The sequence below is a fragment of the Youngiibacter multivorans genome (assembly GCF_017873395.1).
GTDB classification, from domain to species: Bacteria; Bacillota; Clostridia; order Clostridiales; family Clostridiaceae; genus Youngiibacter; species Youngiibacter multivorans.
Window position 1 is genome coordinate 1 of sequence record NZ_JAGGKC010000012.1, and the last position, 57,671, is coordinate 57,671.

At 47.2% G+C, this 57,671-nt stretch carries 51 protein-coding genes (1 of these 51 running past the window's edge); 13 read left to right on the top strand and 38 right to left on the bottom strand.

Annotation, left to right across the window (positions count from 1 at the left end):
• Window positions 1-95: 95 nt before the first annotated feature.
• Window positions 96-1,211 (top strand): aminopeptidase, encoded by a 1,116-nt coding sequence (locus J2Z34_RS08225; RefSeq protein WP_209459383.1) that lies wholly within the window; start codon window positions 96-98, stop codon window positions 1,209-1,211.
• Between the two features lie 224 nt (window positions 1,212-1,435).
• Here the strand turns inward: J2Z34_RS08225 and J2Z34_RS08230 are convergent, their stop codons facing one another.
• The 4 genes from J2Z34_RS08230 to J2Z34_RS08245 all read right to left on the bottom strand — a co-directional run bounded on the left by J2Z34_RS08230 (window position 1,436) and on the right by J2Z34_RS08245 (window position 6,455).
• Entirely contained in the window at window positions 1,436-2,032 is a 597-nt protein-coding gene (locus tag J2Z34_RS08230; protein WP_209459384.1) for a DUF2238 domain-containing protein, read from the bottom strand.
• Window positions 2,033-3,631, bottom strand: a complete 1,599-nt coding sequence (locus tag J2Z34_RS08235; RefSeq protein ID WP_209459385.1) for a putative polysaccharide biosynthesis protein — start codon at window positions 3,629-3,631, stop codon at window positions 2,033-2,035.
• A 13-nt stretch (window positions 3,632-3,644) separates the two neighbouring features.
• Window positions 3,645-4,610 carry an RluA family pseudouridine synthase gene (locus J2Z34_RS08240; protein ID WP_209459386.1) on the bottom strand — a complete coding sequence of 322 codons (966 nt, stop codon included), beginning with the start codon at window positions 4,608-4,610 and terminating at the stop codon, window positions 3,645-3,647.
• 117 nt (window positions 4,611-4,727) lie between these two features.
• Window positions 4,728-6,455, bottom strand: a complete 1,728-nt coding sequence (locus J2Z34_RS08245) for an ATP-dependent helicase (RefSeq protein ID WP_209459387.1) — start codon at window positions 6,453-6,455, stop codon at window positions 4,728-4,730.
• Between the two features lie 188 nt (window positions 6,456-6,643).
• Between J2Z34_RS08245 and J2Z34_RS08250 the strand changes: the two genes are divergently transcribed.
• The 3 genes from J2Z34_RS08250 to J2Z34_RS08260 all read left to right on the top strand — a co-directional run bounded on the left by J2Z34_RS08250 (window position 6,644) and on the right by J2Z34_RS08260 (window position 9,941).
• The gene (locus J2Z34_RS08250; RefSeq protein WP_209459388.1) at window positions 6,644-8,113 is read left to right on the top strand and encodes a nicotinate phosphoribosyltransferase; all 1,470 of its coding nucleotides are present in this window, start codon (window positions 6,644-6,646) and stop codon (window positions 8,111-8,113) included.
• Between the two features lie 85 nt (window positions 8,114-8,198).
• Window positions 8,199-8,675 (top strand): QueT transporter family protein, encoded by a 477-nt coding sequence (locus J2Z34_RS08255; protein WP_209459389.1) that lies wholly within the window; start codon window positions 8,199-8,201, stop codon window positions 8,673-8,675.
• A gap of 15 nt (window positions 8,676-8,690) precedes the next feature.
• Window positions 8,691-9,941, top strand: a complete 1,251-nt coding sequence (locus J2Z34_RS08260; protein ID WP_209459390.1) for an MFS transporter — start codon at window positions 8,691-8,693, stop codon at window positions 9,939-9,941.
• 36 nt (window positions 9,942-9,977) lie between these two features.
• Here J2Z34_RS08260 and J2Z34_RS08265 read toward each other — a convergent pair whose 3' ends face one another.
• Window positions 9,978-10,463, bottom strand: coding sequence for a thioredoxin family protein (locus J2Z34_RS08265; RefSeq protein WP_209459391.1), 486 nt, complete (start codon window positions 10,461-10,463; stop codon window positions 9,978-9,980).
• Between the two features lie 161 nt (window positions 10,464-10,624).
• Complete coding sequence (argF, locus tag J2Z34_RS08270) at window positions 10,625-11,581, bottom strand: ornithine carbamoyltransferase (RefSeq protein ID WP_245250574.1); 957 nt, start codon at window positions 11,579-11,581, stop codon at window positions 10,625-10,627.
• A gap of 430 nt (window positions 11,582-12,011) precedes the next feature.
• On the opposite strand from argF, the gene perR reads away from it, so the two are divergent.
• A complete protein-coding gene (gene perR, locus J2Z34_RS08275; RefSeq protein WP_209459392.1) occupies window positions 12,012-12,437 on the top strand; it encodes a transcriptional regulator PerR in 426 nt (141 codons plus the stop codon).
• A gap of 82 nt (window positions 12,438-12,519) precedes the next feature.
• Here the strand turns inward: perR and J2Z34_RS08280 are convergent, their stop codons facing one another.
• Entirely contained in the window at window positions 12,520-13,836 is a 1,317-nt protein-coding gene (locus tag J2Z34_RS08280) for an amidohydrolase family protein (RefSeq protein WP_209459393.1), read from the bottom strand.
• 241 nt (window positions 13,837-14,077) lie between these two features.
• On the opposite strand from J2Z34_RS08280, the gene J2Z34_RS08285 reads away from it, so the two are divergent.
• Window positions 14,078-14,497 carry a hypothetical protein gene (locus J2Z34_RS08285; protein ID WP_209459394.1) on the top strand — a complete coding sequence of 140 codons (420 nt, stop codon included), beginning with the start codon at window positions 14,078-14,080 and terminating at the stop codon, window positions 14,495-14,497.
• A 117-nt stretch (window positions 14,498-14,614) separates the two neighbouring features.
• On the opposite strand, the gene yihA is transcribed toward J2Z34_RS08285, so the two are convergent.
• From yihA to J2Z34_RS08340, 11 genes are all read right to left on the bottom strand, one after another.
• Complete coding sequence (gene yihA / locus J2Z34_RS08290; RefSeq protein WP_209459473.1) at window positions 14,615-15,208, bottom strand: ribosome biogenesis GTP-binding protein YihA/YsxC; 594 nt, start codon at window positions 15,206-15,208, stop codon at window positions 14,615-14,617.
• 4 nt (window positions 15,209-15,212) lie between these two features.
• Window positions 15,213-17,540, bottom strand: a complete 2,328-nt coding sequence (gene lon / locus J2Z34_RS08295) for an endopeptidase La (protein ID WP_209459395.1) — start codon at window positions 17,538-17,540, stop codon at window positions 15,213-15,215.
• Between the two features lie 57 nt (window positions 17,541-17,597).
• Entirely contained in the window at window positions 17,598-18,845 is a 1,248-nt protein-coding gene (clpX, locus tag J2Z34_RS08300) for an ATP-dependent Clp protease ATP-binding subunit ClpX (protein ID WP_209459396.1), read from the bottom strand.
• Window positions 18,846-18,874: 29 nt separating this feature from the next.
• Window positions 18,875-19,471 (bottom strand): ATP-dependent Clp endopeptidase proteolytic subunit ClpP, encoded by a 597-nt coding sequence (clpP, locus tag J2Z34_RS08305; RefSeq protein WP_209459397.1) that lies wholly within the window; start codon window positions 19,469-19,471, stop codon window positions 18,875-18,877.
• A gap of 170 nt (window positions 19,472-19,641) precedes the next feature.
• The gene (tig, locus tag J2Z34_RS08310) at window positions 19,642-20,937 is read right to left on the bottom strand and encodes a trigger factor (RefSeq protein WP_209459398.1); all 1,296 of its coding nucleotides are present in this window, start codon (window positions 20,935-20,937) and stop codon (window positions 19,642-19,644) included.
• 88 nt (window positions 20,938-21,025) lie between these two features.
• Window positions 21,026-21,808: a sugar phosphate isomerase/epimerase family protein gene (locus J2Z34_RS08315; protein ID WP_209459399.1), complete on the bottom strand. Its 783-nt coding sequence runs from the start codon at window positions 21,806-21,808 to the stop codon at window positions 21,026-21,028.
• Window positions 21,809-21,812: 4 nt separating this feature from the next.
• On the bottom strand, window positions 21,813-22,580 hold the full coding sequence (locus J2Z34_RS08320) for a hypothetical protein (RefSeq protein WP_209459400.1): 768 nt from the start codon (window positions 22,578-22,580) through the stop codon (window positions 21,813-21,815).
• Between the two features lie 5 nt (window positions 22,581-22,585).
• Window positions 22,586-22,750, bottom strand: a complete 165-nt coding sequence (locus tag J2Z34_RS08325) for a hypothetical protein (protein WP_209459401.1) — start codon at window positions 22,748-22,750, stop codon at window positions 22,586-22,588.
• A complete protein-coding gene (gene thiI / locus J2Z34_RS08330) occupies window positions 22,747-23,895 on the bottom strand; it encodes a tRNA uracil 4-sulfurtransferase ThiI (protein WP_209459402.1) in 1,149 nt (382 codons plus the stop codon). Before thiI ends, J2Z34_RS08325 begins: the two co-directional genes overlap by 4 nt.
• A 3-nt stretch (window positions 23,896-23,898) precedes the next feature.
• A complete protein-coding gene (locus J2Z34_RS08335) occupies window positions 23,899-25,029 on the bottom strand; it encodes a cysteine desulfurase family protein (protein ID WP_209459403.1) in 1,131 nt (376 codons plus the stop codon).
• A 53-nt stretch (window positions 25,030-25,082) separates the two neighbouring features.
• Complete coding sequence (locus J2Z34_RS08340) at window positions 25,083-26,240, bottom strand: alanyl-tRNA editing protein (RefSeq protein WP_209459404.1); 1,158 nt, start codon at window positions 26,238-26,240, stop codon at window positions 25,083-25,085.
• Window positions 26,241-26,504: 264 nt separating this feature from the next.
• On the opposite strand from J2Z34_RS08340, the gene J2Z34_RS08345 reads away from it, so the two are divergent.
• Window positions 26,505-26,906 carry a PspC domain-containing protein gene (locus J2Z34_RS08345; protein WP_209459405.1) on the top strand — a complete coding sequence of 134 codons (402 nt, stop codon included), beginning with the start codon at window positions 26,505-26,507 and terminating at the stop codon, window positions 26,904-26,906.
• A 112-nt stretch (window positions 26,907-27,018) separates the two neighbouring features.
• On the opposite strand, the gene J2Z34_RS08350 is transcribed toward J2Z34_RS08345, so the two are convergent.
• The 7 genes from J2Z34_RS08350 to J2Z34_RS08380 all read right to left on the bottom strand — a co-directional run bounded on the left by J2Z34_RS08350 (window position 27,019) and on the right by J2Z34_RS08380 (window position 35,538).
• A complete protein-coding gene (locus tag J2Z34_RS08350) occupies window positions 27,019-28,275 on the bottom strand; it encodes a helix-turn-helix transcriptional regulator (RefSeq protein WP_209459406.1) in 1,257 nt (418 codons plus the stop codon).
• Between the two features lies 1 nt (window position 28,276).
• Window positions 28,277-29,575 carry a helix-turn-helix domain-containing protein gene (locus J2Z34_RS08355; protein ID WP_209459407.1) on the bottom strand — a complete coding sequence of 433 codons (1,299 nt, stop codon included), beginning with the start codon at window positions 29,573-29,575 and terminating at the stop codon, window positions 28,277-28,279.
• 272 nt (window positions 29,576-29,847) lie between these two features.
• A complete protein-coding gene (locus tag J2Z34_RS08360) occupies window positions 29,848-30,441 on the bottom strand; it encodes a ribonuclease H family protein (RefSeq protein ID WP_245250576.1) in 594 nt (197 codons plus the stop codon).
• Between the two features lie 64 nt (window positions 30,442-30,505).
• Window positions 30,506-31,645: a YkvA family protein gene (locus tag J2Z34_RS08365; protein WP_209459409.1), complete on the bottom strand. Its 1,140-nt coding sequence runs from the start codon at window positions 31,643-31,645 to the stop codon at window positions 30,506-30,508.
• A 12-nt stretch (window positions 31,646-31,657) separates the two neighbouring features.
• The gene (locus J2Z34_RS08370) at window positions 31,658-32,626 is read right to left on the bottom strand and encodes a rhomboid family intramembrane serine protease (RefSeq protein ID WP_209459410.1); all 969 of its coding nucleotides are present in this window, start codon (window positions 32,624-32,626) and stop codon (window positions 31,658-31,660) included.
• Window positions 32,627-32,722: 96 nt separating this feature from the next.
• Window positions 32,723-34,513 carry an oligoendopeptidase F gene (gene pepF, locus J2Z34_RS08375; protein WP_209459411.1) on the bottom strand — a complete coding sequence of 597 codons (1,791 nt, stop codon included), beginning with the start codon at window positions 34,511-34,513 and terminating at the stop codon, window positions 32,723-32,725.
• 125 nt (window positions 34,514-34,638) lie between these two features.
• The gene (locus tag J2Z34_RS08380) at window positions 34,639-35,538 is read right to left on the bottom strand and encodes a metal ABC transporter solute-binding protein, Zn/Mn family (RefSeq protein ID WP_209459412.1); all 900 of its coding nucleotides are present in this window, start codon (window positions 35,536-35,538) and stop codon (window positions 34,639-34,641) included.
• 113 nt (window positions 35,539-35,651) lie between these two features.
• Between J2Z34_RS08380 and J2Z34_RS08385 the strand changes: the two genes are divergently transcribed.
• Window positions 35,652-36,341, top strand: a complete 690-nt coding sequence (locus J2Z34_RS08385) for a metal ABC transporter ATP-binding protein (protein WP_209459413.1) — start codon at window positions 35,652-35,654, stop codon at window positions 36,339-36,341.
• The gene (locus tag J2Z34_RS08390; protein WP_209459414.1) at window positions 36,341-37,132 is read left to right on the top strand and encodes a metal ABC transporter permease; all 792 of its coding nucleotides are present in this window, start codon (window positions 36,341-36,343) and stop codon (window positions 37,130-37,132) included. The genes J2Z34_RS08385 and J2Z34_RS08390 overlap by 1 nt, the downstream gene beginning before the upstream one ends.
• 152 nt (window positions 37,133-37,284) lie before the next feature.
• Here the strand turns inward: J2Z34_RS08390 and J2Z34_RS08395 are convergent, their stop codons facing one another.
• The 3 genes from J2Z34_RS08395 to J2Z34_RS08405 form a co-directional block, all read right to left on the bottom strand.
• Window positions 37,285-38,316, bottom strand: a complete 1,032-nt coding sequence (locus J2Z34_RS08395) for a DUF2804 domain-containing protein (protein ID WP_209459415.1) — start codon at window positions 38,314-38,316, stop codon at window positions 37,285-37,287.
• Window positions 38,317-38,418: 102 nt separating this feature from the next.
• Window positions 38,419-38,637, bottom strand: a complete 219-nt coding sequence (locus J2Z34_RS08400; RefSeq protein WP_209459416.1) for a hypothetical protein — start codon at window positions 38,635-38,637, stop codon at window positions 38,419-38,421.
• Window positions 38,634-39,059 (bottom strand): Fur family transcriptional regulator, encoded by a 426-nt coding sequence (locus J2Z34_RS08405; RefSeq protein ID WP_209459417.1) that lies wholly within the window; start codon window positions 39,057-39,059, stop codon window positions 38,634-38,636. Before J2Z34_RS08405 ends, J2Z34_RS08400 begins: the two co-directional genes overlap by 4 nt.
• A gap of 163 nt (window positions 39,060-39,222) precedes the next feature.
• Between J2Z34_RS08405 and J2Z34_RS08410 the strand changes: the two genes are divergently transcribed.
• Window positions 39,223-40,386, top strand: a complete 1,164-nt coding sequence (locus J2Z34_RS08410) for a M20 family metallopeptidase (RefSeq protein ID WP_209459418.1) — start codon at window positions 39,223-39,225, stop codon at window positions 40,384-40,386.
• Window positions 40,387-40,442: 56 nt separating this feature from the next.
• Here the strand turns inward: J2Z34_RS08410 and J2Z34_RS08415 are convergent, their stop codons facing one another.
• The 3 genes from J2Z34_RS08415 to J2Z34_RS08425 form a co-directional block, all read right to left on the bottom strand.
• A complete protein-coding gene (locus J2Z34_RS08415) occupies window positions 40,443-40,874 on the bottom strand; it encodes an aspartate carbamoyltransferase regulatory subunit (RefSeq protein WP_209459419.1) in 432 nt (143 codons plus the stop codon).
• Entirely contained in the window at window positions 40,861-41,796 is a 936-nt protein-coding gene (gene pyrB / locus J2Z34_RS08420; protein ID WP_209459420.1) for an aspartate carbamoyltransferase, read from the bottom strand. Before pyrB ends, J2Z34_RS08415 begins: the two co-directional genes overlap by 14 nt.
• A gap of 225 nt (window positions 41,797-42,021) precedes the next feature.
• Window positions 42,022-42,309, bottom strand: a complete 288-nt coding sequence (locus tag J2Z34_RS08425; protein ID WP_209459421.1) for a DUF427 domain-containing protein — start codon at window positions 42,307-42,309, stop codon at window positions 42,022-42,024.
• Between the two features lie 392 nt (window positions 42,310-42,701).
• Here J2Z34_RS08425 and J2Z34_RS08430 point away from each other — a divergent pair, with 392 nt between their 5' ends.
• The 3 genes from J2Z34_RS08430 to arcC all read left to right on the top strand — a co-directional run bounded on the left by J2Z34_RS08430 (window position 42,702) and on the right by arcC (window position 46,261).
• A complete protein-coding gene (locus tag J2Z34_RS08430; RefSeq protein WP_209459422.1) occupies window positions 42,702-44,006 on the top strand; it encodes a YgeY family selenium metabolism-linked hydrolase in 1,305 nt (434 codons plus the stop codon).
• Between the two features lie 101 nt (window positions 44,007-44,107).
• Window positions 44,108-45,301 carry a knotted carbamoyltransferase YgeW gene (gene ygeW / locus J2Z34_RS08435; RefSeq protein WP_209459423.1) on the top strand — a complete coding sequence of 398 codons (1,194 nt, stop codon included), beginning with the start codon at window positions 44,108-44,110 and terminating at the stop codon, window positions 45,299-45,301.
• Window positions 45,302-45,322: 21 nt separating this feature from the next.
• Entirely contained in the window at window positions 45,323-46,261 is a 939-nt protein-coding gene (gene arcC, locus J2Z34_RS08440) for a carbamate kinase (RefSeq protein ID WP_209459424.1), read from the top strand.
• A gap of 102 nt (window positions 46,262-46,363) precedes the next feature.
• Here arcC and J2Z34_RS08445 read toward each other — a convergent pair whose 3' ends face one another.
• The 7 genes from J2Z34_RS08445 to J2Z34_RS08475 form a co-directional block, all read right to left on the bottom strand.
• Window positions 46,364-47,008 (bottom strand): helix-turn-helix transcriptional regulator, encoded by a 645-nt coding sequence (locus J2Z34_RS08445; protein ID WP_209459425.1) that lies wholly within the window; start codon window positions 47,006-47,008, stop codon window positions 46,364-46,366.
• A gap of 110 nt (window positions 47,009-47,118) precedes the next feature.
• Complete coding sequence (gene hydA, locus J2Z34_RS08450) at window positions 47,119-48,498, bottom strand: dihydropyrimidinase (protein WP_209459426.1); 1,380 nt, start codon at window positions 48,496-48,498, stop codon at window positions 47,119-47,121.
• 85 nt (window positions 48,499-48,583) lie between these two features.
• Entirely contained in the window at window positions 48,584-49,933 is a 1,350-nt protein-coding gene (locus J2Z34_RS08455) for a uracil-xanthine permease family protein (protein WP_209459427.1), read from the bottom strand.
• Window positions 49,934-50,069: 136 nt separating this feature from the next.
• On the bottom strand, window positions 50,070-51,392 hold the full coding sequence (gene ssnA / locus J2Z34_RS08460; protein WP_209459428.1) for a putative aminohydrolase SsnA: 1,323 nt from the start codon (window positions 51,390-51,392) through the stop codon (window positions 50,070-50,072).
• A 4-nt stretch (window positions 51,393-51,396) separates the two neighbouring features.
• Complete coding sequence (gene ygfK, locus J2Z34_RS08465; RefSeq protein ID WP_209459429.1) at window positions 51,397-54,291, bottom strand: putative selenate reductase subunit YgfK; 2,895 nt, start codon at window positions 54,289-54,291, stop codon at window positions 51,397-51,399.
• Window positions 54,292-54,376: 85 nt separating this feature from the next.
• Window positions 54,377-55,609 (bottom strand): diaminopropionate ammonia-lyase, encoded by a 1,233-nt coding sequence (gene dpaL / locus J2Z34_RS08470; protein ID WP_209459430.1) that lies wholly within the window; start codon window positions 55,607-55,609, stop codon window positions 54,377-54,379.
• A 419-nt stretch (window positions 55,610-56,028) separates the two neighbouring features.
• A protein-coding gene (locus J2Z34_RS08475) for a sigma-54-dependent Fis family transcriptional regulator (RefSeq protein WP_209459431.1) crosses the window boundary here: on the bottom strand, window positions 56,029-57,671 show its 3' portion. Its footprint extends 160 nt past the window's final position; the window shows 1,643 of its 1,803 coding nt (coding positions 161-1,803); its start codon lies off the right edge, out of view — the gene reads right to left on this strand; it ends in the stop codon at window positions 56,029-56,031.

The following is a 57,671-nucleotide window of genomic DNA, read 5'->3' on the forward strand; positions in this document are numbered from 1 at the left end:
TAATCCTTGGAGTATGCTCTCATAAGGTTAATATGGAAATCTAAGATATACCGAGATAATAAGAGATAATTGGTTTAAATTAAGGGAGGAAGAAAATGAAAGACCCAAGGATATCAAAACTGGCATGGAATCTTATAAACTACTCAACAAGGCTAAAGGAAGGCGAAAAAGTCCTTATTGAGTGCAGCGGACTCGAACATGAGCTGGTATCTGCAATAGTGGAGGAAGCTTATAAGGTGAAGGCTCTTCCATTTGTCACAATAAAGGACGCGAGGGTCCAGAGGTCACTGCTGATGGGTGCCACAAAGGACCAGTTGGACCTCATGGCAAAGTATGAATCGGCGAGGATGGAGGATATGGACGCCTATATAGGCATAAGGTCAGGCATGAACATCAGCGAGACCTCTGACGTACCGTCTGAAAAGATGGACCTTTACTCGAAGTACTTCATGCATCCCGTCCATTTCGACATCCGGGTGAACAAGACTAAATGGACAGTACTCAGATACCCTTCTCCGTCAATGGCCCAGGCGGCAGGAAAGTCCACCGAAGCCTTTGAGGATTTCTATTTCGACGTCTGCAACCTCGATTATTCGAAGATGTCAGAAGCAATGGACAGCCTCGTTTCACTGATGGAGAAGACGGACAGGGTAAGGCTCATTGCGCAGGGAACAGACATTTCCTTCAGCATCAAGGGCATTCCTGTGATAAAGTGTTCCGGTGAGATGAACATTCCTGACGGAGAGGTCTATACCGCACCTGTGAAGGATTCAGTGAACGGAGTCATATCCTACAACGCCCCATCCCTTTATCAGGGCTTCACGTATGAGAATATCAGACTGGAATTCAAGGACGGTAAAATTATCTCAGCGGCGTCAAATGATACTGACAGGATAAACAAGGTGTTCGATACCGATGATGGAGCAAGGTACGTCGGAGAGTTCGCAATTGGAGTAAATCCATATATACTCACCCCGATGAAGGATACCCTCTTCGATGAGAAGATTGCAGGCTCGATCCACTTCACCCCCGGCAACAGCTACGAGGATGCAGACAATACCAACAGGTCAGCAGTCCACTGGGATCTTGTACTCATTCAGAGGCCTGAATACGGTGGTGGGGAGATATGGTTTGACGATGTGCTGATTAGGAAGGACGGACTGTTCGTACACGAGGACCTTCTTAAGCTAAATCCAGAGAGCCTGATTTAGCTGAAAGCTTGAAAAAGCAGCAGCCTAAGGAATACGTTCCTGGGAGCACTTCACTAAAGTTTATTAAAGATAAAAAAGAATAAACTGCCTTTATAGAAAGAGGGACCCTCTGCGACAGCCGCAGAAGGTCCCTCTTTACAAATCAGGTAAGAACAATATTTTAAAATAGCGATCCTTTGAACCACAAGAAATATGATATTTGAAGATTGAAAATCCACTTAAGATTAATTTCCTGACCTTTTCCTCTGTTCCGGTCCATCAGACTTCAGGATTTTCCCCGACAGATGATATAGGGCAATCCCTGCCGCTGCAGCTCCAATGGTTCCGTATATGAGGTCCCACATAGTATCGGAGAGGCTCCCATGCTGGGAATCAGCGCCCAAGAAGTCGACACCGAACTCATAGATTTCCCAGAAGGTGCTGAGGCTGACTGAGAAGAAGAATGCATAGAGGACTTTGGCTCTCCTTGCTGCTTTATCTTCCAGCCTCATTCCACCCTTTGCAAGATACACAAGACAGGCGCCGGTGACCAGGTGGACCAGACTGTCGTACCATGGGAGAAGTGCATAAAAGTCGAGAATCACTCCAAACAGCGTCGCCATTATGAACCAACCTGTGAATATCAGCCTTGTCGCAAGTTTTGCCTTTCTCGAGTAGGAAAGGTGGAAAAGCAGGATTGCTGCGGCTGATAGGGCCGCATTTACTGACTTCTCGGTCTTGTCACCGTTAAGGAAAAAATAAAAGGCGCAGCAAATGAATAGAATCGCCACTGCTGTTTCAGGTAATAATGGCTTCCTTCTCATTTTTGCACCTTCCCTCATTTATTTCATTCTGTTCCTAATTCCTTCAGGAATCATCCCAAGAAGCCTCGGGCTGATTTCTCTTATCTCATCCTTCTTCAATCCACCGATAAGGAGAAGGGCTGTGAAATATACTGCCATGCCTATGCCGATGTTTGCAAGGGTAAGGATGCTCGAAATGGCATACCCTGCTCCAAGCATGTTGAACAGCATGTTTGTAAGATATAGTATTCCTCCCATTGCAGCAGACGCTGCAAGAGGTCTAAGAGACTCCCTGAGAAGATTCATCCTAATGCCAAGTCCCTTTGTTATGAGGATGTTGTTAATAGTGAAGGGTATGATGTAGTTCAGGTACATTGAGAGCACCGCACCCATGATGTTGACCTCAGGCATTACCACGAAGTAGGAGTTTGAAATGAGCTTCACAGCTATTCCTGCGGAAAGTGTCAGTATTCCCCAGTAGAATTTGCCGAAGCTCTGGAATATGACGGTCTGGACCATCACAAATCCCAGGAATATTACTACAAAGGCTCCGTACTTCAACAGTACTGCACCTGCCCTTCCGGGATATAGGAGTGCATATACAGGATCTGCCAGTACCATGAGCCCGAATGCCGACGGCATGGCGATCATGAATACTGTCTTTACAGCAAACCTGATCTTCCGCTCCACATCCTCGTCATCATCAAGTGCCCTTGCCCTGGATATTCCGGGAAGAAGCACAGCTGTCAGCGCAACGATTATGGTATTCGGAGTGTATATGAGGGTCTTGAATCTTGACAGCTGGCTAAAGGCGGTCTTGGCTGCAGTGAAATCAAGACCTGCGGTATAAAGGGCGTTGTTCACTATGAACATGTCTATGAAACCGCCAAGGTTCTGGATTCCGGCTGACATGGTTATCGGGAAGCCGTAATTGAAGAGCTTCATCAGAAGCTCCTTGTTGGTGTGCCTGTAGGCCTCGGGGTCCTGCATGGACCTCTTGACCTTGTGAAGCCTTCCCTTGTAGAACTCCCTTACAAGGAGGATCACTGCAATCAGCGCTCCAACGCTGGTTCCAAGCGTACCGCCTGCAACTCCATACTCCACCGAAACCTTCATGAGCGCCCAAGCTGCTGCAAGAGATACAGTGACATTTACAAGCTGCTCTATTATCTTTGAGACTGCATTGCTGGCAATGTAGCTTCTTCCAAGGAAATAGCCCCTGTATGCTGAAAGGATGCCTGTTATAAGCACCGTCGGTGACAATGCCCTTATGGCAGTTACTGCCTGGGGACTCTTGGATGCGGTTGCTATAAGAGGAGCCATTAGGAAAAGCAGGATTGAAGCAAACAGTGAAAGGAGTATGAGTACTGCCCTTGCCAGGCGAAATGCCCTTAGGGCATCCCTGTAGTTGCCTTTGGCAGTCAGCTCGGATATCAGCTTTGCTATTCCTCTCTGGATTCCCTCGTTCGTCAGGACATATATGAACGTGAATGCGTCATATGACACAACGTATATGCCGTGGCCCACGTCCCCGAGTATCCTGACAAGGAGGGGCACATAGACTACGGACATTATCTTTACGAGCATTTCCGCAACCGAAAGGTATGCGAACCCCTTGCCCGTTGACTGCTGCTTCATCGAGAAACCTCCATCATAGGTCGAATTTGAAAACGTCGTTCCTTATCTTCTTGAATATCGGCGGAAGCTTTTCAACAATTACCTTGTTTTCCAGATACGACAGCTTTCCTGTGGCGTTCCTGAAGGTCAGCTTGTAGGCATACAGGTACTGGTATGAAAGCGCGTACTTGTTGTTGAAGTAGTTATTGGTCGTCTTGTCTCCGTACTTTGAGTCGCCGACTATCGGATTGCCAAGGAAAGCCAGGTGTGCCCTCAGCTGATGGCTTCTTCCTGTCAAGAGCTCCAGCTCGACGAACGAGAACAGTCCGCTGGACCGCTCTGAAACAACTCTCATGGCGATCTCCTTGCGGGAAGGCCCGTCAGTCATAGAAACCAGGCTCGTGTTGACATCCTCGCGTTTCTCGATGAATGCCCTATATTCGCCGTCCTTTATCCTTCCCTTGACCAGTGCGACATACTTCTTCTCTATGTCCCTCTCCCTCATCATGGAGCTGAGCTCCTTGAGGGCTTCGAAATTCTTTCCGTACATTACAAGTCCTGAGGTATTCCTGTCCAGTCTGTTGACTGGTGAAGGAGAAAATGTCTTCTCATCCTCAGGGCTGTATTCTCCCTTTTCCTTTAAATAGGAAAGGACGTGGTCAGTAAGGGTAGGCTCATTGCTGCTCATATCCTTATGGACAAGTATCCCTGGCCATTTCTCGACTACAAGGAGATTATCATCCTCATAGGTGACCTTGAACTCTGCATCCACCTGTATGAATTCCTTTTTGGTTTCAGGAGCCTTTGATTCAAGGTACTTTATCTCAAGTACGTCCCCAAGGTTCAGCATGTCCTTTTCCTTGCCCCTTGCGCCGTTTACTCTTATGTCACCTTTCCTCATCGCCTTGTATATCGCGGAAAGCGGCACGTCCTTCAGATATTTCCGAAGAAACTTATCCAGCCTCTGTCCTGCTTCATTGCTTCCTATCTCTATCCTCATGTTTCTCCTTCAGGGATTAAGCTCCCTATTATGGGAGCGTTTGGCTCCCTATTACGGGAGCGTCTTACTCCCGGTTATGGGAGCATCTTACTCCCGCATATCTTCCAGTACATTATATCATATAACAAATCTGCTTCTTTTTCTCTCTTTTCCATGAATTGTCCGTGGTGAATATATATCAAGCTCATGCCTTGCGCGGGTTATGCCCACATAGAATATCCTCCGCTCTTCCTCAAGGTCAGCACCAGTAACAGCCTGGGGCAAGATGCCCTCCACGCAGTTGACGAGGAACACCTTGTCGAACTCAAGTCCCTTGACTCCATGGATTGTCGACAGGAGAAGCTTTGCAGAAGGGTCGCTTTCAGGCTCCTTCATGCTCTCCTCGAGGAAGACGTTAAGCACCTTATGGTTTCCTGCAAGCTCATGCATCTCCTCGAGGTCTCCTAAGAGCTCATCAAGGTCCCTTCCGGTCCTTTCTGAATAATCCTTCAGATAATCCTCATAACCAAGCACCTTGCCGATATACCTCACAAGGTCCCTCGGGGATTTCTTTGCCATGGGCTTCAGGTCGTGAATCAGATCCTTCATCCTGCCTTTAGCGAAATCGCCCTTTTCACCGGACAGAAGCACTGTCTTCACATCCTCACCGGAAGCAATTCTTCTAAGGTCATCCTTAGGTATGTACCTGTACGGCTTGTTTGCAACCCGTGCAAAATGCCTCGGGTCTCCATTTGATGCATAGCGCATGTATTCAAGTATATCTCTGGCAACCATTGTCCTGTAAAAGCTGTAGCCGTCCCTGCATTTGAAGGGTATGCTTTCGCGCCTCAGATGTTCCCTTATCCTTTCGCCTTCCTCGTTGGTCCTGTATAGCACGGCATAGGAACCGTAGATATCCTTCATGACCTCATTGGATATGTCAGAAAGCATGCCTTCCTGAGAAGGCGGGAATACCTTCCTTATCCTCGTCAAGTCTTTCCTGTCAGGAAGGAGCTCCTTGTCGTTCCTTTCCCTGTTGAACCTGATGACTTCACCTGCATAATCCACTATTGTCCTTGAGCTCCTGTAGTTGTACTTCAGGTACAGCTTGCTTCCCTTGAACCTTTCCTCAAAGTCCATCATTGCCGAGGGGTCCGACCCCCTGAAGGCATAAATGCACTGGTCCTCATCTCCTACGCAGAAGATGCTTCCACCTTCAGAAAGCTTTGCAAGTATCTGAAGCTGGACCGGATCAAGGTCTTGGAACTCATCGACCAGAATATGAGTGAATGTCCTCCTGATCCTTGTCGTGAGCTCTTTGTCCTCAAGGAGCGACAGGAACCTCGTCTGAAGGTCATCGAAATCCATCAGTCCTCGTTCCTTCTTGAATCCCTCATACAATTCAATGGCCTTTCTGAATACATCATCCCTTAAGGCCATCGCTTCCTTTTTTGATTCAGCACCCTTGAATACAGCCATCCTGTAGGCTGAAAAATCCCTCATGAGGTTATCGATGTCTTCTCTTGCAAGATTCAGGTTCCTCTGCATGAGAAGCTTCACCTCCTGCTCAGGTTTGCCGTAAACAAGGGAAGTTTCAATTCCAAGGCTTCTCAGCATCCTGTAGGAAAATCCGTGAAGGGTACCGAAAAACGGCTTCCTTTCACCTCCGAACCTGGCCTTCAGCTCCTCTGCGGCAGCTTTGGAAAAGGTCAGAACCAGTATCCTGCCGGGAGCGACACCAGAATCCATGGTCAATCCAAGCCTTTCAAGGAGTACCGTGGTCTTTCCTGAACCTGGAGGGGCAACGACCAGGACCCTGCTTTGGTCAGTTGTGCTTGCAAGCTTCTGATATTCGTCAAGTTCCATGGCTTCACCTCCAAATTTTCCCATAGATTCCTATTTTACTCTATATGAGGAGATTTTCCCATTATTTTTTCCTGAATTATGGATGTTCCGAAGCTTTGAAGCACAAATTGCCCTCCAAGGGCTTAAGTTATTTGTGAAAATTTGGTAATATGATAGGTAGACGAAATAAAATTGAAATAGGTGATTTTATGGAAAGGGTAATTGACGTGAGGAACGGAAGAAACCTTACTATGCTTGCAGATTTTTATGAACTTACTATGGGTAACGGATACATGAAGGAAGGTGTGTCAGATACCATAGCCTACTTCGACATGTTCTTCAGGAGAGTCCCTGACGGAGGCGGCTACTGCATCATGGCGGGAGTCGACCAGCTCATGGAGTATCTTGAGAACCTCACCTTCTCCAAAGATGATATTGATTATCTCAGAAGAAAGGAAATATTCAGCGAGGAGTTCCTTTCTTACCTTGAAAACTTCAAGTTTGAATGCGATGTCTGGGCTGTACCGGAAGGCACTCCCGTATTCCCCAACGAGCCTCTTGTGATAGTCAGGGGACCGATCATACAGGCTCAGTTCGTGGAGACAATGATCCTACTTACCATAAACCACCAGACTCTCATAGCCACCAAGGCCAACAGGATAGTAAGGGCTGCAAAGGGAAGACCGGTTCTTGAGTTCGGCTCAAGACGAGCTCAGGGCTATGATGGAGCAATATACGGGTCAAGGGCTGCGATAGTCGGCGGATGCACATCCTCCTCCAACACACTTGCGGAGATAATGTTCAACGTGCCCTCATCAGGAACAATGGCACACAGCTGGGTTCAGCTGTTCGACACAGAGCTTGAAGCCTTCAGCAAGTGGGCTAATGCTTACCCGTCGAACTGCTCACTTCTCATTGATACATACAATGTACTGAAATCAGGAGTTCCTAACGCGATTAAGGTATTTGACGAAATTGTCGTACCACAGGGCTTCAGGCCTAAGTCCATTAGGATAGATTCTGGAGACATAACCTACCTTACCAAGGAAACCAGGAAGATGCTTGATGAAGCAGGCTACAGCGACGTAAAGATCATAGTGTCCAATTCCCTTGATGAGCATATCATAAGGGATGTCCTGAACCAGGGAGCCGAAATTGACATATTTGGAGTCGGTGAAAGGCTTATAACGGCAAAGTCCGAGCCTGTGTTCGGCGGTGTTTACAAGCTTGTTGCCATCGAAAAGGACGGGAAGGTGGTCCCTAGGATAAAGATCAGCGAAAACCAGGAAAAGATCACAAATCCCCACTTCAAGAAGGTATACAGGATATTCACGAAGAAGAACGACAAGGCCATAGCTGATGTCATCTGCGAACATGACGAGGTCATCGACGAGAATGTACCTCTGACCATATTCGACCCTGTTTATACCTGGAAGCAGAAGGTTGTCACCAACTTCTACGCAAGACCGCTGCATGTGCAGCTGTTCAGCCATGGCAAACCGGTGTATGACAGTCCTACGGTTCTTGAGATCAGGGATTACTCCGCAAAGGAAACCGACAAGCTCTGGGCTGAAGTCCTGAGATTTGAGAATCCGCACAACTACTATGTGGATCTTTCCCAGAAGCTGTGGGATACCAGGCAGGCCCTGCTCATCTCGCACTCAAGGGAGTACATCTAGGTTGCACGGCCGTGGGAAATTCTTCCACGGCTGCTGTTTTTTTGATAAAATGCATGTTGCACTAAATTGATTGGAGTCAAATGATATGGATAAACAAGTTTCTTTTTTGGTCAGGACGGCTATTATAGCCGCGATCTATGCTGTAATAACAATACTCAACCCCTTCAGCTGGTACGGAATCCAGTTCAGGGTCTCTGAAGTGCTTACGCTTCTGGTATTCATCGACAGGAAATACATACCGGGGCTAGTTGCAGGCTGCTTCATTGCAAACCTTCCAAGTCCTCTCGGTATTGCGGACATCTTCTTCGGAACGACCGCTACCTTTATTGCTCTGCTTCTTATGGCAAGGTCAAAGAGCCTGTTCGGAGCTTCCCTCTGGCCAGCTATAGTTAACGGCCTCATCATCGGACTCGAGCTTAAGCTGGTGCTCGGTCTTCCCTTCTTCCTTTCTGCACTGCAGGTGTTCGCAGGCGAATTCCTTGTCGTTTCAGTTGTCGGGTACATTGTCTTCAAGACAATCCTGAAGGACAAGAGTCTTGTGCGTGCGTTGAAATTCAGCTAGCAGAAAGGAGTTTTCATGAAGCTTGTCAGGCGTCTCAATCTCGGGTTGTTCGGTAACAGCAGGAACATAAAGTACTATACGCTTAACGGCATCCTGTTCACCATGGTCACAATATTCGCGAAGAGCTTCGCGGCGAAATTCCTCGACAGGCTTGGAGGGGCACCCATCCATTATTCGCTTCTTAACGCTTTGCCTGGATTTGTTGCCATATTTGTTACTATCCCCGGAATCGTCATGATACAAAGGTCAAAGAATAAACGCAGGATAATGGAAGGCTTCTTCTACCTGAGCAGGTCGTTCCCTCTTCTGCTTGCAGTTGTGCCATTCCTTCCGGAAACTTCACGGCCTCTGGCCTTCGTTCTGATATACGGTCTGATGAATTTTCCAGAATCCATATCTGCGACAGCACTCCAGAGCTTCACAGGTGATGTCTTCTCTCCCAAGGAGAGAGCCGAAGCCATCACCTACAGGAATTCATATTCGCAGATAGCCCAGCTTGTGACATCCATAATCATGGGTGTCGTGCTCTCGGTTACAACTACAAACAGCTCGGCAGTATTTATGTACCAGTTCTTCATAGTTCTGAGCTTCCTGCTTGGTATAAGAGAAGTCCACTATCTGAAGATGCTTAAGACTGTCGAAGTGAAATCAGCTCCTGTTATCCGGCCTATGGATAGTATAAGACGCGTCCTTCAACACAAGGACTACAGGTCATTTTTGATATGTTCTCTCATTTTCCACTTCGGATGGCAGACAGGCTGGCCGCTTTTCAGCATTTATCAGATAAGCTACCTTGGAGCTGATGAAAAGTGGCTTACAATAGTAAACGTGGTCCTGAGCCTTTCAGGTATAGTGAGCTTTCCCATATGGCAGAGGATAGTTAAGAAGACAGGTTACGACCTTGGTATTGTCTTCGCGACCATCTGCATGGCGTCAACTCCTATCCTCTACACATTTACCCGCACCATGTTCGAGAATGCATCAGTACAGCCGATAATTGGCTTCTCAACCGCAGGCATCACCGCTGTGCTGCTGGGACTCATGCTGGAATCTTCTCCTGAGGGTGAAAGCCTGATTTCAGCAGCAATCCACACGACACTGACAAGTGTTACCCTTGCAGTAGCTCCTCTCTTCGGAAATCTTGTGCTGAGCCTGTTCGGGTTAACCGCTTCACTATATGTTTCAGGCACACTTCGTGCTGTTGGCTCTCTGGCATTTCTCATAAGATACCGAATGAAAAACAGGAAGGATGTCTCCATTAATTAATGGATGCATCCTTCCTGTTTTTCTTAATATTTATTATCAGATTTTCAATAGGTCCAGAAGAGCCTCCTCGATCATATTGTTGTATGCCCCTTCTCTGAACTTCACCACAAGGTCCTTCTTGTCCTCCACTGCCGCCCTTCTCATCTCATCCTTGAGCTTCTCAGGGAATTCAAGGAACACCGAGAGAGGTTCTCCGTCCTTGCCGAAGGACATGAGAAGTGGAATCCTCGACTCCCCTGCAGCCTCAACAAGGGCTTCTTCATTTCCCGTCTTGTGCTTTATGGTGAAGGAAATGTTCTGGTTTTCCTCCCTCATCCTTTCCATGAAGGGCAGCACTGCAACGCAATCAGGGCAGTAACCTTCTGAAAAGGCTACAACCTTCCTCATCGACCCAAGGGTCCTTACCTTAACCTTAGCCTCCTCTGAAAGGCTTGTCTTCTCATATCTCTGCCTGAATTCAGGTCCAACCTGCTTCAGGTATTCAGGGAACGTTGCTCCCCCTTCAAATAACCCCATATCCATTTCATGACCTCCGCTTTTTCCTTGATTATAGCACTTTGGATTTCGCCGCACAATAAACCCGGAGCACCTGTCAGTCCAGATACTCCGGGTTATTTCCGGTACGAGCCTGTCAATCCAGGCTTTCCGAATATATGGCAAGGGCTTCAGCCCAAAACCAGCTTTTAAAGCAGCGCTGCCAATACCGCCTTCTGGGCGTGCAGCCTGTTTCCTGCCTCGTGGTACACATATGAGTTCGGTCCGTCGATTACCTCGGCAGTGACCTCTTCCTCCCTGTGTGCAGGAAGGCAATGCATGAACATGTAGTCATCCTTTGCGTAGGAGACAAGCTCCTTGTTAACCTGGTAATCAGCGAATGCTCCGATCCTCGCCTCAGCCTCTTCCTCGAAGCCCATGCTTGTCCATACGTCTGTGTATATGACATCCGCATTTACTGCAGCTTCCTTGGGATCCTGAGTTATGAACACCTTTCCGCCGCTTTCCTTACCCATTTCCTTTATCTTCGCGATGATCTTCTCATCCGGAAGATATCCTATAGGGCATGCCATATATACTTCCATTCCCATGGCAACTCCTGCTGCCGCAAGGCTGTGCGATACGTTATTTCCGTCTCCCACGTAGCAGAGCTTGAGTCCCTTTACGGAGCCCTTCACTTCGATGACTGTAAGCAAGTCAGCCAGCGCCTGGCATGGATGGTAGATATCAGTAAGTCCGTTGATTATAGGAATCGAAGCATGCTTTGCAAGCTCCATAACATCTGCATTCGAGTTTGCCCTTATCATTATGCCGTCGAGGTACTCTGAAAGTGTCGCTGCTGTGTCCTTGACCCCTTCACCCCTCGAAAGCTGCATCTCATTGGGATTGAGGTGAACTACGTGTCCGCCGAGCTGGAGCATTCCAACCTCAAACGAAACCCTTGTCCTTGTAGACTTCTTCTCGAACATCATTCCAAGTGACTTTCCCTTAAGTACCTGAGGACAATCTCCTGCTTTGGTCAAAGCCTTTATCTCTATGGCATAATCCAGGAGGGCCTCTATTTCTTCAACACTATAGTCAAGGAGCGTTATCATGTCCCTGCCCTTCATGTTCTTAATTATCTCTTTGTTCAGTAATCCCATCATTTTCTTTATCCTCCCTGGACTTTTTGACCTTAAGGCGATCCGCCTTAGTCGTCTTTCGTTGCCAGCTTTCTTTCAGCTGATACTATTATTATAGCGTGTATAATTATAAAGTCAACTGCATTATTATGTATTTTTTCTAATTGTAAATTCATCAACATTTCGAGATTTCAATTGACATATTGACCAATAACAACGTTTTCATGGTTTGAATCTCATATTCATCCTTGTATTTATTCGGATTACGTACTCATAATTTATACATTTCCTACGTTGAAGGCATTATCATAATCCATATTTTATACCATTTGCATGCAATTTTTTCCTGATTTTATATGCTCATTTTGACATCTCCTCTTCATTGATTACACGATTTTTATATGATACTATAAAAAAGGACATTGGAGTACAAATCTGCACGATGAGGGATGACATGAAGAGTATCACGGAAATATTCAGGGAAAAGAAGCTGAAACTCACGCCACAGAGGATCGCGGTATATGACCACCTGAGTCACACCACATCGCATCCTACAGCTGAAGCAATCTACAAATCGCTACAGGAGAACTTCCCAATCATGAGCCTTGCGACAGTATATAAATCACTGAATACACTGTTGGAGGTCGAACTGATTTCGGAGATTGACCTTGGAGAGGGCAACTCCAGGTATGATGCGAATGTCTGCGACCATCCGCACATTCAGTGCACTGAATGCGGCAAAGTCGAAGACATAATGGGACTCTCACTTTCCCCGCTCTGCAAGGAGCTTTCCAAGCACTCTGACTATACCCACACAGGAACCCGTGTATATTTTTACGGAGTCTGCAGAGAGTGCGCAAAGGGCAAATCCAAAATCTGAACAAATGATGATAATTAAGGCGCAGCCAATATGGCCGCGCCTCTTTTCGTTTCTATTCAAAATATCGGATAAATATTGGAGCCTACTTGTCATCCAGCTTACCCTTTACCGGTAAGTCCATTTCCATCACCATCTCCGGATCCACAGGATTGCCCTCAACATATCTTGCAATGATGTTTCTGTAGCTTCCGCAGTATACGAACTTCTGAAGCCTCTCATCAATTCCGGGCATTTCTGCAGGATGAAGCTCCCTGTCATCGACCACTATGCAGTCAAAAGTAAAGCCTTTCTCGAAGCTGCCTGTCTTTCCGAAGAACTCTCCTCCGCCCCTGGTGGCAATATAGAATGCCTCCGTCATTGAAACCGGCAATATCGATTCATCTGACTCGGCATGCCTCAGCTTAGAGCATTTGATTGCAGATACGATGCACTGCCTGATGCTTAGTGTATCTCCGCCTGATATATCGCTGCCTATTCCCACCTTTATTCCAAGGTCCAGAAATTTCCTGAGCGGCATTATTCCGCTGGAGAGGTTTGAGTTTGAATCCGGGCAGTGCGCCGCAAAGAAGTTCCCTGACTTCATCATCATTAGTTCCTCTTCGCTGTTGTAAATGCAGTGAGCCATGATTGTAGGAGTCTTACAGAAAAGACCAAAGTTCTCGTATATTCCTGCATAGCTGCTTGAATCAGGGTAAAGCTCCTTGACCCATTCGATTTCTGAAAGGGTCTCATTGAGGTGTGACTGTACAGGTATCCCGTATTTTTCCGCAAGCCTTCCAAGCCCTGAAAGCAATTCATCCGAACATGTAGGTATGAACCTCGGGGTGAGTATAGGTCTGACACGGTCATTCCCTTTTGATCTTCTGATCAGCTCCTCGGTATCAGCGAGGGATTTCCTTGTATCCTCTGTCATCCCCTTCACCGTATTCCTGTCCATGTTTACCTTTCCTGCATATGCCCTGATACCTGAAGACTCCAATATCTCCATCAGACGGATCGTGCTCTCAAGGAATACAGTTCCGAACACCACAGCATTCAGGGTTCCCTCCCTGACCATATCCCGTACAAACTGCCTGTATATCCTGTCAGCATATACTATTTCACTGAATCGTATCTCCTCAGGGAAAGTCCTGGCCTCAAGCCAGCTCAGAAGCTCCATGTCAAGACCCAGACCCAGGTTCGCATACTGCGGTCCGTGAGTATGGAGATCTGTGAATCCGGGCATCACGAGGCATCCCTCGTGGTCGATTATCTCGATTCCTCCATAAGCCTCAGGTATTTCACTGAAAACGCCTACTATATTCTTCCCATCAGAGACTATATAAGAATCAGGATGGATTTCGAGACTCTCCTTTGATGGTGCGTGGACTATATCTCCTCTTATCGCCTTGAATCCCATAAAACCACCTCCTCTCCCTCAATTATATAACAAACATTAGGCCTGCAGATGAAAAGTTAATGCCGCCAGAAGCAGGATATTTAAGGCAGCGAGCCTGATTCAATACATGGGTAGAATATATGATATTATTAGTTGTTTTTATTATATTAATTGGAGTAGTATATAGGGTGGATGGATCTTAATTAATATTAAGTTAATTAGTAATGATATTAATAATCACTATCTTTATGGGGGTTGGAAAATGAAGAAAGTCGCAACTGTTTCACTCATCGTCGCCTGCATCATCAGCCTGCTGGTCGGGATATTGCATTTTTTCGCACCATATGCCTTTGGATGGTATTCGTACATACCAGACGCGCCAGTTGAAATTTACCAGTCGGTAAATTACATTAACTTCTGCTTCTCCTTCCTTCTGGCTGGAATCAGCCTGCTGCTGATGCTTGTCAGGAAGCGGTTGTTTGAAGGTTCAAGCGAACTGATGATGTTCTACTTCTTCTTCGTTCTTGTTTGGCTGTCCCGAATAGTCATCCAGCTCTTATGGCCATCAGGACTTCAGGTCTGGCTGGTGACCGCCTTCACTGTTCAGTTCATATTCACATTGGTACCGATGTTTTACCTCATCAGGCAAGGCATAATGGAAGCTAATCATACGGCTGCATGAGTACCATCCAATAATTTTTGCTGTAATTCAAAGGAAAAAATGGGAGCCGTCAGGCTCCCTCAGGTTAATGGAACGGATATTTAGTTTCATTGTCATTATGCCGTTCCATTTGTCTTCTTATACAGTTTCCGGCAGTATCCCCGAAAAGATCTCATCTATTACCTTCTGGAGATTTTCCTTTGTCAGTGCGGAATAGAACAGAATCTTCTCTTCAGAGAGACCAAGTGTCTCCCTTATTATGTTCTCGCTCTTCTTTATGTCGTTCCTCTTGAGCTTGTCCAGCTTTGTCGCAACTACAAGCACTTCTATGGAATAATGTCTCAGGTATTCAATCATGAGAACATCATCCTCAGTGGGCTTGTGCCTTGCATCCACAAGAAGAACAACCTTCCTGAGGTCCGGCCTGTTCATCAGGTACTCCTCGATGATTTTCCCCCAGGCCTGCTTCTCTGATTTTGATATCTTCGCATAACCATAGCCTGGCAGGTCCACAAGGGAGCATATGTTGTCGATCATGAAGAAATTTACAAGCCTTGTCCTTCCAGGAGTGTTCGACACCTTTGCCAGCTTCTTTCTGTTTGTAAGGGAGTTTATGATTGTGGATTTGCCTACGTTTGACCTTCCTACGAAAGCCACCTCAGGGAATCCACCCTCAGGATACTGATCCTTTTTGACTGCAGATGTCATGAACTCGGAATTCTTGATGGTAATCATTCTACTCCTCCACCAGAGACTTGCTTATTACTTCGCTGATCTCCTTCACAGGAATGAACTTCAGCTTTCCACGTACGCTTTCAGGTACCTTTTCAAGGTCAGGGACATTCTTTTCCGGTATTATCACCGTATCTATGCCTGCCCTGCTTGCAGCAAGCGACTTTTCCTTGAGTCCTCCTATAGGGAGCACCCTGCCGGTTAGGGTTATCTCACCGGTCATCGCCACGTTGTGTCTGGACTTTCTGCCCGATAACGCCGATACCATGGCTGTTGCCATCGTAACGCCCGCTGACGGACCATCCTTTGGCACTGCGCCTTCCGGAACATGAATATGTATGTCTTTTGTCTTGTAGAAGTCTCCGTTTATACCGAAATCGCCAGCATGACTCCTGATGTATGAGTATGCGGCTTTTGCAGACTCCTTCATGACATCTCCAAGCTGACCGGTAAGTTCAAGCTTTCCGGTTCCCTCCATTACCATAACCTCAATCGGAAGTATGTCTCCGCCTGCCGGAGTCCACGCAAGGCCTGTTACCACGCCCAGCCTGTCCTCTTTTTCAGCGGTCTCATACCTGAATCTGGGATGGCCCAGGAATTTCTCAATCATCTGTGGGGTAAGCGTTAGGCTCTTCTTCTTGTTCTCAAGGAGGTAGGATATTGACTTCCTGGCAAGGCTTGAAAGAGACCTCTCCAGATTCCTCACTCCTGATTCGATGGTATATCCGTCAATTAAGAACTTTATTGCCTTGTCGGACATCTTGAAGCTTCCCGGTTCCATGGAATGTTCCTTCAGAACCTTGGGCAGCAGGTGCCTTTTTGCAATATTTAGCTTTTCCTCGTATGTATAGCCTGAAACCTCGATTACCTCCATCCTGTCAAGGAGAGGTCTTGGTACGGTCTCAAGGGTATTTGCTGTAGTTATGAACATTACCTTGGAAAGGTCCATCTCAAGCTCAAGGTAGTGGTCCCTGAAGCTGAAGTTCTGCTCTGCATCAAGTACCTCAAGCAGGGCATCAGCCGGGTCTCCCCTGAAGTCGTTGGACATCTTGTCTATCTCGTCCAATAGGAACAGAGGATTCATGCTCTTTGCCTGCCTCATCCCATAGACTATCCTGCCTGGTATCGACCCGACATAAGTCCTTCTGTGGCCTCTTATTTCAGCCTCATCCCTGACTCCGCCAAGCGACATCCTGACATAGTTCCTTCCAAGCGCTCTCGCAACGGATTTTGCAATGGAAGTCTTTCCTGTTCCGGGAGGACCCACAAGGCATATTATCGGGCCTTTCAGTGACTTTGACATGGTCTTCACTGCAAGATACTCGATTATCCTGTCCTTGACATCCTTCAATCCGTAATGGTCTGCCTCAAGTATCTCCCTTGCCTTTATGATATCGGTGGAATCCTCAGTTTCAGTTCCCCACGGAAGGTCAAGTATCCAGTCAAGGTAAGTCCTTATGACTCCGCCTTCAGCGGAGTAGCTTCCGGAATTCCTCAGCCTCTCCACTTCGTAGAGTGCCTTTTCCCTTGCTTCCTTCGGAAGGTTCTTCGCTTCTATCTTTTCCTTGTAGCTGTTGATCTCCTTGGTGTCCTCGTCATAGTCGCCGAGCTCTTCCTGAATGGCCTTAAGCTGTTCACGGAGATAGTATTCCTTCTGGACCTTGTCAATGTTGGTCTTGATCTTTGAACCTATCTTCTTCTCTATCTTAGCTATCTCAAGCTCCTTGTTGATTATCTCAAGAAGCTTTTCAAGCCTGTCAGTTATGTTCAGGGCTTCAAGCAGAGACTGCTTGTCCTCTGGCTTCAGGATAAGGTATGAGCTCACGGTATCTGCGAACCTTCCTGCTTCCTCTATGTCCTCGAGTGTCGTCAGAGCCTCCTGGGGCATCATTCCGGTGTGCCTGACATAGGTGTCAAGTGTTTCCTTGACGCTCCTTATCAGGGCCTCCTCCTGGATATCCTGGATACCTGTATCAGTAATCTCATCCTCCAGCACCTCAACGGTGGCGACATAGCTCGGCTCTGTCTGCTTGAGGTTAATGATTCTTGCCCTTGAGATACCTTCGACAAGGACCCTCACTGTGTTTCCGGGAAGCTTAAGGAGCTGCCTGATCACGCAGAGCGTTCCTATCTGGTACATGTCCTCCAGGGCAGGGTCTTCAACCTTGCCATCCCTCTGGGGAACAAGGAATATCTCCTGATTTTTCAGCATCGCCTCATCAAGGGATGCTATTGATTTTTCCCTGCCCACATCAAAATGCAGGACCATATAAGGGAATATGGTTATTCCTCTAAGGGGTATAAGGGGGAGGGTCCTCCTCTTCCTTTTCATTGATTTCCTCTCTCTCTCAAAATGGACAAACCTTGCGGCCTGTCCATTTCAATTGTATTATGCTGATTCTATGTTCTCCGCCTTCTTGTAGGTGATGATCGGCTGCTTGCTTGAAACCGTCTCATCAGTTACAAGCACCTTCTCGATCGTATCGTCCGAAGGTACGCTGAACATGATCTCTTTCATTATGTCCTCGATTATGGACCTTAAACCTCTCGCACCGGTATTTCTCTTGATTGCCTCCTCGGCTATCCTTTGCAGAGCTTCCCTGGTGAACTCGAGTTCAACTCCATCCATCTCGAACAGCTTCGTGTACTGCTTGACCAGAGCGTTCTTAGGTTCACTCAGTATCTCCACCAAAGCGTCCTTGTCAAGACTGTTGAGAGTAACTACAATGGGAACCCTGCCTACGAATTCAGGTATGAGCCCGAATTTCAAGAGGTCTCCCGGAAGTATGTCCTTCAGTGTCTCGCCAACGTTCCTCTGTGATTTCGATGCGATTTCGGCACCGAAGCCTATTGATGATTTCTGTGTCCTCTTCTCTATGATCTTCTCAATACCGTCGAAGGCTCCTCCGACTATGAAGAGAATGTTTGTCGTGTTGATCTGAATAAGTTCCTGATGAGGATGCTTCCTTCCGCCCTGCGGTGGAACCGATGCAACAGTTCCCTCAAGGATCTTGAGAAGTGCCTGCTGTACTCCCTCTCCTGAAACATCCCTTGTTATGGAAGGGTTCTCAGATTTCCTCGCAATCTTGTCGATTTCATCGATATAAACTATTCCTCTCTCAGCCTTCTCCACGTCATAATCGGCGTTCTGGATGAGCTTAAGGAGTATGTTCTCGACATCCTCACCGACATATCCTGCTTCCGTAAGGGTAGTCGCATCCGCTATTGCGAATGGGACCTGCAGGAATTTGGCCAGAGTCTGAGCAAGAAGCGTCTTACCTGAGCCTGTAGGACCAAGCAGCAGCACATTGGACTTCGAAAGCTCAATGTCACCGTTCTTGACCGGGAAGTTTATTCTCTTGTAGTGGTTGTACACTGCAACAGCCAGAGATTTCTTTGCATCGTCCTGTCCTATTACATACTGGTCAAGATGGTTCTTTATCTCCTGTGGTTTCGGAAGACTCGAAATATCTACCTGGTTCTTTTCTTCAAGCTCTTCCGCGATTATCTCGGAACAGAGCTCTATGCACTCGTCGCATATATAGACCCCGGGTCCTGCGATAAGCCTTCTGACCTGATCCTGGCTCTTTCCGCAGAATGAGCATTTCAAAGCGTTCTTGTCATCATATTTGGCCATATTATCACCTCTGTTGGTATAAGGAGAGCCTACTCCTTGACCTTTTCGTGTTTCTCCATGATGCTGTCTATCAGACCATAATCCTTAGCCTGCTCAGCGCCCATGAAATTATCCCTCTCGACGTCGTTCTGGATCTTCTCCAGCGGCTGACCCGTCTTTTCGGATAGAATCCTGTTCATCGTATCCTTTATCTGCAGTATCCTCTTCGCATGTATCTCGATGTCAGTAGCCTGTCCCTGGTATCCTCCAAGGGGCTGGTGTATCATGACCTCGCTGTTTGGAAGAGCGAATCTCTTTCCCTTGGCACCTGATGCCAGAAGGAATGCTCCCATTGATGCTGCCATACCTATGCAGATTGTAGCCACATCAGGCTTTATGTAGTTCATTGTGTCGTAGATTGCCATTCCTGCAGTGATCGATCCACCCGGACTATTGATATATAGGTAAATGTCCTTGTCAGGATCTTCACTTTCGAGGAATATCAGCTGTGCGACCACAAGGTTCGCGGTAACGTCGGATATTTCTCCCGACAGCATTATTATCCTGTCCTTGAGTAGCCTTGAGAAGATGTCGTATGACCTCTCTCCTCTGTTGGTCTGCTCAACGACCATTGGTACTAGACTCATTGTAGACCTCCTGATTTAAAAAGATTTCTTTGTATATTATACCTTAAAAATCTTAACTGCAACTAAAATCCATTATAAACAATGTATTAACGCCGGTAAAACCCACAGTTTAAGGTCCCTGAAGTCAGAAATTGCCAGAGGAGCTTACTCTTCTGGCAATTAGGTCAAGCTTATTCTGCGTCTTTGGCTGCAAGAGTTTCAAGGAGCACAAACGCCTTGTCTGTCTTTATCTCCATTTCAAGGTCAGGTCTGTTGGATCCAAGAAGGATCTCCATGAACTTCTCCTTGCTTTCTCCGTACATGCCGGCTATCTCTTCAGCCTTTGCAGTCACTTCTTCATCAGTAGCAAGAAGTCCTTCCTTCTCGATTATCTTCGAGAGTACAAGGTCATTCTTGACTATCTTCTGTGCGTTTTCCTTGAACATGTCCCTGAGGCCGTTATCATTTGAGCCAGTCATCTCCATGTACATCTTCTTGTCAACGCCCTGGTATGCAAGCCTCTGCTCGAAGTCCTGTACAAGCCTGTCGACCTGTGTCTCTATCATTGACTGCGGTATTTCTATCTCAGTCTTTTCTACCACAGCTGCAAGAAGGTTGTTCCTGTACTCGGACTCTTCCTTCTTCTTTCCAGCTTCCTTGAGCTTTGCCGCAATGCTTTCTTTGAGCTCTGCAAGCGTCTCGAACTCAGATACCTCTGAAGCGAACTCATCGTCAACCTCAGGATACTCCTTGGCCTTGATATCAAGTACCTTTACCTCGAAATCAGCAGCCTTGCCGTTAAGGCTCTCAACTCCGTAGCTTTCCGGGAAGGTTACTGTTACTACCTTCTCCTCTCCTGCCTTGAGTCCCTTGAGCTGCTCCTCAAAGTTGTCTATGAATGTTCCTGAACCGATCTCAAGCTCGAAGCTTTCGCCCTTTCCACCCTCGAATTCAACTCCGTCGACCTTTCCGAGGAAATCTATGACTGCAGTGTCCTTGGCCTCGATTACGCTGCCTTCAGCCTTCGATACAAGCCTTGCATTCTTTTCCTTGAGGTCTTCGATTTCCTTCTCAATCTCAGCTTCATCAGCTGGATAGGATGGCTTTGCAACGCTAAGTCCCTTGTACTCAGCTACCTCGAACTCAGGATATACTTCAACGGTTGCCTTGTAGAGGAAATCCTTTCCCTCTTCTATCTGAGTTATGTCGATATCAGGATATCCAACAGGATTGATTTCTGTCTGTGCTACAGCCTGAGGATATGTCTCGTTTAGAAGCGCATTGCTCGCGTCATCAAACAGGACCTCCACTCCGTAGAATCTCTTAACCATATGAAATGGTGCTTTTCCTGGTCTGAATCCCTGAACCCTGAAATTTCCTGCATTCTTCTTGAAAGCCTTCTGCAGGGCTTCATCGAACTTCTTGCTTTCTACTGCAACTTCAAGCAGTACCTTGCTCGAGCTGAGCTTCTCCAATTTGACATCCATAATATAAATTCCTCCTATACCCTTTCGGGTCTCTTTTCAAATACTAACCAATATATTATATATGATGTTTAATGTATTTTCAATGCTGTCACAAAAGTCCTGCAAGCAGCCTTCGGCTTCTTGCCAGGTCCTCCACATTATCATAGTTGTCCCTGTAGACCTCTATGATGCCGGGTCCCTTGTAGCCGGCCCTTCCAAGCCGTTCCTTGAGCTCCTTGTAATCAAAGGTTCCCTTTCCTGGCAGAAGGCAGGTATGCTCACTGTCGTTGTCATTGAGGTGCAGGTTCACAAGGTCCGTACCATAGATATCAAGGTACTCGTAAGGAGACCTTCCGGCCTTCACCGCCTGCTTGATGTCAAGTGTAAACTTAAGCGGACCCCTGACTCCATCCTTCAGCCTTTTCAGGTATTCCGTGTCTCCTGACAGGCACCACGAGACATTTTCCTGTCCGATGGATATGCCCTGTTCTCCCGCAGCGTCAATCATCTTCTCATAGACATAGATTATGTCCTTCATCTGGATCTTGTTTCCATGGTTTGAAACAAGACCATGGAAGGTATACACCTTTGCACCAAGGATATTCCCGAATCTTACAAAATCCTTGAATATCTTGAAGAAATCATCCCTTCTTCTCTCATACCTGTCAAAGAGATATGGTTCAAATGCAGAGCTGACCGTATGGATTGAAGTCACCTTGAAATCATTGCTTCTGGTAACCTCAGCAAGCATATGTCCGTATTCTTCTGTGAATTCCGAGAAGCTGTTTGCGAAGATTTCGCCACTTCTGAAGCCCTTTGACGATACAAGCCTTATGGCATCCTCGGTAGTCTCATCAGGATAGAATATGGCGGTTGAAATCCCTATATCCAATTTCTCACTCCTTTACGACCTTAAGCTCCGGAGTAAGGTAACTGACCTTGCCGTCCATTGTCACCATAAGCCCCTTATCAGTCAGCTCACCGAATGTGACTTCACTTCCCTTTACGGACTGGAAGCTCTTGTGTGTCTTTTCAGCGATGTCGTATACGTACATGTACCTGTCTTCAGCTTTAAACCAAGGCAGCATCGACATGAACACCACCTTGCTGTCTGAAAGGAACCTTGGCTCTTCAGACCAGACGAAGCCATCTATCCTTGCCATTATGCTTTCCTTGGACTCAGTATATCCCTTGCTGTTCCTGTAGACCCTGTAGGTAATGTCAGTCTGCAGCCCAGCCTCATCTAAAAGGACCATTTCCTGAGATGCCTTGTCAAATACCACTGCAAGCTTCTTTGAAGGTGACACGTCACCCGACCAGAATTCAGTCTCATCGACCGGCAGAAAGCTGAAAGTTCCATTTGTTATCTCATAGAATACCTCAGCCTCATTCCCGGAAGGAAGCACTGCCTTGTATGACATGGCTACCGGGACCTCTGGCTTCTCTTCTGCTGCCGGGACAGTCGGGATTACAGTCGGATTTGCCTTCATATACTCTTCCTCGGCTATCCTCTGCCTTACCTGTTCAACCTTATGCATCAGCGGCTTGTATACTATAAGCGCAATTATCAGGACAACGACAAATCCGATTGCCAGGTTCTTAAGGAATCTCTTTCTTTTTCTTCTCTTTTCATACTTGCTGCTGAATATGCTCGTCTTGGCCATATGTCTCACTCCTTAATGTCAATCGGGCCCTTTTTCAGCATCCCGGAATTTATCTCATTGCTGTTTTTGCAACCGCAGCCACCTTCCTTGCAGCATGAACCTTCACGCTCGAAATTGTCAGTATAGTCCTCATATCCGTGTTCAGGCTTTTCCTTCAGAAATTCACTCAAAGGTCGAACACCTCCCTGCCTTCTACAGCCCTTTCAACAAGAGCTTCAACATCAAGCGCCTGCTCATGGGCCTTTATGAACTTGAGCTTTGGTTTGGTCACAGGGTGCTTAGGAACGAAAATTGTACAGCAATCCTCATAAGGAAGTATCGAGGTCTCGAATGTCCCTATCTCCTCAGCTATCTTTATGATGTCATTCTTATCCATTGCGACAAGTGGCCTGAATACAGGCCTGTCGCCTGCATCATCTGAAACCACAAGGCTCTCCATGGTCTGTGAGGCTACCTGACCTATGCTCTCACCTGTGGTAACGGAATGGATACCCAGCTTTTCAGCCAGATTGCATGCGCACATCATCATGAACCTTCTCATTATTATGGTAAGCTCATCCTCAGGACATTTCTCCATGATTGCCATCTGGATTTCCGTGAAAGGAACCACATGAAGCCTTATAGCTCCTGTGTAGCCCGACAGTATCCTTGCAAGCTCCTTGACCTTGTCCTTTGCCCTCTCTGAAGTATACGGATGGCTGTGATAATATATGGCATGTACTTCTATGCCTCTCTTTGCCATCATGTATCCTGCAACAGGCGAGTCTATCCCTCCTGAAAGCATGAGCATTGTGCTGCCATTCATACCGTATGGCATGCCCTGTGCAGCCCTTACCCTCTTCAAATATACATATGCCTTGTCCCTTATTTCCACGTTGACTGTTATATCAGGCTTTCTGACATCCACTGTGTAGCCCTCAAGCGCATCAAGTATCCTTCCGCCCAGCTCCATGCTAACTTCCATGGAATTCATCGGAAACTTCTTGTCGGCTCTCTTTGTCTCAACCTTGAAGGTGCTTCCCTTGGGATGAGATGCTACTACCTGAATCGCCAGGTCAGCCATGCCTTCCAAGGTCCTTTCCGTCTCCCTTACAAGGCAGACCTCAGAGACCCCGAAGACCCTTGCTGTCTTCTCAAGCAATCTTTCAGCTTCTGGCCCTTTTATGAACCATCTGTTCTGGTCCGACACAAATTCGTATTCCTCACCCTTCAGGACATTCTTTATGTTCGATTTGAGCTTCTGCTCAAACTTCCCGCGGTTAAGACCCTTAAGGAATATTTCCGGAGCATATTTTACAAGTATCAATTCATTCAATCGTTATTTCCTCCTGAGGAAGCTGCAGGCTTCCTTCAACGTTTCAAGTGCGTAAGCTATCTCATCGTCCGATGTCATTGGTGACAGGGACAGCCTTACGCTTCCCTTTATTTCTTTCTGAGACAGTCCCATTGCTGAAAGCACATGGCTGTCCTTCGTGCTGTTCGATGAGCATGCGGATCCCGTGGAAACGCATACTCCCTTTTCGCTCAGATATCTGAGGAGTATCTCACCCCTGAGGAAAGGTGCTGATATACTAAGTATATATGGTGATGTGTATTCAAGTGGCGAGTTCACGATAATCCCGTCAACCTGGGTCAGTCCCTCATAAAGCCTTTTCTTCAGCTGATACGCCCTGTTGTAGTGTTCATTGATATTCGGGCTCATCTCCCTGATGCTCTCAGCAAATCCGAGGATACCCGAAACATTAAGGGTTCCTGCTCTCATTCCCATCTCATGGCTGCCGCCGTGAACAAGTGATTCAAGCTTCAAACCCTTCCTTACATACAGCATTCCGACGCCCTTCGGTCCATGGACCTTGTGAGCTGATGCTGTCAGGAAGTCTATCCCGGATTTCCTGACATCTATCGGAAGCTTCATTAGACCCTGAACCGCATCGACATGAAGCCTGGCCCTGGAACCCGATTCCTTTATGGCAGATGCCATCTCATTAATCGGATTGATTGCTCCTGTCTCGTTGTTCACCATCATGGCAGACACCAGCGATGTGTTCTTACGAAGTGAGGCTCTAAACTCATCAAGGTCCAAATTTCCGTACCTGTCAGATTTAAGCCTTGTAACCTCGACCCCTGACCTTTCCGCATATTCCATGGATCTCATCACGCTCGGATGCTCAGTGGACGTGGTTATAAAATGTGCTCCTTCCCTTATGAAGGATTTTATAACCTGGTTGTTCCCCTCAGATGCGGAGGCATTGAAGATGATCTCCTCTTTCTGCGCTCCTATGGCAGATGCAATTATTGTTCTCGCTTCAGAGACCGCATCATCTGCGGCCATTCCAACCCTATGAAGTGAGCTTGTATTTCCCCATATCTCACCGAGCGATGAACAGACCTTTTCTATCACAGCCTTTGAAGGCCTTGTCGTTGCTGCATTGTCCAGGTATGCTTCCATATTATTCTCCTGACCTCAAAAATTAACTAAACCTAAATGTACCATAAGACAGGTCAAACCTCAAGTCTGAGAAGGGCCTCGTATATTCTTGATATGAATCCATGAAGCTCTGTTTCGTCCTTCAGATAGCCCTGCGCCATGGACTTGCCTCCGCCTCCCCTGAAGTCGTATCCCTCTTTGGCCACAGTAAACAGCTTGCCTGCATGTGCCTTTTCTCCGGTGAAAGCATATACCCTGAAATCCTCCTCGCGATAAAGCACTGCAATCTTTCCCCTTTTAGCCAGGGCTTCACCGATCTTCCTTATGACCTCGGGATCGAACTTAGATGAAGTCACCACGAAATCCTCAGAGTAGGAATCAGCTACAGCTTCAGCCAGCTTGTCAGAAAGCTCCTCGTTCTTCTTTTCGAGCTCCTCCTTCTCCTGGAGAAGGCTCACCACCCTGAAGGGCAGCTCATCGTTTCCGGCCATTAGTTCTCTCCTGAGGGTCTTAAGTATGTCTTCAGACTCAAGGATGTAATCATAGGCTCGCTTTCCTGCATAGAACCAGACCCTTGAGCCTTCCTTGTATTTTTCTGACTTTGCGATTCTAAGTATCAGGAGCTTTCCCAGGTTATCAGCATGGGTTCCGCCGCAGGCAGAGGAATCGATGTTGCCAATCTTTACTATCCTAATGCCGGAGGTCAGGCTTGTCTCCTTCCTGAGTGCTATATCCCTGAGTCCGCCAAGGTCAGTCATAAGCTCAGTGACCTTCAGGTTTTCCATGATCAGTCTGTTGGCCTTCTCCTCTGCAACCCTTAGCTCCTCCTCAGTAAGAAGCCTGTCCGTATCGATGGTCGTATGCTTCGCCCCGAGATGGAAGCCAACCGTATTTACCCCAAAGCTATCCGACAGCACTGCTGAAAGCAGATGCTGGGCTGTATGCTGGGTGCTGTGGTCCTCTCTGGCATCACGGTCAATCACGCATGAAACCGGCATGTTAATCGTTAGCCCGGCATATTCTGCCAATTCATGGAAGACTTCCCCATCTTTCCTTACTACGGACAATACTTCCCTTCCATTTATGGTACCCCTGTCCGCAGGCTGTCCTCCTCCTTCCGGATAGAACCAGCTCTCATGAAGGGTCAGAAATACTTTCCCGTCCATAGCTCCGACACTTCTGATCCTGGTTTCGAACGATAGCTTGTCTCTGTCCCTGTGGTAAAGCTCCATTGTAATGCACCCCTTTTGCGATGTTTCAGCTACATTTTACCAGATGATTCACATTAGCGCCATTTTACTGCACAGGATAAGACAAGGATGCTGTCCTGGCTCATGCAATCCTGATGTAGATTTCAAAGAGCATGCTGAATTCATTGGTCATATGACAATGCTTAAAAAGGATCAATTGGCATATGATTTAATTTTCACAGGTATTTTAATTTGGTTTTAACGAAGAGCCAATATAATCAAGGTGTAGTAAAGGAGTGGAATGCAATGGACAGAAAATTATGCAAGAACAGAGACAGAAGGATGCTGAGCGGAGTGCTGGCAGGCTTTTCTGATTACCTTGGCATCGATGTTACGATCCTGAGGATCGGCTTCGTCATAGTCGCTATATTCACAGAGCTCTTCCCGCTGCTAATCCTCTATGTCATACTTGCGGTCCTTATGCCTGACTGTGACAAGGAACTGATAAATGAGAGGCAGGACAGGTCATATGGTCCTGAAGTAAAGGAAGATCCGTGGAAAAGGCAGGAGCATTCCGAAGGCCCGAGAGTTGAACGGAAGAACGAAGGCCCGGCCTACAGGAAAGCCGGCGGAAGCTATGTTCCTAAGGATGACGGATACGGACCGGAAGGCTACCGTGAAGTTAAGGAAGACGACAAGGTCCAGTAATTTCAGGCTCAGAGGAATCAAGAATCCGGAGATGTATTTTCCGGCAAATAAAATGGAAGGAGGATAAGCCCTCCTTCCATTTTATATTGCACTTAATTCAGCATCAATCCACTTAACCGGCAGACACGCTCATGGACAGGTACTTGATGGCTTCCTGCTTGTTCCCCATCTGGTAGTATATCTTTCCAAGGTCCTTGTATCTTTTTGACAGTTCTTTGGATCTGCCCTTCTTCATCAGGAGGTCTAAAGAAACACTCATGTAGGTTTCAGCCTGGTCGAACTTTCCTTTTCTGCCGAGAAGCATTCCCTTGTAATAGTACGCCTTCTGCATGAAGTCTGTATCTCCGTTCTCTATCGCTGAATTGACCAGCATGTCGATATACTTGTCAGCCTCGTCATAGAGCTTGTTGTCAGCGAAGATCTCCATGGCTGACATAAGGAGCTCAGTGCTTTCCCCGAGCTTGTCCTTCGGGAAGATTTCAGCAGCCTTCTCAAGCTCCCTGTAGCCTTCCTTGTTCTTACCGCTCTCTATCATGTTGATTGCCAGAATGAACTTTGCAGTTGCAAGCTGCTCCGGATAATCAGCAAGATAGTTGTTGACCTTCGAGTAGTCTGCGGCAGCATCGCTCTCAAGCTCTCCAGTGGAGTTGAGTATGTAGAACAGAAGATGTATCTCCCCGAGTATGACCTTGCTGTCTGTCTTGTCCATCAGCGCTTTCACGCTGGTTGCATACTTCGAAGCCCTTTCGTATTGCCTGGTGTACACATAGCACTGCATTAGCATGTATGGAATCTGAAGCTTCACGTCATTTGTCATTAGCTCCGGCAGTTCATTGAAATGGTCCATCAGGTTCTGAAGATATACTGCAGCATTGTAGTATTCCCTTGTATGGATAAGGTATTTCGCCATCGTATAGATGTAGAGATATAGCGTCTCCTTGTTCACTACCCTTATGAGGGTCTTGTAGAGGTTGGAGATTTCCACAGTCAGCAGCTCGGTCTTGTTTTTAGCCATATAGTAGTCAATGAGCTGAAGTCTTGCCATGAAAGCCTGCGAATAAAGGCTGTTCTGGTTAGCGATCATTATAAGGTCCCTGACCTCATCCTCATATGAGCCTGAAGATCTTTTTGAATCAAGGCTTTTAAGCTCGTCCGATATCTCCTGTACCATGTCCTTCTTAAGGTATTCCACATCAAGGTTAAGCCTCTTGGCTATGAGCTTGAGTATCCACTCTTCAGCCTGAACCTTGCTGTTCTCGATGGTACTGAGCTTGGAAACTGAAATCTCCTTGCCGCAGAGGTCCTTAAGCGTCATGTCCTTCTGTATTCTTGCCCTTTTTATCTTTTCGCCAGTAGTCAGTATATCCATATCATCTATCCTCGCTTATCTGATTCAGGATGCTCACGGACTCGTCAAGGAACCCTTCGGCTTCTTCAGTCTTTCCGCGCTCCAGATAGTACTTGGAAAGGAGGATCAGAATCTCAGCTTCCTCGTCCTTGTAGCCTTTGCTCTTTGCAATCTGAGCTGCAAGTATCAGGTTGTTAAGCGCTTCCCTATGGTTCTTCATCAGACTCTGCACCTTGGCTTTGAGTCTGTAAAGATGAAGATTCCCTAGACTGTCGTCCTCTTCGAATATCTTTTCCAGGAACTTCATGGTATCAAGGCTGTCACTATGTCTTCCCAGATAAGCCTGGCATTCCACAATCGACAGTAGTATGTCATTGTATCTCCTGTCAGATGTCATCGAGTAGATGTCCTTGGCTCTCATGAAATGTCCAAGAGCCTCGTCATAGTCCTCAAAGCCCATATACAGGTCTCCAAGGCTCTGCTCCATCATGGCATATTCCTTTTCTGAGTCGTAGTCCTTGAACAGGTTCAGGGCCATGTTGGAATAAGTAAGTGCTTCCTTCAGGTTGCCTTTGGCCTCATAATCCTCAGCCAGAGCGGTAAGAAGGTTTCCGTAGCCTATCCTGTCACTGAGCTTCTCAAACTTATCGCTGCAAAGCTTAGTATACTCCTTAGCCTTTTCAAGCTTTCCTGTCTTCTGGTAACCCATCGCAAGGTAGAAGTAGACCTTCCCGAGCAGAAACTCGTCGGTTATGATTTCTTCCTTGAAAAGTGATTCGGACTTATGGAAGTAGCTTAGAGCAAGCGGAATGGAGTCAAAATCGAGGAAGCTTTTTCCCGCAAACATGAAATTTTCAAGAAATCCCTCATAATAGTTTATGGAGGAATAAATCAGGTTGCACTTGAAGAGGTAATCGTACGCCTCCTCGTACTCTTTCATGCGTGTCTTGTAAACACCACGAAGAAAAAGGTTCCTGGCCTTCGCAAGACTTAAGTTGTACTTGTCAACGAATTTGTCTGCCTTGTCTATGAATGACAACGCCTTGTCTATGTCACCATGGGTGAGGTTTATCTCCGCCATCCTGTTGTAGTATTTGCAGATGGTCTCAGCCTGTGTGACCTCAGATTCCATGAAGTATTCCACTGAAACATCCAGGGTTGCAGCCAGATATTCGAGCAGATCCATGGAGGGGTTTGATTTTCCGGACTCAACAAGGCTTATCTGTCCAGGTGTGACCCTGTCGCCTGCGACATCCTTGAGCGTCATGTCCAGTTCTTTTCTACGTTTCTTGATTTTCTCCCCTAAAGACAATACTTCCATAACAACAATCTCCCAACACAAATAGAATCTGTTTTCATTATAACATATAAACAGATTCAAAAAATACTAGAAATTAATCGAAATATAGAATTCTTTAATAGAATTCACTGTATAGACCAAAAAACTCCATTTTATACGTATTTGACAATACATTGTCAGAATGCTTTCCTATACTTTTTAAGTGAAATCAGGTCTTCAATTCAATCAGATAATAATTTTGTGCATAACACTGTGAATCACAGGAAAAATGAAAGGAACACCATTGGTTCCTTTCATTTTTTGCTAAATGCCATTTTTGCCATTTCATCAGCCCTGTCGTTGAATCTGTTGCCGCTATGTCCCTTGACCTTGTGGAATACTACCTTCAGGTCGCCTGAAAGCTTCCTGTAGTGCTCGTGATAGCCCATGGTGAGTGGATTATTCCGTTTCCAGGTTCCGATAGCCCATGATTCGATGCCCTGGTAATCAAAATACAGGTGCAGCTTCTTATGACCGTTCTTCATTGCATACTCCATGGCCTTTATAGCTCCAAGAACCTCTCCTGCAACGTTCCTCATGGAACTGAACTCACCCTTCATCGCGTAGCCCTCGGAGTGTATCTCTTCGTTCCCTGAGACCACCACCAGCCCGTATGCATATCTTCCAGTCTCGAGCTCGAAGCTGCCGTCCACATAGATTGTGAGGCCGTCATCCGTGGATTCCGTCTCCTTTTTCATCCCAATGAACTCCTCAGCCTCCGCTAATGTCAAAAAGCCCTTATAAAGCGCGCCTTTTGCTCCAGTGACTTCCTTCTTCGCCTCGCTCCACTCCGTGAATATCCTTGGCTCCTTCGAATGTCCGTTGATTACTCCATAAAACTTGCCCAAAACTTCCACCTCAAAGGGCCGTGGATGCTATCCACAGCCCGGATTTCTTCTTGAATCAATGTTACTATACGTCATTCATTTCTGCAAGACTAACCGGAGTTCCAGGCTCCTCATCGATTACCTTCCTGAAGATCGGTTCAAGGTCGATAGGCTTGACCTCGCCTTCCGGAGTAAGGTAGGCCTCGTCAGCCAGGTATGACTTTCTGGTCTGTTCAAGCTTGGAATCTATGATTCCATATGCCTTGTCCAGAGTCTTTCCAGGTGTGAAGGACATGATCGTCGGAACGTTGTCCCTGATGAGCTTAAGGGTCTTAAGGTCCCCCTGCCAATGCTGTACGATTATTGGAACCGGAATTCTCTTCATGATGTGGTTCACTCCGAAGGTTATGAGAGCAATGTCGTCAACTGCTCCCAGAAGCGGAATCCTGTCAGGAAGCAGGTCGAATGGCAAAAGCGGATATCCGAGCGTTACGGATATTATGGCCTTGTCTTTCTTCGATACCCTCTTGTCCTTAATCAACCTGTATGCCAGCACATATATGTCAGGCAATGCCATGGCATATTTGAAGTACTTTTTGGCTCCTTCAGGAGTCTTCTTGTGGAGGGTATCCCTGAAGTCAGTGTAGCTGTCCTTTGTCCTGTCCATGACTGAAAGCCTTCTGTTGAATTCTGCAATCCTCTTTACTTCCTTCTCTCTTGCAGCCCTTTCCTCAGCTTCCTTATCCTTATTGGATTCAGCCTGCATAGCATCGATATCTGCAGAAATGTCTGCAATCGAAAGGGACAGCAGGCCATCCTGCATAGTGATATTGTCAACTGTAAGCCCTACATGGGGAACCGTTGAAAGAATGCTCGATATGTTGGCCTTAAGGGCTCCATCGACATACTCAACCCCCATTTCCTTCGCCTTGCCTGCAGCAGTCTTGGAAGCAATCGTAAGTATGAATTTCGGTATCCCGATCTTCAGGACCTTCACCTGTGCGATCTTTAGGGTTACCACATTGTCTGACACATCAAGTATCTTTATCTTTCCAAGGAACGGAATGCTGATCCCATATTTGTAGCTGCCCTTTACAAGTATGGAGCTGTCCTCAAGCTCCACCGTGTCGAATACCAGTCCCGGTACCTTTGGCTCCACCATTACCCTCAGGTCGTGAAGAAGGTCTTCAGCCCTCATGGTCGTAGTCACTGACGTCACTTTCATCATATTCACTCCTCACTCGCTTTTAGGTCCCTTGCCGGCAAGCACCAGCGATGATGCTATGCCTCCCAGGAGACCTCCTATATGACCGAAATTATCTATTACTCCGCTTCCGGCAAAACCAATCATCAGATTTATGCCGATAATGAACAAAATGTTTGATAGCGCCCTTCTCATGACCTTCTCCTTGCTTCTAAGGGCAAGGACAAGGAATGCACCGAGCAGTCCGAAAATTGCGCCGGACGCTCCGACTGAAACGCTTGGTGTGAAAAAGAAGCTCAGAAGACCTGACGTTATTGCTGAAATAAAGTAGATGGAGGTAAACCTGACCCACTTCAGCCTCATTTCAAGGAACGGCCCTATGTTATACAGTGCGTACATGTTGAACAGGATATGCATCAGGTTACCATGAAGGAATGCTGAAGTCACAAGCCTCCACCACTCTCCCTGCTCCATCAGCGGGTTGAATTTGGCTCCAAGGTATATCAGCACATAAACGTTGATCTCAGTTGATTGCGACAGGAATGCCGATGCTGCGAATATCATGATGTTTATAGCAATCAGCCCCATCGTAACCGGTGCCGAAGCAGCCATATCCCTCAGTGTCAGCGGCCTTGTGCCCTTCTTCTCCTCAGTGAACAGGGCCAGCGATTCCTCATCGGGCAGCCTGAGATTCCCTTCCGGATCAATGGTGCCTTCATGGTATCCTGCGCGGGAAATTCCTGAACCCATATAGCCTCTCTCAGCAAACACGAGGTTTACTATATCGAAGCTGACTCCTTTGAAGGTTGCGAATTCATCGAATGACAAAAGCTGCTGCTCCTCCTCGCCTTCACGCGAGAATATAACAGCCTTCATGAAGCCTCCTTTTTCCCTGTATGCAAAATAGCCCAGCTCCCTGTCATAGGAAGGAAAGACATCCAGGCTGAAGCCCTTCCTGTCAACCAGGCGGTCCAGTACCGATTTCATAAATCCTACACTCATATAATTACTCCTGTATATATTCTATATTAGCCTATAAGACTCTGCTTATAAACAAGGAAAGGGCCCTTGGGCCCTTTCTTTTCAGTAAATTAATATTTAGTACACAACTTCCTCAAGCATGTCGAGGAGCTCTGCAAACCTTTTTACCGTTGCTTCGAGCGGTGCCTTTGAGGTCATGTCAACGCCTGCAGAGGCCAGGACATCCACCGGATAGCCGCTTCCGCCTGCCTTGAGGAACCCAAGGTACTTTTCAACCGCACCTTCTTTCCCCTCAAGGATCATGTTACAGAATGCGCTTGCGGCAGCATAGCCTGTGGCATACTGGTATACGTAGAAATCGCTGTAGAAATGAGGTATCCTTGACCATTCGCTCTCGATTTCCTTGTCAAGGACAATTCCTTCTCCGAAGTACCTTCTGTTTAGGTCAAGCCATATCCTGTTAAGGTCGTCACCTGTAAGCGGCGTACCGCCAATGAGTGACTCATGGGTAATCTTCTCGAACTCAGCGAACATAAGCTGCCTGAAGACGGTTGTCCTTATCTGCTCAAGCTCCTGGTTAATAAGGTAAAGCTTTCTCTTTTCATCAGTCTCAGTCTTTATCTGGTGGTGAATCAGCAGCTTCTCGTTGGTTGTGGAAGCAACCTCAGCTACGAATATCGTATAGCCTGCGTAAATGTATGGCTGCGTCTTCCTTGAATAATACGAGTGTATTGAGTGCCCCATCTCATGTACCAGTGTCGAAACATCCCTCAGGTCGTCATGGTAGTTGAGTAGTATGTACGGCATGGTATCGAAGCAGCCTGATGAATAGGCTCCGCTCCTCTTTCCCTTGTTCTCATATATGTCTATCCATCCGCCTTCTATACCTTCCTTGAATATGGAAAGGTACTCCTCTCCAAGCGGCTTCAGCCCTTCAAGGGACATTGCCACCCCTTCCTCGAAGGAAATCTTCTTTTCAGGGATGTCGATGACAGGTACATACAGGTCATACATGTGGATCTCATCAAGTCCAAGAAGCTTCTTCTTTATGTCCACATACCTGTGGAGCTCCTTAAGGCCTTCATTTATTGTGCCTATGCTGTTGTGGAACACAGCCTCAGGTATGTTGTTCGGTGAAAGCGCCCTTTCTACCGGTGAAGAATATTTTCTAAGCTTTGAGTCGATGTTGAACACCTTCATGCTTGAAGTCAGTGTCTGTGCAAGTGTGTTCTTGTACTTTCCATATGTGGTGAAAAGCTCCAGGAATGAGTTCTTCCTAAGTACTCTGTCCTTGGACTGTATGAAGTTCCTGTATTTCTCTTCTGTAAGCTGGTGCTCGCTGCCTTCAGAATCCTTCACATTTCCAAATGTCAGGTCGGCATTGGAGAACATGTTGTATATCTTCTCAGGTGCGCTGAGTGAATCTCCGAGACTGGCAAGGAGCTCCTCCCTTTCTTTTGAAAGCACGTGAGGCTTGTCCTTGGCGATGGACTCTATGTGGAACCTGTAAAGCTCAAGGTCAGGGTCTGTGAGGTATTCATTCAGCCTCTCATCCGGAAGCGCAAGTATTTCAGGGACGAACCATGAGGTAAGTGCCATAAGCTCTGAATAATACTCGGATACTTTGGCAAGCAGAACCTGCTGTTCTCCGTTCGTCGTATCCTCATCCGATTTCATGTGTGCGTATGAGTAGAGCTTCTCAAGCCTTCTTCCATAGGTCTCATAGTCCTTCAGGTATCCAAGAAGGGCTTCCTTGTCGCCCAGTCTGTCCTTGTAGCTTGATAGGACTCCCGCTTCTGCCTTTACTGCCTTCAGCTCTTCCTCAAAATCCGCATTCGATTCGAATATTAGATCGAGTCTCCATTTGTGCCTGTCGTCCACTTCGTTTCTTGATGGTATCTTATCCAAATTTCAGACCTCCCTGTGTTGTTGATGTTGTTAATACTTGTATATAACCAATTATCCTTATTATATCAATATAGGGAGGGGAATACAATTCCCCTCCCCATAAGCCCCAAAAGAGGCTTGCTTTCCTATTCCATGCTCTTCAGTATCTTGTCGTAGTTTTCCTTCATTGTCTGAAGAAGGTCTCCTTCACTCTCAAGCGGATTTAGAGTCTCTGTAGATGCTCCTACTTCCCTGGCAAGAGTCTCTGATACCTTCGGTGAAGCCTGCTCCTCCAGGAATATGGTCTTTATGCTGTTCTCCTTGGCAAAGCTTATCAGCTCCTCCAGCTTCTTCGGAGTCGGCTCACCCTCCTGGAAAGGTCCCTCTACTGACATCTGCTCAAGGCCAAGCTCCCTGCACATGTAGCCGAATGCTGCATGCCCCGTTACGAATGCCTTCCCCTGATATGATGCGAACTTTGGAATATATTCGCCCTTAAGCTCCAGTACATCATTCCTGAAGGCTTCCAGGTTCTGCCTGAAGTACTCCGCATTTTCAGGACTTGCAGCGCTTAGGGCCTTCTCTGCGTTCTCTGCCATGGTGACCATTCCGTCAAGGCTTAGCCATACATGAGGGTCGTACTCTCCGTGGTCTTCTTCACCATCAGAATGATCAGCATCATCAAGCGCTATCAGGTCCATTCCTGATGAGAGCTCTGCAGTTACAAGATCCTTCGCTCCAGTTGTCTCCTTGGCCTTATCAGACCAGGGCTCCATGCCGAGTCCGCTTATGAAGAGGATCTTGGATTTGGAGAGAGTCTCCATATCTCTTATTGTAGGCTCGAAGTCGTGTGCTTCGCTTCCCGCAGGTACCATCCTCGATACCTCTACCTTGTCTCCGCCTATGATTGTCACTATCTGGTTTACAGGATTGATTGATGTGGATACTGTAAGCTTTCCGCTTTCAACACCCTTATCTCCGGCACACGCTGTAAATATCGCCATTGCAGCTAAAGCAGCTGCAGCTATCTTAAACTTTCTTTTCAAAACTAACCTCCATGAGTTGCAAATGATTCGCATCAATGAATATAATATAAGCATGGATGCCTGTTGTCAAGTTCAAGGCATACAAATCTTTATAACCATATCCGGAGGATTTCATGATAGAAGCAAAGGGACTCTCCTTCTCTTACTCAGGAGAAGAGCCATATCTCATACAAGACCTTGACCTTAAGATTCCTGTAGGAAGACTCACATCAATCATAGGTGAGAACGGGTCCGCAAAGTCCACGTTCGTGAAGCTTGCGCTAGGACTTTTGAAGCCGACTAAAGGAACAATAGAAATCAGCACCGACAGGATCGGTTATGTTCCCCAGCGGATGGAGAGCTTCAATTCTCAGTTTCCCATAACAGTTGAAGAGGTATACCGCATCCATCTGCATGCTCTTGGCCAGAAGGACAGGTCAGGGATAGACAAAGCCCTGGATGACGTATCAATGCTTGAGAAGAAGCACTCTCTCATCGGCGACCTTTCAGGCGGACAGCAGCAGAGGGTATTCATAGGAAGGGCACTCCTCGGAAATCCTGAAGTCATCATACTTGATGAGCCATCCACTGGCATGGACATAAGGAGCCAGAAGGAGGTCAGGGAGATACTTAAGAAGCTCAGGGACCGAGGTGTAACCATAGTTGCAGTCGAGCACAACATCTCAGCAGCCATCCACAACTCTGACTTCATACTGAGGATGGGTGAACATAAGGGTGCCATCTACGACATTGCAACATTCAAGAGGAACATACAGCATGAGGACGTTGACAACATGCTGTTCTTCAGCAAGGAGGTGCTCTGATGCTTTCACTCCCATTCATGCAGAACGCCCTTGCGGCAGGCTTCCTTATCGCCCTGCTTTGCCCTATAATCGGAATATTCCTGGTGCTCAGGCGATTTTCGATGATTGGCGACACACTTGCACACTCATCCTTTGCAGGAGTAGCAATCGGCCTGGTCATTGGCATCCACCCGACAATAACCTCTGTAATATTCACAACTCTCGCTGCCGTCATGATCGAATACATGCGTGATTCGTTCAAGAGGTATTCCGAGATTCTCATGTCTGTTGTAATGACACTGAGCGTCGGTATAGCCATAATACTTGTTTCAAGCGGAAGCGCAAACGCAAGCATCACCCAGTATCTCTTCGGAAGCATACTGACAGTGACGAGTGAGGACCTTATCCTGGTCCTTGCGGTTACAATTGCCTCAAGCCTTCTTGTGGCGAGATTCTACAATGAGCTCATATACTCCACCTTCGACGAGGATGGTGCAAAGGTTTCAGGAATAAGGGTCAAGACAGTAAACTACATATTTGCTCTGCTCATGGGAGCCTCGATATCAGCATCCATAAGGATAACAGGAATACTCGTAATATCTTCACTTATCGTACTCCCGGTTGCATCAGCCATGCAGTTCCGTAAAGGGTTCACAAGGACCCTGGCAATTGCAGTTATTGTCAGCGTAATAGATGTCATAGCAGGTCTCGTCCTCTCGTACTATCTTGACAGCGCACCAGGCGGAGCAATTGCCATTATGAGCGTAGCCACCATGGTAATTTCACTTGTCATGAATCCGATGAGCAAATAACTTAAAAAAATCTTATAGAAATATGGTACTCGAAAAAAATGCACTAAATAAATCAACCCATTCCGATTGCTATAAATAATAGCTATCGAAATGGGTTGATTTATTTCTAAAAAACTATTAATTTAGAATGCTCATCTTATCAGAGAACTCACCTACCACTTCGCAGCATGGTCCTCTATGCTTCCGTATAGCGATTCAATCTCAATCTTCTTGCCTGCCGCGTCAGTCACGTAGCCTGAATAAGTACCCATCATCTGATGCACCTCAGACATGAGGAAGAGCACCTTGGTCTTTGCCACCCGTTCGTATGCCGGAGTGAACACAAGGTCCACTGAATCGGAATCCTTTGTCTTTATCGCCCATGGCTTCATCCTGTCTGCCATGTCAAAGGCAAAGTCCATTGTCTCTCTGATTTTGGTCAGCTTGCCGTTTACCACAATGCCGTTCTCGGTCATGCCTGTGCCGTCGGTCCAGGTACCTCCAAGGTTGATTCCCACTGTGTTTCCATTCGTATCACCTGACGCCGTCGCCCACTGCCACTTTGAGTCATAGGGCCACTTGCCTCTTCCGAAATCAAGTGTTGCGAATGAGTTTTCCTTCTTCAGGATATACTTCCTGTCCCCAACCTTGATATGGCCCTCCACTCTCAGGCAGTTCTGCTTAGAGGTGAACTGGTATCTCCATCTGGTCCAGGGAATTACCACATTAAGTGTCTCATGCTCGTCTGGAGCTGTTATATTCAGCTCAACATCCAGCACCTGTCCCCCGAAATTCATGCATTTGACGTCTATCTTTGTGTATGTCCTCATCCTGTAGAATGCCACAAGGTTGTCATCATCATAATACTCAACAGTCTCATTGACATTATCAGGCATGCTGCAGCCCTTGCCGAAAGGCTTGGATATGGTCTTCTCAGTGAACTTCTGGCTTTCCCTGTCAAGGAAATATGTGAATACCATTCCGATATAGTCCAGGTTTGATACTGTCGCGGAAAAGAGGACCTCGGGGCTTACTATGCACCAGTAGTTCCATTTCTTCTTCCGAAGCCATGAACCGGTTACGGCGCTCCTGATATGCGGCTCCCTTGCCCAGCCTATGGCCTTGGGATTAAGGCTTCCGTTTTTCCTCGTCAGGTCTACCTGCTTCTTGATTTCCCTTTCTATTGAAGGTCTTGGTCTTACCATGTGCAACACTCCTTTGCCTAAAGACTAAGAAAACACACAATTCCAAGAAAAAACACCCCGATGCGGTAATTGGCTTGTACCTGCAAGTCGTGGGTGGCAATCTCATTTTCTTCTTCTTTTGTTGAGGTTCCTGTCTGTGATGGTCGCCAGGGCAATCATCGCCAAAAATACAGGAAGGTTGATTCCAAAGTTTTCCCGTGAAAAGTTGAAAATGTTGCCTAGCTTTATTTCAAGGTCAAATATCATCGCTGCAGTTGATAACAGGAATACAAAGGTTATCAGTCCAAACAGCACCCTGTTGTTCTTTACGATTCCGATCATCTGTTTTCCCTTCCCTTTGCCATACATTCTCTGCAGATGCCCTTGAGTTCAAGCCTGTGTTCCGTAAGATGAAATCCGGTCTCCTTCGAAACCAGCTCCTCAATCTGCTTCATGGGACATTCCAGGTCCAGTAGCCTGTGGCAGCTGGAGCACTCCAGTGTATGGATATGGCTCCCCTTCTTCAGGCTGTAGTTGTACTTCTTTTCTCCAAGGTCATATTTCGATACGAGACCCTTTTCCTCGAAAAGCTCAAGGGTCCTATAGACCGTGCTGAGGTTCACAAAGAGTCCAAGGTCGCTGCACATAGAATATATCCCTTCAGCGTCCACTCCCTTTTCAAGACCGAGCAGTATGTCATATATTGCCACGCGTGGCTTTGTAACTTTAATCGAGTGGGCTCTAAGGATCTTTTCTGAATCCATATCTGTCTTCCTTTGCCTGTGTTTCTTAACTGTATTATAGCCCACCATAATGGTTTTATCCAGCGGGCAATGATTATGCTGGTGAAATCCGAAAGGGATGAGCATATAATTAAGGGGATTGATGGATGAAATAGAAAAAGAAACAATATAAGGAAGGAGCCTTATGGATAATAAGTTTTCGATAGAAACATACGAGAGCCTGCTTCTTAAGACCGCCAGCGACCTGGTAAGGATAGAGAGCATAAACCCTCCAGGAAACGAGGAAAATGCCAGCACCTATCTTCTCGATTTCTTCAAGGCATACTCCATTGAAGCAGAAACCTATATGGTTGAAGGAAACAGAAGAAATGTTGTTGCACATATTCCGGGTAAGGACAGCTCGAGGTCAATTGCCTTCACCGGCCATATGGACGTGGTGCCTGTAAGTCCTAAAGAAGCTCTAAGGTGGACATCACCCCCATTCTCAGGCGAGCTTTCAGGAGGCTTCCTCCACGGGAGAGGCTCGTCCGACATGAAGGGCGGCCTTGCGTCAGCGATGGTATCAATGGCATCAATTAAGGAAAGCGGAATCACACCGCCCAGGGACATATACATGATTGCTACTGTTGACGAGGAAGATGGCATGAAGGGTTCGAAGTCGCTGCTTGACGAGAAGTTCCTTGATAGGGCGGAGCTCATCATTGTCTGCGAGCCTACAGGCCTCATGGTCTGTACAGCCGGAAAAGGCAGGACCTACGGGACCATTTCAATCCAGGGCGGCACAGGCCACGGCTCCCAGGGCAAGGGTCAGAATGCCATTGACCTTGCCAGGAAGCTCATGAACCTAATGGTTGAAGAGGATTTTGCAGGATATGAGGACACCGAATATGGAAGCTCCTTCTGGCAGCCCCTTTCAATCCAGGCAGGCGTGGAGCCCTGTGTGGTTCCAGATGAACTTCAGCTTAAGATTGATGCAAGGCTTGTGCCTTACCATGACCCTGATGACATTTGGAGAAGACTTGATAGCATCATCGAAAGGCTTAAGCTTAAAAATCCAAGCTATGAGGTGTCCTATGATGTAATAGACATGAGGGAAGGCTGGATAGTCCCTGAAGGTTCAGAAAACCTTCAGTTGGTAAAGAATGTCTACCTCGAGGCAGGTATTCAATTCAATACAACCTTCTTCGCAGGGACCACCGACGGCTCGATCTTCAGGAGAAGAGGCATAGAATGCCTGATACTCGGACCTGGGAACCTGTCACTCGTCCATATGGAAAACGAGAAGGTTAAGATAAGTGAGCTTTTAAAGAGCATGAAGATTTATACGATAATGATGCTTTCTGAATAATCTTAAAGGACATGCCGGAATTATCCTGCATGTCCTTACATCTCTAATATTGTTTTTTACAGCCTGAACTTCGTGATCTCTTCGCAGTAGCTGCAGATGTACTTTGCAGCACCGTTCTTCTCGAAGAACTTGAATTTCGGTACGGCATAGGAGTCCGAGTTTGAAATGCATCTTGGATTGTCGCAGCTGAAGAGGCCTGTGACCTCGTCAGGGATTACCGCCGTGTACTTCTCGACAATCTTTGAATCCTTGACTACATTTACTGTTATGTTCTGGTCTATGAGTCCAAGTATGTCAAGGTTGATGTCAAATACATCAGCAAGCTTTATGATGTCCTTCTTGCCCAGCTTCTTGCTCTCAACGTTGATTAGGAGTACGACCGGAGTCTCTATGTCCTCAGCGAGGATCCTGTTGAATACCCTGATTCCGTTTCCAGCGCTTATATGGTCTATGACTATTCCATTGTCTATGCCTTTAACCTCTAGCATATGGTCCCACCTCCAGGAGTTTGCATATCAGGGCCATCCTGATATATACGCCAAGCTTTGCCTGTTCGAAGTAGAGCGCTCTCGGGTCCGTATCCACTTCATTAGATATCTCGTTTACCCTTGGCAGCGGATGAAGGATGATCATGTCGCTCTTCGCAGTCCTTATCTTGTCCTTGTCCAGTATGTATGAGTTCTTGAGCCTTATGTAGTCAGACTCGTTGAAGAACCTTTCCTTCTGGATCCTTGTCATATATAGGATGTCAAGGTCTTCCACAACATCCTCGATGTATCGCATCTCGATGAGCTTCACTCCCTGCTTCTCAAGCTGTGCCTTCAGCGATGAAGGAAGCGTCAGCTCTTCAGGGGATATCAGGTAAAATTCCTTGTTCCCGAACCTTGCAAGCGTCCTTATAAGGCTGTGCACTGTCCTGCCATATTTGAGGTCGCCGCAGAATCCGATCTTCATGCCGTCAAGCTTGCCCTTGTACTTCTTTATGGTTATAAGGTCAGTGAGAGTCTGTGTCGGGTGCTGATGGCCACCGTCTCCACCGTTGATTATCGGGACTTCGCTGAAGTGGGTCGCAAGCAGCGGTGCGCCTTCCTTAGGATGTCTCATGACTATAATGTCCGAATATCCGCTTACCACCTTGATGGTGTCAGCAAGTGACTCTCCCTTGGATGTGGAGCTTGTCGAAGCATCGCTGAAGCCGAGGACCTGTCCTCCAAGCTTCATCATTGCACTGTCAAAGCTAAGCTTGGTCCTTGTGCTTGGCTCAAAGAACAGCGATGCCATTATCTTTCCCTGGCATGCGCCAGCATAAGGCTTTGGGTCAGCATTCATGCTGAGCCCTTTATCGATGAGATCCTCGATCTCCTCAAGGGTGAAGTTTTCAGGTTCTACCATGTGCCTGATATTTGTCATAGGTTCTGCCTCCTTCTTGTTATCGCAGTAACATTTTAAAGGATCAAAAAAGCCTTCTTCGCAAGCAAAGAAGGCTACCACAATCACATTTGTGCAGTTTTCGCCTTCCAAACCTCTCGTGTTCAGTTAAAGGCCTATTTAATTCGATTAATACTAACATGCGGGAAAAATACAGTCAACTGCTTTTTATCCGGAAAAATCATTTTCCTTATCCACTGCTTACGTTCAACTTTCTGTAACCTCCACTCCCTTCCAGAATGCTATCCTGTCCTTTACCATCAGAGCTTCAGTCTTTGGTTCAGGATAATACCATGCCGCATCCTGGTTTTTCTTTCCGCCTGCGACAATCGTATAGTAGCTTGCAATTCCCTTCCATGGGCATGTGGTGTGCTTGTCAGAAGCCTCGAGCAGTGAAAGGTCAACATCCTCTTTTGGAAAATAATGGTTGCCCTCAACTACTACGGTCCTGTCGCTTTTAGCTATCTCTATACCGTTCCATTTTGCTGTTATCATCTTAAATACCTCCATTTAATATCGCGGACTGTGTCAGTCCACTTCCGATTATCCTGCATGTTACCACGAAGCCGTAAACATGAAGTGAACATTCTGCTAATATTCCATGGAACATCAAGAGAGAATGCCTACCCTGGGTATTTATGAAGGGCCTCGATATCAGCTTCCGGCAGATTATTTTGGTATGCTAAATATTTTTGTTGTTAACTAAAAGTTTTTTTGTTTTTCTATTGATTTGTAACCCTGTTATGGTATCATAAGTTTGAGACATCGATTACATGGACAACATTATTTGATAAATACCAAACTGCCTGCCGTATTTCTGGTGCTTCACTAAATCGGAGATAATCAAAAGAAGCATCCGCATTCTACAAAATGGAGGAAAAGAAACGATGGATTTCGAAAAGATCAAAGTAGCGGCTGAAGCCTACAAGCCAGCCATGAGCAAATTCCTTAGGGACCTGGTGGCAATACCTGGTGAAAGTGCAGAAGAGGAAGGCGTCATCAAGAGAATTGAAGCTGAGATGAAGGCTCTGGATTTCGACAGGATCGAGATCGACCCGATGGGAAACATCCTTGGATACATGGGGACAGGAAAAGCACTCATAGGCTTCGATGCCCATATCGACACAGTTGGAATAGGAAACAGGGCTAACTGGAACTTTGATCCATACGAAGGCTACGAGTCTGACACTGAAATCGGCGGACGCGGAACCTCAGACCAGCTCGGCGGAATAGTATCATCTGTCTACGGAGCAAAGATCATGAAGGACCTTGGACTCCTCTCAGACAAGTACACCGCTCTCGTTGTCGGTTCAGTGCAGGAAGAGGATTGCGACGGGCTCTGCTGGCAGTACATCATAAGGGAAGGAAACATAAGGCCTGAGTTCGTAGTTTCTACAGAGCCTACTGACGGAGGAATCTACAGGGGACAGAGAGGACGTATGGAGATAAGGGTCGACGTGCAGGGAATCTCCTGCCACGGTTCAGCACCTGAAAGAGGAGACAACGCCATATACAAGATGGCTGAGATACTCACTAACATCCGTGACCTCAACGAGAACGATGCTGCTGACGACAAGGAGATCAAGGGCCTTGTGAAGATGCTTGATGAGAAGTTCAATCCACAGTACAAGGAAGCTAACTTCCTTGGAAGAGGAACCGTAACCACTTCCCAGATTTTCTTCACATCCCCGAGCCGATGCGCAGTTGCGGATTCCTGCTCAATATCCCTTGACAGGAGAATGACTTCAGGCGAAACGTGGGAAAGCTGCCTTGACGAAATAAGGTCACTCCCGGCTGTAAAGAAGTACAATGCTACAGTGAGCATGTACGATTATGACAGGCCGAGCTATACAGGTCTCGTATACCCTATCGAGTGCTACTTCCCTACCTGGGTAATACCAGAAGACCATGATGTCACTAAGGCCATGGAAGAGGCATACAACGGTCTCTACGGAACAACCAGGAGCGGAGCTTCAAACTGCGACGCTATGAGAAAGGCAAGACCACTCACTGACAAGTGGACCTTCTCAACCAACGGAGTTGCCATCATGGGAAGAAACGGAATACCAGTCATAGGCTTCGGACCTGGAGCAGAAGCTCAGGCTCATGCCCCAAATGAAATGACCTGGAAGGAAGACCTTGTGAAGTGTGCGGCTGTATATGCTGCTCTTCCGACCATATACTGCAAATAGTCATTAGAATGTTGCACACCCTGCCGGCTGCCCTTACCTTAAAGCTCCGGCAGGCTATAAAATAAATTTTAGCGCTAAGGAAGCGCAAAAGGAGCATATTGATGAAAACTCTAAATGATTATATCGAAAAGCTGAACAGCCTCAACTTCAAGGAAATGTACAACGACGACTTCTTCCTTACCTGGGACAAGTCGGATGACTCCATCGAAGCCCTCTTCACAGTTGCAGACGCCCTGAGGTTCATGAGGGAGAACAACATCTCCACAAAGGTATTCGAGTCAGGACTTGGAATATCCATATTCAGGGACAACTCCACAAGGACCAGGTTCTCCTTCGCGTCAGCCTGCAACCTTCTTGGACTTGAGGTCCAGGACCTTGATGAAGGAAAGTCACAGATAGCTCATGGCGAGACAGTCAGAGAGACAGCAAACATGATCTCCTTCATGGCTGACGTCATCGGAATAAGGGACGACATGTACATTGGCAAGGGCCACACATACATGCAGGAAGTATCACAGTCGGTACAGGACGGAAACAAGGACGGAGTCCTCGAGCAGAGGCCTACACTTGTCAACCTTCAGTGCGACATAGACCATCCTACACAGTCAATGGCTGACATGCTCCACATCATCCATGAGTTCGGCGGAGTAGAGAACCTCAAGGGCAAGAAGATCGCCATGTCATGGGCATACTCGCCATCCTACGGAAAGCCGCTATCAGTTCCACAGGGAATCGTCGGTCTCATGACCAGATTCGGTATGGACGTAGTGCTTGCTCATCCGGAAGGCTACGAGATAATGTCAGAGGTTGAGGAAGTTGCAAAGGCAAACGCTGCAAAGACAGGCGGATCCTTCACAAAGACCAATAACATGGCTGAAGCATTCAAGGATGCTGACATAGTATACCCTAAGAGCTGGGCTCCTTTCATAGCAATGGAGAAGAGAACTGACCTATATGCGAACAATGACTTCGACGGAATAAAGGCACTTGAGAAGGAACTCCTCAAGCAGAACGCAGAACATAAGGACTGGGAATGTACAGAGGAGCTCATGAAGCTCACAAAGGACGGAAAGGCACTCTACATGCACTGCCTGCCAGCTGACATATCAGGCGTCAGCTGCAAGGAAGGCGAGGTTGCCGCTACAGTATTTGACAGGTACAGGACTCCTCTTTACAAGGAAGCAAGCTACAAGCCATATATCATAGCAGCTATGATATTCCTTGCAAAGTTCGAGAATCCGCAGGCGACACTTCTTGCTCTTGAAAAAGAAGCAAAGGCCAGAAAGCACGAGTAATCCTCGGGAGGATACTGTTCAATGAAGAAGAGAATAGTCATAGCACTTGGCGGAAACGCCCTCGGAAACAGCCTTCCGGAGCAGATGATAGCTGTAAAGCACACATCTAAGGCAATAGCTGACCTCATCGAGGAAGGACATGAAGTGGTGATTTCCCACGGCAACGGACCTCAGGTCGGCATGATAAACGAAGCAATGGCAGAATACGGACGCTCCAACAAGGAGCACCCTACCTTCACCCCTCTTTCCGTATGCGTCGCCATGAGCCAGGCATACATCGGCTACGACCTTCAGAACGCTCTGAAGGAAGAGCTCATCGGAAGAGGCATACCAAAATCAGTGGCGACAGTAATTACCCAGGTCAGAGTGGACGCTGACGATCCGAAGTTCCTCAATCCCTCAAAGCCAATCGGACATTTCATGAATGAAGAGGAGCTTGAGTATGCGAAGGCAAACGGCATCCAGGTAATGGAGGATGCGGGCAGAGGTTACAGGAGAGTCGTAGCATCACCGATGCCAAAAGAGATCATAGAGATCAACACGATAAGGAACCTCCTTGAATCAGGAGAGATCGTAATCGCATGCGGAGGCGGCGGGATCCCGGTAACAAGGATAGGCAATCACCTTAAGGGTGCAGCCGCAGTCATCGACAAGGACTTTGCAAGCGCACTGCTTGCAAAGGAGCTGAACGCTGACTACCTCATCATCCTCACCGCAGTAGAGAAGGTTGCAATTGACTTCAGGGGACCTAATGAAAAATGGCTTGACTCCATAAACGTGGAAGAAGCGAAGCAGTACATGTCCGAGGGCCATTTCGCCCCAGGCTCCATGCTTCCCAAGGTCCAGGCGGCAGTTGAATTCGCCTCCTCAGGAGAGAACCGCACGGCTCTAATCACTCTGCTTGAAAAAGCAAAGGATGGAATCAATGGAAAGACAGGCACTTTCATAAAGAAGGCATAAATTATAAGCAGGGCACACGGGAATAATCCCTTGTGCCCTGCTTTTTATTGAGGATATAAGCCATAAGAAAAGCAGCCGGCTTACTGCCTGCTGCCTGCTTTCCTATTCCTTTTCCTTGTCCTTGTCCTTATCCAGATAGCTGTACATGGTATATTTGGATATGCCGAAATAGCTGGATATCTTGTCACCTGACTTTGTTATCAGGAACGCCCCGTGCGAGTCAAGATACTTAATGGCCTTTATCTTGTCCTCCCTGGACATGTAGGCTACAGGACTTCCAACTTCCTTCACTGCACGTTCAATCAGGTCATCCAATAGGCTATTAACATCATGAGGTATATGCCTGGACTCCTTGGATGCAGATGTATCTACCTTCAGGATGTCGCTTAGCTCATTCTGGAACATCACCATCCTGGATATGTCGTAGTTGATTCCCATAATACCTGTTATTCTGCCCTCATCATCACGGATGTATATGGTACTTGATTTGAGCATCTTGCCATCTACCTCCGTAAGGTAGCATAGCTGGTCCTCTACCTCAGACGGGTCCTTCGCCAGAGTCTCGAGGACTACCGATGAAGGTCCGTCCCCTACCTTCCTGTTCGACACATGTCCGTTTTCTATGACTATTATCGAGCTTTCCCTTGTTCCGCCAGCCAGGTCATGAATGACAATCTCGCAATTGCTGCCGAACTGCTTCGCAAGTCCGTTTGCAAGCCGGGACAAAAAATCCATCTTCCAATCCATCAGCGCACATCCTCATCAAATAATTACTTCTATCATACCAATATGGAATCACAAACTCAATTGCCACCTGTCCAATTGTCGCCTTGAACCAGCGTTTTCAGTCATTCTGGTTATCCTGTTGTCCTTCTCTTAAGGTAGCGGCCATCACCTTCAGACCCCAGGAATATGCCATCCTTTACGATTACCCTTCCCCTCTGCATCACAAGCTCCACTTCACCCATGTACTCCATTCCCTCATACAGGGTATAGCCTGCAGCTCCGTGAATGGATTCCGATGTGAAAGTCCCTGATTTCTCAGGATCGATTATGAAGATATCTGCGTCAGCTCCTGGCATTAGATTGCCTTTCTCAGGATAAAGTCCCATTACCTTAGCCGGGTTCAGTGAAGTCACTTCTATGAACCTCTTCATGCTTATTCTCTTTTTCATGACTCCTTCGGAGAACAGGATCCTCATCCTCTCCTCCACTCCGGGTCCTCCATTAGGGCACTTCGTGAAGTCACTCAAGCCGAACATCAGCTTCTCCTCGAAGAAGAACGGGCAATGGTCGGTGCCCACAACCTGCACATCACCGTCAGCTATCCCTTTCCAAAGCGCATCGACGTCGGACTGTTTCCTGAGAGGTGGCGACATGATGTACTTAAGCGCCTCTCCATCAGGGAGATCATACTTGTCTTCTGTTAGTGTCAGGTATTGGGTGCAGGTCTCGACAAAAATATTCCTCGCGCCATTCTTCCTTGCCCTTCTGACCTCCTCAAGGCTCTCTTTAGCGGATATATGGACAAGGTAAAGGTTTGGCCACCCTGCCATCTCTGACAGGCCTATGAGCCTTCCTACAGCCTCTGACTCGGTCAGGTTTGGTCTGCTCATTGCATGGTAGATGGCTTCGCTCCTGTTTTCCTCAATGAAAGTCTTCCTGAGGTGTTCAATCTTCTCATGGTTCTCGGCATGAACTGTAAGTACTCCTCCGGTCTTCTTCACTGCCTCCATCGCCCTCAGTATTTCGCTGTCAGACAGCCTGAAGTCATAGGTCATGTAGGCCTTGAAGCTGGGGATCCCATCCCGTGTCATTTCCTCAAGCTCCTGGAGCACCTTGTCGTCCACATGCTGCAGGACCCCATGGAAGCCGTAATCTATGACTGCCTTTCTGTCTGCAAGTCCATGATAGACCTCCTCCTGGTGCCTCAGGCTGCAGCCTTTAGGCCCGAATGCCATATGGTCCACTATGGTGGTGGTTCCTCCGCATGCAGCGGCTATGGTGCCTGTATGGAAGTCATCAGCCGCCCTATGGGATCCGGCCTGCAGGTCGAAATGGGTGTGTACATCGACCCCGCCCGGAAGCACCAGCCTTCCTCCCGCATCGATAACCTCAGCGCCATCAGACGTAAGGTCAGGTCCCAGAGCCTTTATCCTTCCTTCGCTTATGAGTATATCGCACTTTACGGTACCTTCAGAATTTGCCACAAGTCCGTTCCTTATGATGGTATCCATGTTTTACCCCCATGAATTTGAATATGGCAGGGACATTTCTGTCCCTGCCTTCAGTTTCCAGCTTACTTCAATTATGATGCTTTTCCTATTTCCTGTCGAGGTCTTCCCTTTCCTTCTGCTCCTGTACTAATGATTTCTTTGGAATCACTATGTTGAGGATCAGTGACATGAGCGTCGCGATTACGACAGGCGACTTTCCGAAAACCATGAGGAACCATGCAGGGAACATGGCAAGGGATGCAGGAACCTGCGTCATACCCATACCAAGAGCAACCGACAGGCCTACAATCGACATGTTCCTTGTTGAGAGCTCGTCCTGGGTTATAAGCTTGATTCCTGTCATGGTGATCATTCCAAAGACTGAAATGGTAGCACCTCCAAGGACTGCATAAGGTATTGTTGTCATAAGGGCACCGAACTTCGGTATGAATCCTGCAGCTATGACTATGGATGCAGCTATGATGAACACCCTTCTTGCAACAACCTTTGTGCTTGCTACTATTCCAACGTTCTGGCTGTATGTGGCTGTAGGAAGTCCTCCGATTATGGCTGCCACGAAGCTTGAGATACCATACGATATTATTCCGCCTGAAAGCTCGTCGTCAGTGACCTCCCTGTTCATTCCTCCGACTGTGGTTGATGAGAAGTCTCCCACCGCCTGTATGGAGTTTACTATGTACATTACCACCATTGATATTATCGCTGTAGGCATGAACTTGATACCGAAATGCAGCGGCTGTGGAAGAGCAACCCACTTTGCGGTCTCAAGGGGAGCGAAGTTGACTATTCCAATTGCGAGCGAAAGGGCGTAGCCTGCAGCTATACCGACAAGGATCGATGCAAGCTTGAAGATCCCCTTACCGAAATTGTTGCAAATTAATACTGTAGCCATTACCACAAGCGCTACCGCCCAGTTTGTAAGTGACGCATATGTAGGCTGCCCGACGCCTCCTGCCATGTAGTTTATTCCAATCGGGTAAAGCGAAAGACCGATGGTAAGGACAACGGTACCCGCAACTATCGGCGGGAAGTATTTCCTTATTGGCTTTATGAAGAATCCCATTAGAACTGCAGCAAGAGAGCCTACTAGCTGTGCTCCGAATATTGCGGCTATCCCATATTCCTTTCCGATTGCAAGCAGCACCGGTATGTACGAGAAGGATATTCCCATTATGACCGGAAGCTTTGCTCCAATCCTCTTGAATGAGAAAATCTGCATGAAGGTAGCAAGTCCGGCAATGAACATACCCGTCTGTACAAGGAGAGTCCTCTCGTCAACTGATAGTCCTGTAGTCGCAGCAACCATTATGGAAGGTGTGACATTTCCGACTATCATCGCGAGAACATGCTGTATTCCAAGAGGGACTGCCTTTCCCCAGGCAGGCTTACCGAAAAAATCAAATAGAGAAGTGTTTGTCGTGTTTTTGCTGTTCATAAATTCACTTCCTGTTATTATTTTGGATTGTCAACATTCTGGCATATCGATTCATTATATCATCTAATCGAGAACAATTATCGATGATTCCTAGTTTCAGGATGCATCTTTGCAGCCTGAAACACTTACTAATACTCTACAGCCTCTCCCAGAGCCTCTTCGAGACCTCCCTGGATTTAGCCATGGTCTTCTCAAAGTCTATCGTCGTCAGTATCCTGTCCTTCATTACGAATCTGCCGTTTATCATGGTATCCCTTACCTGATAGCCGCTCATTCCGAATATTGCATGTCCTGCAAGATTGTTTCCGTTCATCGGAGTAAGAGGGTCATAATCAAGAGTTATGATGTCTGCACAGGCATTTTCCCTGAGTATTCCAAGCTCTGTTCCAAAGACCCTGCCGGCAATATCCCTGTTATTTTCAAACTGCATCCTGAAGGCTTCCATGAAACCAACCTGAGGATCCTTCAGGGCATGGCTCTGAAGGATCTTTGCAACCTTAAGGGATTCGAACATGTCATTGGTGTATGCGTCAGTACCAAGACCTACCTTTATCCCCATTCTCATCATCTTCACCACAGGCGAAGTACCAACGGCATTCCCCATGTTCGATTCAGGATTGTGGACAACATTGCAGTTAGTCTCCTTAAGAATCTCAAGCTCCCTGTCGTCAGCATGAACGCAGTGGATTGCCAAGGACCTGTCAGAAAGTATCCCGAATTCCTCGAGTCTTTCAACTACCCTTTTGCCATGGTCCCTTACGCACAGGATCTCGTCATCGATCCCTTCGGCAACATGGATGTGGTAGCCAGCATCCAGGCCTTCCATCTCTGACCTTGCCTTGTCAAGTGTGCCGTCCGACAGTGTGAAGGATGCGTGCATCCCGAACATTCCCTTAAGCATGCCGCTCTCGTCTTTCCTGCACGCCTTTATGAATTCGATGTTTTCCCTTATGCCTTCCTCTGCAGCCTCCATTCCGTCACGGTCCGAGGTCTCGTAGCAGAGTGATGCCCTGACGCCGAGTTCCTTAGCCGCCTCACCTATGGTGAACAGGCTGTCCCTTATATGGTATGGGCTTGCATGGTGGTCGACGACAGTCGTGACACCAAGCCGTATCGATTCAGCCATTGTTCCGTAAGCGCTATATCTCGTATCCTCAAGCGTAAGGTGCTTGTCAATGTGCCACCACATGTTCTCAAGAATCTTCAGGAAATCAGGCGTAGGCTTTCCGAGATTCAATCCCCTTGCAAAGGCGCTGTATATGTGGGTATGCATGTTTATCATCCCCGGCATTATCAGGCGTCCTTTGACATCAGTTACCTCCTCATCAGGATACATTTCCCTGAGTTCCCTGAAGTCCCCGACCTTTTCAATCCTGGTACCTTTTACAAGGACTCCTCCGTTCTCATAGAACGGATTGTCCTTGTCCCAGGTTATCACTCTTCCGTTTCCGATGATCATATCCTTACCTCCCGTCCATATCCAGCAGGTAATGCGGATATCTGTCAAGAAGTGAGCTTATTATGCTCATTACCTTCGGCTCAAGACCTACCGGCCTTCCCTCAAATTCTTTTACGTTGCCTTCAGGGTCCCTGTACGTTATGGTATTCCCGTTCTTCAGGATTCCGGTATTCCTTGAATCCATGAAATCCTCCTTTGTCCAGAACACAGTGAACTTGTCCCTGTAGGGCTCCCCTGAATGCGGACAGAAGAATGTGCAGTTTCCACACTCATTGCACATGCCGTCTAGATGGACGATCTGGTGAAGATTGCTGAAGCCTTCAGCATCGATTGCCACATTCGCCCTGTTAGGACATACCTCCGTGCAGATTTCGCATATGTCGTGGCACCTGAGGCATCTGCTGCCCTCTTCCTTGGAATTCAGGCTCTTCCTCAAAGCACCCTTTGCGATGTATATGTCCATCGGCTTCATTTCCAGCCTGAACTCCTTGAAGTCATCCTCTATGCCTTCTCTTCCAAGGATCTCACGTGCTGCTGCCTTTCCATCGGCAGATGCGCTTACCATTGCTCCTGAGCCTGTCCTGCATTCTCCAACGTAGAATACATTGCTCTGCTCCGGCTTTCCCTTGTACCTTGCCGTGAACGAATCTCCATTGACAAGCACATCGAAGCTTCCAGCTTCTTCAAGGGAATCAATAACCTCTATTCCTTCCTCCGAAAGATGTGCCTTCTCATCAAATGGTACCCAGTCTGCACTTTCTCCATATGTTCCAAGAATAGCTACTGATGTTACCTTTTCTTCTCTCTTCAGGACCCTTGCCGTATCAATAGCCTGGAATCCGCTGCCTGCTACAAGTACTGTTCCTGCCACATCAAGCTTTCCAGCCTTTGCAGCCTTAAGTATCTCAGATGCCTGCAACACTTGCCTTCCTTCAAGCTCCCCCTTGCCTTCGGCATGGAGAACTGGACCTGTTGCTACTACCACATAGTCATACTCTTTGGAAAGAGCTTCAAGGTCATGCTTTTCACCGCAACTGAACCTGAACTCCACTCCAAGCCTTTCAGCCAGTCTGAAGTCCCTGTCAATCGCCTCGTCAGCAATCCTAAAATCCGGTACAAGATACCTTACCTGTCCGTATGCCTTTTCTTCCTTTTCCAATACTACGGTCTTCATGCCGTTTCTCTGAAGGAAAAGGGCTGCGGACATTCCAGCAGGTCCTGCACCTATAACCAAAGCCTTCTTCTCTGACTTAAGAGCAGAAGCTGCCAAGCTTTCTATGAAGCTCTCCTGGGCGTTGTCTGAAACGAGCTTTTTCATCGACCTTATCTGCAACGTCTTATCGTAGTCAACCCTCGTGCAGTGGCTCTGGCAGGGATGGCTGCAAATATTGCCAAGTATCGATGGTGATGGATTATCCTTTATTATGACAGAAAAAGCCTTTCCAAAATCACCTCTGCCCGCCAGCTTAAGGTACTCTGGTATGTTCTGCTCGAGAGGGCAGCCGCCGTCCTTGTGCGGAGTGCTAACTCCGCCCACGCATGGAGCCTTGAAGCAGTCGAAAACAGGAAGCTTCGATCCTGTCTTCCTTGAGAGCGTTCCTTCCCTGAAATCCTTCCTGATCCTCTCATCTGAAAGTACAGTATCTGAAAGTGCTTCTAGCTTTTGAAGGTCAATGTCCCTGTAGGTACCTTCAAGCTTCCTGGAAGTAGTAGATGCGATCTGGCTCAGCCTTGCGTAGCCGCCAGGCTTCAGGAGCGTAGTGCACACCGTCACAGGCTGTATTCCTGTATCAAGCAGCTCCTTCATGTTAAGCGCATCTGCTCCGCCTGAAAATGCCATTGGGAGCCTGCCTTCAAATGCTTTGCCGAGCTTTCTCGCAACTTCTATTGAAAGGGGCAGCAGGGATCTTCCGGACATATACATCTCTTCTCCCGGCAGCTCTTTTCTTTCTACCCTTACTGGGAAGGTGTTGGTGAGCTTCACTCCGCATATGAGGCCTTTAGCCTTTGCCTTTTCCATCAGCCTTTTCAGCATTGCTACAGCTTCATCGAACTGGAGGTCCTCCTTGAAATGATGGTCGTCAAATGACAGATAACCATAACCAAGGCTGTCAAGCAGCTCCCTTGCATACTCATAGCCTAACAGCGTAGGGTTGCACTTGATGAAGAGATTAATCCCCTTCTCTTCAAGAAGATATGTGGCTATCCTTTCTATCTCTAAAGCAGGACAACCGTGAAGAGTTGAAAGCGCCAGCGTAGTGCAGACAGTGGGCGAAATAGCGTCTATGTCGCCTGCTGTGAAGCTTGAAAACAGTCCTTCCTTCTCTTTAAGTGTTTCAAGGCACTCACTGAAGAACGGCACCTTTCTCGCATCCTTAAGCCCTTCGATGAATGAGTCTATCTTTTCGGTCTTAATTCCCTCAAGGTCGTAGCCCACGCTCATGTTGAAGGCGAAGTCCTTCACATCACTGATACCGAACTCCTTCATGGCCACATGGCAGAGTATCCATGCCTTGATGTACTCCCTATGTGCCTCTTCCACCTTAAGCTCAGTGGACCATTCCACATTGTAGCCCTCGTCCTCTGAGTTTATGCAGGGTTTAGCAATGGCTTCCCTCATGAATTCACCGTCAAGCTTCTGGACTGTCTTAAGCTCGATGAACCTTCCACCTGCAAGATATGCGGTAAGTATGTTCTGCGCAAGCTGCGTATGAGGTCCTGCAGCAGGTCCGCTGCCTGACCCCAGATTTATCCCGAATGCAGTCCCCATCCGTGCCTTGTCTTTGCTTATATAGAACTTGTTCTTCTGAAGGCCGAATACCTTGCCTTCATCCCTGTATTCCTTCATCATCCATTCGAGAAGGTCCCCGAACGGTATGGTTCTCATTCTGTCTCCCATTTTCTCTCCTTACCCGGTTCCATAGCTTGCCCGAAAGCTTAACGCCTAATTGGCAAACCGGCAATCAAAAATGCAGCTTTATGTATTATCTTTCCTTCAGTTCCTGCAGGAGCTCGCTGTCATGGCCGAGCCATACGATTTCCCTGTACTTCTTGGGGTCAGTGTCGCCTTCTGTGGAGAACAGAAGCACCCTTGAATTCTCGTCGAGCTTAAGGTTCTTCCTGTACTCAGCATAGCTTTCATCTGTCATTATCCTGTAGAGAGCTCCTAGCGTCACAGCGCCTGATTCGCCTGAAATGACTCTGGTGTCCGTGCCTACCGGATTTCCAAGCACCCTCATTCCGTCAGCCGCCACATAGTCAGGGCACGACAGAAATGCTGTGGAATAGTTCTTTATGATGTCGAAGCCAAGCCTGTTCGGTTCTCCGCACGCGAGTCCTGCCATAATGGTCTGCATGTCTCCGCCGACAGATGACATCTTGCCTTCCTTCGCTGAAAGATAGTAGCAGGCTGCCTCATCCGGTTCGACCACTGTCGTCACTGGCACATCATCCGGGTATTCCATAGCAAAGAAGCCCTGTACCGCTCCTGCAAGGGAGCCAACACCCGCCTGTATGAATATGTGGGTAGGCCTTTCAACTCCAAGTGACTTAAGCTGCTCCTTGGCCTCAAGCGCCATGGTGGCATAGCCCTGCATGATCCACGTAGGTATGTCAGTATAGCCTTCCCATGCTGTATCCTGGACCACAAGCCCGTTATGCTCATCTGCATACTTTGCAGCAAGCCTTACAGCATCGTCATAGTTCATGTCAGTTATGGAAGCATCCGCGCCTTCAGCCTGGATGTTTTTAAGCCTTATCTCCGACGAGCCCTTCGGCATGTATACCACTGACTTCTGCTTCAGTCTGTTTGCTGTCCACGCCACACCTCTGCCATGGTTTCCATCGGTTGCAGTTACAAATGTCACATCTCCGGCTGCTTTCCTGACTTCTTCCGAAACCATCTTGTCATATGGCAGCTCTGATATGTCCTTGCCAACCTTCTGTGCAAGGTAGCTTCCCATGGCGTATGAACCTCCAAGGACCTTGAAGGCGTTCAGCCCAAACCTGTAGGATTCGTCTTTAACGTATATCCCCTTGAGATTCAGTCTTTCTGCAAGGCTGTCCAGTGCCACCAGAGGCGTAACCTCATATTCCTTGAAGCTTTCATGGAAGCTCCTGGCCTTTTTGACCTCGTCAGATGCCATGAACCTTGCGGATACTGTCCTGTCCTCGTCCTTGGTGAATGTGTTAAGCAGCAGCTTGATCTTCTCGCTCATTTCTTATACTCCTTCTCTCATATTGACCTCGTGCGTCGCCTGCCTCCTTAACCTGTCATTCAAGGCGTACAACTGCAGGGCTTATCTTCCGGAAAAAGCCCTTTCATCCGGTCACATCACCTTAGATAACAGCAATTCCAATGCCAAAATTTTCTCAAAGAACGGAAAAAGCAAAAATATCCCATATATTTACCTTTATCAACATAATATCATATGAAACAAGACCATATTGTTAATATTTTCATTCTGGATTGCCGATATGATTTTGTGGGATTGTAATTTTACAATTACTTTACCCGGACTTTCCAATAAAAAAATTATCAAAATGAGAACAAATTCTCATTTTGATAATTAAATAATCTCCATTTTGCCCTGTTTGGCAATCGATTTCATTTCTAGATTTTACAAATCCATTGGCATCAAGGGTTTTTATCATTTTGATAAATTTCTCCGAGCTTTCTGTAGAGGGTAGCTATGCCTATACCAAGCACCTTTGCTGCCTTCTTCTTACCCTCGGTTGTCATACCGTACATCTCCAGAACGTTTCTGATGTGCTCGTCTTCAAGTTCTTTGAGTGTCCTGGAATCGCTTCCCTGCCCTTTTGATTCCCTGGTTTTACTGCCAAGGATGATCCCTTCAGGAAGCGTATCCTTCATTATCATACCTGACGAGCCTGCCATGGTTACCATATACTGGATTATGTTCTCGAGTTCCCTCACATTGCCTGGCCACTTGTATTTCTTCAGGAGCTTCATGGCTTCCCTGTCTATTCCTGTTATGTCCTTGCCGAAAAGAGCATTGTACTTTGTGAGAAAGGTTTCAACAAGAAGCTCCAGATCCTCTCCCCTGTTCCTTAGCGGCGGGACCTCTATTGGGATTACGTTAAGCCTGTAGAACAGGTCCCTTCTGAACTGGCTCTGCCTTATCATCTCCTCGAGGTTCCGGTTTGTGGCTGCGACTACCCTGATATCGAGGTCTATGGTCTCGTTTGACCCCACCCTTGAGAAGGACCTCTCCTGAAGCACCCTCAGTACCTTTGTCTGAAGATAAAGAGGCATGTCCCCGATTTCGTCAAGGAACAGCACACCCTTGTTTGCGAGCTCGAACTTACCTATTCTTCCTCCGGGACTGGCGCCAGAAAACGCACCCTTTGCATACCCGAAAAATTCGCTCTCGATGAGGGTCTCAGGTATTGCCGAGCAGTTGATGCCCACAAATGGCTGGTCCCTCCTGTCGCTTTCAGCGTGTATTGCCCTTGCTATTAGCTCCTTTCCGGTTCCGCTCTCTCCCCTTATGAGGACGGTGGAGCCGGTCTTTGCAACCTTGGCTATGGTATTCTTTATTTCCTTCATGACATCGGATTCCCCGATGATATTCTCCATGGGAAGAAGCCTGGTCTCTGACGTAAGCGCGTATGCAGAGCTCCTTACCTCCTTAATTGTGGAGAATATGAAAAGCTTCCTGTAACCCTTGTATATTGGAGCAAGCTCAAGCACTCTTCCCATGACCTTGTAGGACCTGCCACCTATCCTTATTGCGTACTCATCGGCATTGCCTATACCGCTGGCACCTTTCCTGGCATCAAAAGTCTTTCCGAGAACCTTCACCTCGGCTTCCACTCCCAGCTTTCCCATGGCCTTCTGGTTGATATATGCTACGCTTTCCGTGTCATCCACGACTATGACTCCGTTCTCAATGTTGTCGAGTATGTTCTTGAGCATCGAAATACTAGCCAGGTTATTCTCATAGCTTCTGTTCTCCTGAACCTTGGAGGCTATGAGGTCGCTGATCTGGTTCAAAAAATCCACGTGAGAATCGAGGTTGTTGCTGATGTAGCTCTTCTGTTCCTCTGTGGTGCAGACAAGGCCGATTACACCTATCTTATCTCCATCTGACATTATAGGAGTAGCGATCTCCATGGTCTCTATACATTCGCCCCTTGAGTTGCAAAGCCTGCAGATTTCGTTCTCCCTTGGGAAATCTATTACCCTGTGGCGTCCTTCCCTGAGCACCGTCTCGTATACAAGTCCCTTGGAGAAAGTATTGATGTCGTCTTTGAACC

Excerpts from the sequence above, each read along its gene's own strand:
- J2Z34_RS08225 (WP_209459383.1), top strand. The coding sequence starts at position 96 with ATGAAAGACCCAAGGATATCAAAACTGGCATGGAATCTTATAAACTAC.
- J2Z34_RS08230 (WP_209459384.1), bottom strand. The coding sequence starts at position 2,032 with ATGAGGGAAGGTGCAAAAATGAGAAGGAAGCCATTATTACCTGAAACA.
- J2Z34_RS08235 (WP_209459385.1), bottom strand. The coding sequence starts at position 3,631 with ATGAAGCAGCAGTCAACGGGCAAGGGGTTCGCATACCTTTCGGTTGCG.
- J2Z34_RS08240 (WP_209459386.1), bottom strand. The coding sequence starts at position 4,610 with ATGAGGATAGAGATAGGAAGCAATGAAGCAGGACAGAGGCTGGATAAG.
- J2Z34_RS08245 (WP_209459387.1), bottom strand. The coding sequence starts at position 6,455 with ATGGAACTTGACGAATATCAGAAGCTTGCAAGCACAACTGACCAAAGC.
- J2Z34_RS08250 (WP_209459388.1), top strand. The coding sequence starts at position 6,644 with ATGGAAAGGGTAATTGACGTGAGGAACGGAAGAAACCTTACTATGCTT.
- J2Z34_RS08255 (WP_209459389.1), top strand. The coding sequence starts at position 8,199 with ATGGATAAACAAGTTTCTTTTTTGGTCAGGACGGCTATTATAGCCGCG.
- J2Z34_RS08260 (WP_209459390.1), top strand. The coding sequence starts at position 8,691 with ATGAAGCTTGTCAGGCGTCTCAATCTCGGGTTGTTCGGTAACAGCAGG.
- J2Z34_RS08265 (WP_209459391.1), bottom strand. The coding sequence starts at position 10,463 with ATGGATATGGGGTTATTTGAAGGGGGAGCAACGTTCCCTGAATACCTG.
- argF (WP_245250574.1), bottom strand. The coding sequence starts at position 11,581 with ATGATGGGATTACTGAACAAAGAGATAATTAAGAACATGAAGGGCAGG.
- perR (WP_209459392.1), top strand. The coding sequence starts at position 12,012 with ATGAAGAGTATCACGGAAATATTCAGGGAAAAGAAGCTGAAACTCACG.
- J2Z34_RS08280 (WP_209459393.1), bottom strand. The coding sequence starts at position 13,836 with ATGGGATTCAAGGCGATAAGAGGAGATATAGTCCACGCACCATCAAAG.
- J2Z34_RS08285 (WP_209459394.1), top strand. The coding sequence starts at position 14,078 with ATGAAGAAAGTCGCAACTGTTTCACTCATCGTCGCCTGCATCATCAGC.
- lon (WP_209459395.1), bottom strand. The coding sequence starts at position 17,540 with ATGAAAAGGAAGAGGAGGACCCTCCCCCTTATACCCCTTAGAGGAATA.
- clpX (WP_209459396.1), bottom strand. The coding sequence starts at position 18,845 with ATGGCCAAATATGATGACAAGAACGCTTTGAAATGCTCATTCTGCGGA.
- clpP (WP_209459397.1), bottom strand. The coding sequence starts at position 19,471 with ATGAGTCTAGTACCAATGGTCGTTGAGCAGACCAACAGAGGAGAGAGG.
- tig (WP_209459398.1), bottom strand. The coding sequence starts at position 20,937 with ATGGATGTCAAATTGGAGAAGCTCAGCTCGAGCAAGGTACTGCTTGAA.
- J2Z34_RS08320 (WP_209459400.1), bottom strand. The coding sequence starts at position 22,580 with ATGGCCAAGACGAGCATATTCAGCAGCAAGTATGAAAAGAGAAGAAAA.
- J2Z34_RS08335 (WP_209459403.1), bottom strand. The coding sequence starts at position 25,029 with ATGGAAGCATACCTGGACAATGCAGCAACGACAAGGCCTTCAAAGGCT.
- J2Z34_RS08340 (WP_209459404.1), bottom strand. The coding sequence starts at position 26,240 with ATGGAGCTTTACCACAGGGACAGAGACAAGCTATCGTTCGAAACCAGG.
- J2Z34_RS08345 (WP_209459405.1), top strand. The coding sequence starts at position 26,505 with ATGGACAGAAAATTATGCAAGAACAGAGACAGAAGGATGCTGAGCGGA.
- J2Z34_RS08350 (WP_209459406.1), bottom strand. The coding sequence starts at position 28,275 with ATGGATATACTGACTACTGGCGAAAAGATAAAAAGGGCAAGAATACAG.
- J2Z34_RS08355 (WP_209459407.1), bottom strand. The coding sequence starts at position 29,575 with ATGGAAGTATTGTCTTTAGGGGAGAAAATCAAGAAACGTAGAAAAGAA.
- J2Z34_RS08365 (WP_209459409.1), bottom strand. The coding sequence starts at position 31,645 with ATGAAAGTGACGTCAGTGACTACGACCATGAGGGCTGAAGACCTTCTT.
- J2Z34_RS08370 (WP_209459410.1), bottom strand. The coding sequence starts at position 32,626 with ATGAGTGTAGGATTTATGAAATCGGTACTGGACCGCCTGGTTGACAGG.
- J2Z34_RS08385 (WP_209459413.1), top strand. The coding sequence starts at position 35,652 with ATGATAGAAGCAAAGGGACTCTCCTTCTCTTACTCAGGAGAAGAGCCA.
- J2Z34_RS08390 (WP_209459414.1), top strand. The coding sequence starts at position 36,341 with ATGCTTTCACTCCCATTCATGCAGAACGCCCTTGCGGCAGGCTTCCTT.
- J2Z34_RS08395 (WP_209459415.1), bottom strand. The coding sequence starts at position 38,316 with ATGGTAAGACCAAGACCTTCAATAGAAAGGGAAATCAAGAAGCAGGTA.
- J2Z34_RS08400 (WP_209459416.1), bottom strand. The coding sequence starts at position 38,637 with ATGATCGGAATCGTAAAGAACAACAGGGTGCTGTTTGGACTGATAACC.
- J2Z34_RS08405 (WP_209459417.1), bottom strand. The coding sequence starts at position 39,059 with ATGGATTCAGAAAAGATCCTTAGAGCCCACTCGATTAAAGTTACAAAG.
- J2Z34_RS08410 (WP_209459418.1), top strand. The coding sequence starts at position 39,223 with ATGGATAATAAGTTTTCGATAGAAACATACGAGAGCCTGCTTCTTAAG.
- J2Z34_RS08415 (WP_209459419.1), bottom strand. The coding sequence starts at position 40,874 with ATGCTAGAGGTTAAAGGCATAGACAATGGAATAGTCATAGACCATATA.
- pyrB (WP_209459420.1), bottom strand. The coding sequence starts at position 41,796 with ATGACAAATATCAGGCACATGGTAGAACCTGAAAACTTCACCCTTGAG.
- J2Z34_RS08425 (WP_209459421.1), bottom strand. The coding sequence starts at position 42,309 with ATGATAACAGCAAAATGGAACGGTATAGAGATAGCTAAAAGCGACAGG.
- J2Z34_RS08430 (WP_209459422.1), top strand. The coding sequence starts at position 42,702 with ATGGATTTCGAAAAGATCAAAGTAGCGGCTGAAGCCTACAAGCCAGCC.
- ygeW (WP_209459423.1), top strand. The coding sequence starts at position 44,108 with ATGAAAACTCTAAATGATTATATCGAAAAGCTGAACAGCCTCAACTTC.
- arcC (WP_209459424.1), top strand. The coding sequence starts at position 45,323 with ATGAAGAAGAGAATAGTCATAGCACTTGGCGGAAACGCCCTCGGAAAC.
- J2Z34_RS08445 (WP_209459425.1), bottom strand. The coding sequence starts at position 47,008 with ATGGATTGGAAGATGGATTTTTTGTCCCGGCTTGCAAACGGACTTGCG.
- hydA (WP_209459426.1), bottom strand. The coding sequence starts at position 48,498 with ATGGATACCATCATAAGGAACGGACTTGTGGCAAATTCTGAAGGTACC.
- J2Z34_RS08455 (WP_209459427.1), bottom strand. The coding sequence starts at position 49,933 with ATGAACAGCAAAAACACGACAAACACTTCTCTATTTGATTTTTTCGGT.
- ssnA (WP_209459428.1), bottom strand. The coding sequence starts at position 51,392 with ATGATCATCGGAAACGGAAGAGTGATAACCTGGGACAAGGACAATCCG.
- ygfK (WP_209459429.1), bottom strand. The coding sequence starts at position 54,291 with ATGGGAGACAGAATGAGAACCATACCGTTCGGGGACCTTCTCGAATGG.
- dpaL (WP_209459430.1), bottom strand. The coding sequence starts at position 55,609 with ATGAGCGAGAAGATCAAGCTGCTGCTTAACACATTCACCAAGGACGAG.